Consider the following 56288-nt stretch of genomic DNA (forward strand, 5'->3'; position numbering starts at 1 on the left):
TTCACCGCCACCGTGCCGCGCTCACCGCCCACCGAGACGATGACCTTCTTCCCGGCGGCCTGCTTCGCCCTGATGTCGGCCTTGAACTGGTCGACGGTGTAGCCGCCGAGCCCCGCCGAGTCCAGGTTGAAGGCCACCGCGCCCGGCGTCGAGGTCGCGTCCGCGAAGGCGACGGCGATGATGTCGTACTGCGCCTGGACGTCGGCGAGCTTCTGGACCGTGGCGCCGTTGTTGAAGTTCTGCCAGTAGCCGGTCACCGCGTGCTTCGGCAGTGCGGGACCCACCGGGCCCGCCGTCGTCGTGCCCGTCACCGCCGCCGACTTCGGTGACTCACCGGCCGCGTTGGTCGCCGTGACCTGGAAGGAGTACGACGTCGAGGCCGCGAGCCCGGTCACGGTCGCGGAGGTGCCGGTGACCGCGGTGACCTTGGTGCCGCCGCGGTAGACGTTGTAGCCGGTGGCGCCCGAGACGGTGTTCCAGGCCAGGGAGACCGAGGACGAGCTGGTGCCCGACACCGCGAGGCTGTTCGGTGCGCCGGGGATCGTGGGGGTGGGGTCGGTGCCACCGCCGCCGTCGGGGCCGTAGACCGAGACGTCGTCGGCGTAGTACGCCGCCTGCCCGTACCAGCCGTGCGTGTACACCGTCACCGAGGTCGTGGAGGCGCCGGTGGTGAAGGTGGTCGAGAGCTGCTTCCAGGTCGCCGAGTCGGGCGTCCAGGTCGACACGTCCGTGGTGCCCGTGCCGGTCACGCCGAGGTAGGTGTAGCCGCCCTGCACCCAGGCGCTCAGCGTGTACGTCGAGTTGGGCTTGACGGCCACGGCCTGGGTACACCGGGCGTTGTCCTGCCCGGCCGGGGTGGCCTTCAGGGCCGTCGTGCCGCCGTGCACCGGGGAGGTGACGGTCGTGCCGCTGTTCGCGGAACAGGTCCAGTTGGTCAGGCCGGACTCGAAGCCGGCGTTCTTGGCGTTGTTGACGTCCGCCGCGGACGCCTGGCCCGCGGGGAGGAAGGCGAGGGCGAGGGCTGCGGCGATCGCGCCCGCCCGGAATCTGCTGCGTATGGACATGACAAGAGGCATGCTGAACAACTTGGTCCAGACCAATTCGCGTGTCAAGAGATTCCGGTAATGGAGAATTCGTGTGCGTAACCTGCCCCGTTTTAGCGTGACTTGTGCGAGTGGAGTTACTTCTCGGCTGGAGAGAAGCTGTTCTCCGGCCACAAAGCCGTGGATACAGTGCTCAAGTAGTCACGCAATGAAGTCACCGGGGAGCTGCGCGTGCCAACTGCCATTGCCGTGACCAGCGCCGACATGGCGCTGCCGGCGCAGGATGAGCGAACCGTGCCCGCCGTCGTGCTCGGGGACCTCGGCCAGGAGTCGCTCGACCTGTCGTTGGCCGACATGCAGACCCTGATCGACCAGCACGGCCATGTGGTCGTCGTCTGCTCACAGGCCGCCCCGCGCGCGGTGGTGCAGCGGCTGCGCACCGTACGGTCCCTGCTGGAGAGCGACCGGATCGCCCTGTTCCGCCCCGAACTGCCCCCGCTCGGACTCGCCGTCCTCGCCCGCCAGTTGCGTCAGCTGGCCTCCTGCGACCTCAGCCCCGGCGTCCTCGCCTCCGCCGGCCGGCTGCTCACCCACTACATCCACGCCGGGGCACTGCTCGGCTCCGTCACCAAGCTCGACCGCATCCCCGTCGACCTCAAGTCGCACGCCAAGTCCTGGGTGCCCGGCAGCCAGTTCGGCGTCCTCGCCCACCCCACCCCGCACCTGGCGAGGATGGGCCCGGGGGTCACCCTCCCCGGCCCGGAGTTCGGCACCTCGCTGCTGGTCGCCAAGGGGCAGCTCCAGTCCGACTGGGTCACCGCCGCCCTGGCCCCGTCCTGGCGGGCGCGGGGCCTGCGCGAGGCGGTGCTGCCCGCGGAGTCGGCGGCCTGGTGGGGGACGTCCAAGCTGATCGAGTTCTGCGCGTACCTGCCCGACCTGCCGGTGCTTTACCAACTGGTCACCTCCGTAAGGCAGACCTCCTGTCACTGGTGCGGCATCGACGTCATCGGCGACCGCTGCGTCTTCTGCTCCGCCACCCCGCCCGCCCACGAACAACCGGCCCGCGCAGGCTGACCGGACCTGGACCCCGGACCCCGGCCGCCGAGGCCGCCCGACCCCACCCGACCGCTCCCGACCGATTCCCCCAATGAGGTTGTACGGTTCATGAACTCCCGTCAGCGCCGCGGCGTGATACTCCTGCTCCTGTCGGTGGTCTGCGCCCTCGGGGCCTTCGCCGGCGTGCTCTCCGTCATCAGTGACGTGAAGTCCAAGGTCGGTCCCGAGGTCACCGCCTACCAGCTCAGGCGGGACGTGGCCCCCTACACCCCGCTCAGCGCGGCCCAGTTCGAGAAGATCGAGATGCCCGAGCGGTGGCTGTCCAAGAACGCGGTCACCGACCTCCGCGAGGTCCGCGGCAAGATCGCCGTCACCACCCTGCGCGAGGGCTCCCTGCTGCAGAGCGACATGATCGTCGACCAGCCCGCCCTCCAGCCGGACGAGCAGGAACTCGCCATCATGATCGACGCGGCGACCGGTGTGGCCGGCAAGATCACCCCGGGCTCCAAGGTCAACGTCTACGCCACCTTCGAGGGGCAGAGCGACAGCGCGCCCGACCAGTCCAAGCTGATCGTCGAGAACGCCCGGGTCATCGACGTGGGCAAGCTGACCTCGCTGGAGCCCGACGAGAACGACCGCGGTCGGCAGCCCACCGAGGCCGTCCCGATCACCTTCGCCCTGACCGCCGTCGACGCCCAGCGCATCACCTACGCCGAGTCGTTCGCCGACGAGGTCCGGCTCGCCCTGGTCGCACCCGGCGGTGCCTCCGACATCTCCGCGACGGACCGCACGTACGAACTCGCCAAGGACAAGTGAGAGGCCCCCATGCCCACGAGGATCCTCCCGGCGGTCGGCGACGCGGACGCGGTCCGGTCCCTCACGACGCTGCTCAGCCAGCTGCCCGACGCCGAGCCGGTGGCCCCGGTCACCGACTCCACCCAGCTGGTGGACACCCTCGCGCGCCTCGCCGCCGAGTCCGTCGACGAGCTGCCCGAGGTCGTCGTCGTCCATGAACGCATCGGCCCCGTCCCGGCCCTGGAGCTCATCCGCGAGGTCGCCCTGCGCTTCCCGGCGGTCGGCGTCATCCTCGTGACCTCCGACGCCGGACCCGGCCTCTTCCAGGCCGCCATGGACTACGGGGCGCGGGGCCTGGTGGCCCTGCCGCTGCACTACGAGGAACTGGCCAGCCGGGTCCACGCGGTCGCCCAGTGGTCGGTGGGCGTCCGGCGGCATCTGGGCGCCGGCGGGGAGGACGTGTTCAGCGGGGTCGGCGGCACCGTGGTGACGGTGAGCGGCGCCAAGGGCGGGGTCGGCACCACCCTCACCGCCATCCAACTGGCCCTCGCCGCCCAGGCGTCCGGCCGCAGCGCCGCGCTGCTCGACATGGACCTCCAGACCGGGGACGTCGCCGCCTTCCTGGACATCCAGTTCCGCCGCTCGGTCGTGGACCTCGCCGCCATCAACGACATCTCGCCGCGGGTGCTCGCTGACGCGGTGTTCCGGCACGACACCGGGGTCGCCCTGCTCCTCGCCCCCGGCGACGGCGAGCGCGGCGAGGAGGTCACCGACCGCGCCGCCCGCCACATCGTCAGCGCCCTGCGCTCGCGCTACGAGGTCGTCGTCATCGACTGCGGCGGCCAGCTGACCGGCGCGAGCGCGGCGGCCGTGGAGATGGCCGACACGGCGCTCCTGGTCACCACCCCGGACGTGGTCGCCGTCCGGGGCGCCAAGCGCACCGTACGGATGTGGGACCGCCTGCAGATCCGCAAGGCGGAGGAGACCACGATCGTCGTCAACCGCTACTCGCGCGGCGCGGAGATCCAGCCCGCCCTGATCCAGAAGATCACCGGCACCGGGATCGCCGCCACCGCGATCCCCGCCAACTTCAAGGAACTCCAGGGCGCGATCGACGCGGGCCGCGTGCACGAGCTGGACGGCAAGGGGTCCGTCCGGCAGGCCCTGTGGGCGCTCGCCGGGGAGCTGGGGCTGGTCAAGGGCACGGAGGGGGCACTCCAGCGCCGCAACGGCAAGGCGCGGGGCGGAGAGCGGGCGGCGCTGACGTTCCGGCGGCGGAAGGAGTTGGGGCGGTGAGGGGGCGACGGCGGGGGGACAGGAGCCGGATCGGGGGCGACAAGGGCAGGGCCGGGGGCGATCGGGGGCAGGTCACCGTCGAGTTCCTCGGCATGATGCCGCTGATCATCATCACGCTGGTGCTGCTGTGGCAGTTCGTGCTGTTGGGGTACACGTTCTCGCTGGCGGGGAATGCTGCGGACGAGGCGGCGCGGGCCGCGACCGCGTCCGAGGGGCAGGCGGCCTGCGAGGAGGCCGGGCTTCAGCATCTGCCCGGCGCGTGGGAGGGCGGCGCCAGCGTGGAGTGCGGTGTGAGCGGCGGCTATGTCACGGCCGATGTGTCCCTGGAGGTGCCCGTCCTCTTCCCCGGCGCGATCGGCTTCCCGTTCACCGTCGAGGGCCACGCGGGGGCCGTGCAGGAGGAGAAGGACTGAGATGTCGTACGACTCGAAAGTCCGGGACCGCGGCCAGGTCGCCATCGAGTACCTCGGGTTCCTCCCGATCCTGATCCTCGTCGCCATGGCGGGCGTGCAGGTCGGGCTCATCGCCTATACGGCACAGCAGGCGGGCACAGCGGCCCGGGCCGGGGCGCGCGCCGCCTCGCTCGATCCCGGTGCCGCCCAGGAGGGGTGTCAGAACGCGGTCAGCGGCTGGCTCGCCGACGGGACCGACTGCGCGGAGGCGCCCGGAGGCGACGAGGTGACGGTCACCGTCACCGTCGACATCCCGTCCATCGTCCCCGGCTGGGACTTCGGCGACGCCCAGAAGACCGCGACCATGCCGCTCGACCACTGAACGAGGATCCCCATGAGCCTTAGGTCACGCATCCACACCCCCGAGGAGAACGGCGGCCGGGGCGAGGACGGCCACCTGGTCTCCTCCTACCGGGCCAAGCTCCTGGAGGAGATCGACCTCGCGGAGATGAGCTCGCTGGCTGCGGCCGAGCGCCGGGCCCGGCTTGAGCGGGTGCTCGGGCACATCATCAGCCGTGAGGGCCCGGTGCTGTCGACGGTCGAGCGCTCGCAGCTGATCCGCCGGGTCGTCGACGAGGCACTCGGCCTGGGCATCCTGGAACCGCTCCTGGAGGACGCGTCGATCACCGAGATCATGGTGAACGGCCCGGACGCGATCTTCGTCGAACGAGGCGGCCGCGTCGAGCAGTTGCCGCTCCGCTTCCCCTCCCACGACCAGCTGATGCAGACGATCGAGCGCATCGTCTCCACGGTGAACCGGCGGGTGGACGAGTCGAACCCGATGGTGGACGCCCGCCTGCCGTCCGGCGAGCGCGTGAACGTCATCATCCCGCCGCTCTCCCTCACCGGCGCGACGCTGACGATCCGCCGCTTCCCCCGCTCCTTCACCCTGCACGAGATGATCGGCCTCGGCTCGCTCGACGAGCCCATGGTGTATCTGCTGGCCGGTCTTGTGCAGGCCAAGTTCAACATCATCGTCTCGGGCGCGACGGGCACGGGAAAGACGACCCTGCTGAACGCCCTGTCCGGCCTGATCCCCGAGCACGAGCGCATCATCACCATCGAGGACTCGGCCGAACTCCAGCTCCAGCAGGCCCATGTGATCCGCCTGGAGTCCCGCCCGCCGAACGTCGAGGGCAAGGGCCAGGTCACCATCCGCGACCTGGTCCGCAACTCCCTGCGGATGCGCCCCGACCGCATCGTCGTCGGCGAGGTCCGCGGCGGTGAGTCCCTGGACATGCTCCAGGCGATGTCGACCGGCCACGACGGCTCCCTCGCCACCGTGCACGCCAACAGCGCCGAGGACGCCCTGATGCGGCTGAAGACGCTCGCGTCCATGTCCGACGTCACGGTCCCCTTCGAGGCGCTGCACGACCAGATCAACAGCGCCGTGGACGTGATCATCCAGCTGACCCGCTTCCCGGACGGCGCCCGCCGGATCACCGAGATCGCGATCCTCGACAGCCACGGGGCAGAGCCGTACCGCCTGGTGACGGTGGCCCGGTTCCACGCCCAGCCCATGACGCCGGACGGCCGCGTCCACGGCGCGTTCCAGTACTTCCCCCTCCCGCGCCGCACCGCGGACCGCCTCTACTTGGCGAGCCAGCCGATCCCCCAGGCCTTCGGCGTCGCCCAGTCCCCGCTCGAGCTCGCCACCCGAGAAGCCAGGTAGGAACCCGTCGCCATGGAACCCCATACCGTCGCCCATACGGTCGCTCTGGACCTACAGACCCGCATCACCCTCACGACCGGCATAGCCCTGCTGACCTGTGCAATGGCCGTGCTGGGCGTCCATGTGTACGCCGTCGGCCGGGCCCAGCGCCAGGCCCTGGTCGACCGTCTGACGTCCACCGGCCAGATCACCGGAGCCGGGGGACGCCGACGCCGCTTCACCGACCTGGACCGACGCCTGCGCCGTACGAAGCTGGGCAAACAGCTCGAACTGCGGCTCGCGGCAACGGGCCTGGACATCACGCCGGGTGAGTTCTTCGCCTACATGCTGGCGACGGTGGCGGGCCTGTGGCTGGTCGGCCAGGCGGCCCTCGCGCCCTTCTTCGGTCCGATCGCGGGCGTCCTGGGCATCTGGGCCGCGGTCCAGTTCCTCAACTGGCAACGCCAGAAGCGCATCGAGAGGTTCATCAACCAACTCCCCGAACTGGCCCGCATCCTCGCCAACGCCGCCCACGCGGGCCTCGCCATGCGCACCGCCATCGGCCTCGCCGCGGAGGAACTGGAGGCCCCGGCGGGCGAGGAACTCGCCAAGGTCTCCAACCAGCTGGCCCTGGGCGCCTCGATGGACGACGCCCTGAGCGAGCTGGCCGAACGCCTCCCGTCCCGCGAGCTGGTCGTCCTGGTCACGACGCTGGTGCTGTCGAACCGGGCGGGCGGCCAGGTGGTGAGCGCACTGCGCAACCTCACCGAGACCCTGGAGGAGCGCAAGGAGACGCGACGCGAGGTCCGTACCCAGCTCTCCCAGGTGAGCATGACGTCGTACGCGGTCCCGGTGCTGGGCGTGGGCTCGCTGTTCCTGATGAACGGCGTGAAGGACGGCGCCCTGGACCGGATGACGGGTTCCCCGGTCGGCCAGGCGGCGGTGCTGATCGCGTTCGGGCTGTACGCGATCGGCTTCATCCTGATCCGCCGCCTGTCGCGGATCGACGTCTGAGGCGCGCGAGCGGGAAAGGAGGAGGACGACGATGGGACTGGCACAACTCGGGCCGCTCCTGGCCCTGCTGATGGGCCTGAGCGTGTGGGGCATCTTCGCCGGCATCCGCATGTACCGGGCGGACACGAAACTGCCGAGCGACCTGGCGCTGGCCCTGGAGGTCGGCGCGACCCGCACCGGCGCCGTGGACTCGCTCATCGACCGCATGGGCATGCGCTACGCCCCCGCCGTGCTGCGCCTGATGGGCCCGAAGCTGGTGGCCAAGTACCGCCGCAAGATCGACCTCGCGGGCAACCCCGGCGGCCTGACCATCGACCGCTATGCGGCGCGGCGGGCGGTGTACGGCTTCCTGGGCGCCGTCGGCTTCCTGGTGTTCCTGCTCCGGGGCCAGGTGCTGGTGGCCTTGCTGCTGCTGGCCTTCGGTGCCTTCTGGACGGAGGTCGGCATCTGGTCGGCGATCCGCATCAGGAAGGACGAGATCGAACGCACCCTGCCCGACTTCCTGGACGTCCTGGCGGTGGTGGTGAGCGCGGGCCTGGGCTTCCGCCAGGCCCTGGACCGGGTCGCCTCGAAGTACGAGGGCCCCTGGGCCGACGAACTCCGCATCACCCTGCGCCAGATGGACCTGGGCATGAGCCGCCGCCACGCCTTCGCGGAACTGAGGCGCCGGAACGACTCCGAGCAGGTGGCGATGTTCGTGACGGCACTCCAGCAGGGGGAGGAGCTGGGCGCGCCGATCGTCGACACGCTGGTGGCGCTGGCCAAGGACATGCGCAGGACCGACGCCCAGAACGCCCGCCGGAAGGCGGCCAGGGCGGTACCCAAGGCCACGATGATGATCACGACGTTCATGGTTCCGGCGACGATGATCCTGCTGGGGGCGGGGTTGTTGCTGGGGTCGGGGACGGACTTCGGGTCGTTGACGGGGGAGTAGCGGCCAACGAGGGGAGCAGTCGCCAACGAGGGGAGCAGTCGCCAACGGAGGAGTGATCGTCAACGGAGGAGTAGTCGCTAACGGAGGAGTAGTCGCTAACGGGGGAGTAATCGTTGACGGGGAAGCAGGAGCAGCAGGGAAAGTAGGGGAGGGGAGGGCCGTATGGCAGGGATGCCGGTGCGGATGGAAACAGCGGCGCAGACGAACGCCGGGCTGCCGAGGGCGGCGGCGGGCCTCGCGTCGCTGCTGCGACGCCGCCGGACGTCGTGGGCGTCCCGGTCGGCGGCCGTGGAGCGGCAGCCGGAGCGCTCGTCGACGATCGCCCTCCAGATAAACGCCCTCCAGGCGCTGTGCCGTCAGGTCTTCGGCTTCCGGATCGCCATGATCGCGCTCGCCGCGCCCGGGGCGCTGCTCAACGCCGCGCCGGGCCTGGGCGCACGCCTGGTGGGCGCCTCGGTGGTGGTCACGTTCATGGGCTCCTACGTCCTGTTCCGCGACTGGGAACGCTTCGGCCCCCTCCTCCTGCGCCACCCCACCCTCCTGGCGGCGGACACCCTCTTCACCTCCCTCCTCCTCGTCTCGGCGGGCCCGGACACCACGCTGGCCTACGTCAGCGTCTGCACCCCGCTGCTGGCCGGCATCGTCTACGGCTACCGAGGCGCGGCCGTGTTCGCCAGCGCACAGTCCCTGATCCTGCTCCTGGCCTACGCGATGGACAGGGAGGCGCAGGCGGGCAGCGGCCTGGCGGAGAAACTCCTCCTCCCGGGCCTCTGCGTCATCACGGGCGCCCTCGGCTCGTCCCTGCGCAACCTCATGCTCCGCTTCGGCACGGCCACCCAGGCCCTGACGGAGGTCCAGGCCCGCCTGGCGGTCACGGAAGCGGTGAGCGCGGAACGGGCGCGGCTGGCCCGCGAGATGCATGACTCGGTGGCGAAGACGCTGTATGGCGTGGCGCTGGCGGCGGACGGGTTGGCGGTATCGGCGGCGTCGTCCGCCGAGGATCCGTCCGGCGTGGAGCCGCCCGGCACGGCCCCCTCCAGTCTGGACCCGTCCCGGATCAGGCAGCAGGCGGAACTGGTCTCCCGAGCCGCCCGCCGGGCAGCCGCCGAGTCCCGGGAGCTCCTGGCGGACCTGCGCCGCGAGTCCGACCCGGACCACCTGACGGACATCGTGTCGGAACTGGTGGCCCGCACCGAGGACTTCACGACCCGCACCGGTACGCGCGCCACTTACGAGGCCATGGGCGAGGCCCCGTTGCCCCCGGTCCCGCCGGCCGTCGCCCGCCACCTCCTCACCATCACCGAGGAGGCCATGGAGAACGCCCACCGCCACGCGAACGCGACCCGGGTCGACGTACGGGCGGGTGTGGAGGCCGAAGTGCTCCGCCTGACCGTCCGGGACGACGGCCAGGGCCTGCCCGCCGACACAACGGTCGAACACCTCCGCCGGACAGGCCACTTCGGCCTGCTGGGCATGACCGAACGGGCGGCCTCGATAGGAGCCCGCATCCACATCGGCAGAGGCAGACACGCACGCGGCACGGAGGTCAGCGTGGAACTCCCGTTGGCGGCGCTGACGAGGACGACAGAGGCGGCGACCCCATGACCGAGCGGAAGCCACCCCCCGTCACCGCGCCCCTCCGACTCGTCGTGGCCGACGACAACCCGGTGGTCCGCGCGGGCCTGACCGCCCTCCTCTCCACCCACGCGGACATAACGGTCGTTGCCGAGGCGACGAACGGCCACGAGGCCCAAGAGGCGGCCCACCGCCACCGCCCCGACGCGATCCTCCTGGACGTACGCATGCCGGGCATGGACGGGATCACGGCACTGCCGCACCTCGTGCGCATCGCCCCGGTGCTGATGCTGACCTACAGCGGGGAGTCGGAGACGGTCCGGGAGGCCCTGCGTCGAGGGGCCGTCGGCTATCTGGTCCACGGTGAGTTCACGACGGACGAACTGGTGGAGGCCGTACGGGACATCAAGTCGGGTGGGCCGCCTCGTCTCACGGCTACGGCGGCGAAGGCGGCGGCGGCAGGGGTGGCGACAGGGCCGTCGCTCGCGGAAGCAAACCCTCAACTATCAACTGCTACAGGCAATTCCCCGGAACGCCTTTCGCAAGTGCAACCAAGTGTGGGACAGTCATCGGTGTACCGTTCGCGGTTCCAGCTGAGCAGGAGGGAGGCGGAGATCATGGACCTCATCGCATCGGGCATGAACAACCAGCAGATCGCCGCCGCCTGCTTCATCAGCGAGAAGACGGTCAAGAACCACATCAACCGCATCTTCGCCAAACTCCACAGCACCAGCCGAGCGGAGGCCGCCGCCAAGTGGCTGGGCACGGCCCCGGGTTCACACCCAGGACGGAGCTGATCGGGGATGGCGCAGCGATGGTTTTCGGACGGGGCCCGGAATTGGGCCCTGGGACCCTCTGGTGTTCCGGGTAATCGCGCTTACTTTTCTCGCAGGACTTTTCACGACACTTGCGAGCTCAGCGCTCAACAACTGCCGGACACCAGAGGGGAACACCATGAGCAACTGGATCAACACCACCGTCGCATACCTCCGCTCGCGCGCTGCTCGCGACGACAAGGGGCAGACGGCGGTGGAGTACCTGGGGATCATCGCGGTGGTGGTGGCGATCGTGTTGGCCATTACGGGGACGGACATCGGCCAGACCATCTACGACGCGATTGTCGAACAGATCGACGAGCTCACCGGATGATCGGGCGCCACAGGTTCGGCGACGCAGGGCAGGCATTCCCCATCTACATCACCGTGGTGGGGGGCCTGCTCTTTCTCGCGTTCGCCTACCTCGCGGTCGGCCAGGCCGCAGCACATCGGAACGGTGCCCAAACCGCCGCCGACGCGGCGGCGTTGGCGGCGGCGCAGGAAACCCGGGACCAACTCGCCGGCAAGTGGGTGCAGGACATACTCGACCCGGCGAAGTGGCAGGACATCTTCGACGGCGACGTACAGGGTCTGGACCCGTCCTGCTGGCGCGCGGACGAACTCGCGGCGCAGAACGACGCTCACGTGGACGCCTGTGGTCCGACGGGCCTTCTGGGCTACGAGGTCGAAGTCGAGACGGACGAGCCCGTCGGTGATTCGATCGTTCCCGGTACGGAGAGCAAGTACGCGAAGGCGTCGGCCACCGCCGTGATCGAGCCTCGCTGCACGTTCGAACTGCCCGGCGGGGATGCCGAGGACGGTGACGGCAACGAGGTACTGCCGCTGCCGCAACTCACCTGCGAGGACGAGAACTGGGACGACCTGGACCCGGACGACCCGACCACGCTTCCGGATCCTGAGGACCTCTTCGACGTCCATCTGGCCGACTGACAAGCGAACGACGAGTGACGAAGGAAGCAGAGGCATGAGCATTCGGTTCACTACGAAGGCCCGCAGGGGGATGGTCGCGATGACCGTTGCGGCTGGACTGGCCCTCGGTGTGGCCGGCTGCGGTAGTGGAGGCGACGACGACAAGAAGCCGGACGCATCGGCTCCCGCCTCCACGAACGGTGGGTCCAACCCCAGTGCTCAGGAAGGAAACGACCAGCCGCTGGCTGAACTCAAGGGCGAGGACGGGCTGATCCTCAAGGTCATCTCTGCTCAGCGCGATTCCGGTGGCTTCGTCACTGTGAGCGGTGAGCTGAAGAATGACGGAGACGAGGCGGCTCGCCTGTCCGCTCGTACGTCGGGCGACGAGACCGAGATCATCAGGCACGGGACATCGCTGGGCGGAGCCACGCTCGTCGACTCTGCGAGCAAGAAGCGCTACTACGTACTTCGCGACACGGACGGCCGCCCCCTCACGACGACGGGCATGCCGCGGATCAAGCCCGGAGACTCGATCCCGGTCTTCATGCAGTTCCCCTCCCCGCCTTCTAACACCGCCGACGTCAGCTTCCAGCTCCCCACCTTCGCCGCAGCCACCATCCAGATCTCCGGGTGAGGCCAACCATGACCCGCACCCCCCGCCTCCCCCTGACCCTCACCGCGGCCACCCTCATGGTCGCCGCCAACATCCTCGGCGCCACCACCGCCGACGCGGCCGACGACCCCAGCGTCCCGCCCGGCACCGAGGCGACGGCCGCCGCCCCCGTCGAAGTCGACGCGAACGACCCCGACCTCAAGCTCCCGGAGGGCGCGACGCTCGCCCAGGCCAAGGTGTTGGACATCAAGCAGGTGGTGGAGGACCAGGCCGGCGAGGAGCGCCGGGAAGACACCAACACGGACGTGAAGTTCGCGCTCCAGGCCGAGGTCCTGTTCCCCAAGGACAGCGCGAAGCTGACCGGGGAGGCGAAGTCCCGTATCTCGTCGATCGCCGAGGAGATCAAGACCCAGAACGCCACCCGGATCCGTGTCTTCGGCTTCACCGACAATCTCGGCTCCTCGGCCCACGGCGACGTGCTGTCCCGCAAGCGCGCGAACGCCGTACAGGGCGTCCTGGAGTCAGAACTGAACGACTCGACGATCACGTACGAGGTGCGGGGCTACGGCGAGCAGTACCCGATCTCCTCCAACGAGACGGAGTCGGGCCGCAAGAAGAACCGAAGGGTGGAGGTCTCCTTCCCGCGCACGGAGAGCTGACCGTGACGAGAAGCGCGAGGCGTATACGCCACGTATACTTGCGGCATGTCTGACGTCATGATCCGCGTGCCCGCCGAAGTCCGTGACCAGCTCGCCGCCGTGGCGGAGGCGCGTGGGACGAGCCTCCGTGCCCTGATGCAGGAAATCGCGGCTCAGACTCTGACCCCCGAGCAGATCAAGGAACGGGCCGATCGCACCCGTACTCTCCTCGCCGAGCGGTTCGGGCATTACGTGACGGACGAGGAATCCGCGGAAATGCGGAGCAGGATGCGGGAAGCGACGACCGCGCACCGAGCTGCTCTCGCGGAGGCGGAGTCGTCCCGTTGAACCAGATCGACCACTTTGTCCTCGACAGCTCCACACTGCTGGCGATGGGAGGCAACAAGCAGGTCTCCGGCCTCATCCACGCCGCGGCGTCCAGTGAAGATGTGCGTCTGTGGCTGCCGGTCCTGTGCCTCGTGGAGGCTGAGCGCGAGCGGGCGGGGATTGTGGCCCACGCGGGTGTACTGCTGGACGTGCTCCGCGTCATCGACGACGACTACGCGATGGCCATGACCGTCGCCGAGCTGCTCCACGACGGTGTCGAGTTCGGGGTTGCCGCGGCCGTACATGCGGCACGGCCGAACCCGATGCTCCCCGACGGAGCGCTGGTGGCCACCGTCGCACCGGAGGCCTACGTCGGGCTGGGAGTCGGGGTCATGGACCTCAACCGCTGAGTCGTAGCCGGTCAGCCGCTCGCTCCGCGCGGAGGTCGATCGTGCCATCACCTCCCCTTCAGCTCTTCCCCGGACGTTCGGGACCCCTCCCAACCCACCCACGGGACCCTGAGGGACCCACCAGGGAGCAAGGTGTCCCGTCCGTGCGGCAGTTGAGGGAGTGAGTCGGTATGCGTGGGTCCGAAGAGCCGTCGGGTATCGGTGGCACGGGAGAGCACTCGGGCGGACCTGAGTCCACGCCGTCCGCGCCGCTGCAGCCGCCCACGCCACTGCAGCCGCCCGCGCCGTTGGCGCCCGAGCCCCCGTCGCCGCCCCCGCCCCCGCTGCCCGATGGCCCACCGAGCGTCGAGCCTCCGAGCGACGAGCGTCCGCTCTCCGAGTGGTTGACCTACACGCTGCCGGAGGATCCCGAGGACGACGTGCCCGCGGACCCGTGGCGGTCGGCGGCGGCCGGGCTGTTCAACCTCAGTGGGCTCGGGCTCGGGTACGTGTTCCTGGAACACTGGTGGCAGGCCGCCCTGTGCTGGATCGCGACCGGCTTCCTGCTGGTGGCCGCACTGCCCGCAGACCCCGACGGGGTGCCGGTCGGGGTGGTGTGGGCGTACGTCCTCGTTCTGGTGCCGGCCGCCGTCCACGGGGCGTGGCTGGCGCGCCGTGCCCGGTTGACGCTGCGGTGGCGGTCGACGGTCGCCGCCGCGCTCGGGCTCGTGCTGCTCGCCGTGCCCGCCGGTGGGGCGGTGGGGTACGACGCGGCGCAGGATGAGGCGTACCAGCAGATGCTGCTCGACCGGCTGGCCAGGACGGACCGGCTGGTCACCGCCGCCTCGCAGCGGGACGGCTTCGCCGAGGGCAAGGGGGACTACGACCGGGCACTGAAGGCCTACCGCGCGCTCGGCGACGACCACCCCGGCAGCCGGGCGGCGCACCGCATCCCCGACCGCCTCGGCCGGTTCTACGACACCGTCGCCGCGCCGTACCGCGAGAAGGAGTACTGCGAGGCCCTGCAACCCCTGCGGTATCTGTGGAAGCTGCCCGACACGATGGGCACCGAGCGGCTCGGTTCCCTCGCCGACTGGCCCGAGGAGCCCCTGGCCACCTCGCTCTACGAGTGCGGCATCACGAACCTCGGCTCCAACGCCCGGACCGAAGCGGACGCGAACGGCGGCGCACTGGCCGATCTCCTGCGTACGTTCCCCGATTCGCCGCAGGCCGCCAAGGTCGAACCGGCCGTCAGCGCGGAGATCGCGAAGCGGTCCAAGGCCCTGAAGGGCGACGACCCGTGCCCGGCCGACGAAGAGCTGCAGGCCATCAGCCAGACCATGGTCGACCTGCCCGCGGGCAGCCCCGGGGACGGGTTGCGCACGGACGCCGTCAACGCGGTCGAGTCCGGTGCCTACGCGTGCGGGGTGGACCAGTTCAAGGACGACAAGTTCGGCGCGGCGGCCGAAACTCTCAACGACTTCGCCGACGAGTACGAGGACAACAAGAACGCCAAACGCGCCCGGCAGATCGCCATCGCCGCGGAGATCGCCGACGAACTGCCCGAGGCGGGCCGGAAGCTGCCGCCGTCCCGCGGCCCGGGCGGCTCCAAGATGCCCATGGAGATCAGCAACGACGCCCCGAAAGCAGTCGAGTTCCTCTACACCGGCCCGGTCACCGGCAGCATCTACCTCCCGGCCTGTGCCGACTGCACCGAGTACTCCAGCAAGTCCAACGCCGAGAGCGCCGCCTGCTCGAACAGCGGCACCGACTACCCGACCACGTACCTCAACCTGCCCGCCGGCAACTACCAGACCCTCATCAAGTACGCCGACGAAGACGCGGGGGATGTCACGAACGAGGCCGACGCGATGAGCATCGATCCCGGCTACACGTACACCAACTGCCTGTACGTCGTGAGCGAGAGCAGTTACCCGGGATATCCCGACTACTCGCTGCCGGAACTCCCGGAGATCGAGCCGATCGAGCCGATCGAGCCCCTCGCTCCGAACGCCTGACCCACGGGGCCGCGCGGTGGATGGTGAGGGCGTCCCGCCAGCCGGGACCCCTCCCGGACCCCGTTGCCCAGTCTCCGTCCATGACCGATCCACGCAGATGGCTCGTCGCGGTGGCCGCTGCACTGGTGACGGCAGGCTGTTCGAACTCCCCGGACCCCGCGCCACCGGCCTCGGCCTCGATCCCGGCCTCGATCCCGGCCTCGATCCCGGCCTCGATCCCGGCCTCGTCCGGCCCGTCGACCGCGCGGCCGACCGCGACGGCCACCACAGCCTCAGCCTTCTGCCTGAACCTGGACGTCTTCCAGGTCAGCGTCGTTGCCTTCCGCGCGGACGCGGGACGCGGTGGAGAAGTACGACTGTGACGCCGCGGACGGGTGATCCTCAGCGGCGGCGTCGCGGGTGTCGTATCGCCGCCGATCGATCGTGACCCGGCGACGGCACTCGACGCGCACCCACCGTCACCCGGCCTCGACCTCGACCGTGACCCGCACCCCGCCCCGCACCCCCCACCCCGCCATCGCCCCGGCCTCCGCCTCCAGCACATGCCGCGCACGCAGCCGGGGCAGCCCCAACCGTCCGGGTTTCATGGTGCGTACGGCGATGACGTTCAGCTTCCGGTCGAGGTACGCCACGTCGATGGGGATGCGCATCCGGAACGTGTGCACACCACTGGCGGGCGTGAGCAGCATCGCCCCGTCGACGGCGTCCCGCCCCAGGAGCCCTTTCGTGCGGGCCCGATAGGACGCGGCGATCTCCACGGGCACCGAGACGTCGCCCGACTCCCCGTGGACGACCAGGGCCCCTCGCCCATCACGCCACCGTCGCCCCATCCTCGGCCACCTCCTGGATTTCCTGTTGTCCGCCGAGTGCTACCCGGGTAGGAAAGGTCGCATGACCGGACTCGGCGCAGTATTCCGCCCCCAGCTCGCCCCCGAACGACTTCGATCCGTCGCCGAACTCGCCGACGCCGCAGGACTGGAAGAGCTCTGGCTCTGGGAGGACTGTTTCCGGGAGGGCGGGATCTCCACGGCCGCGGCCGCCCTCGCCTGGACCGAGCGGGTCAGGATCGGCGTCGGGCTGCTGCCCGTTCCGCTGCGCAACGTCGCCATCGCCGCCATGGAGGCCGCCACGCTGCACCGGATGTTCCCGGGGCGGCCGATCCTCGCCGTCGGGCACGGTGTGCAGGACTGGATGGGGCAGGTCGGGGCCCGGGTCGAGTCGCCGGTGACCCTGCTGCGGGAGCATCTCGTCGCCCTGCGTGCCCTGCTCGGCGGGGAGCGGGTCAGCACCGAGGGCCGGTACGTCAAACTCGACGACGTCGCCCTCGACTGGCCGCCCGCCGGGCCGGTGCCCGTCATCGCCGGGGTCACCGGGCCCCGCTCGCTGCGGCTCGCCGGGGAGGCCGCCGACGGGACCCTGCTCACCGCCTCGACGTCGCCCGAGGGGGTACGGCGGGCACGGCAACTCATCGACGAGGGGCGGGAGTCGGCCGGACGCGCCGGCGCGGAACCGCACCCGGTCGTGGTCTATCTCCTTGCCGCCACCGGCCCCGACGCGGCCGCCCGTGTCAAAGCCGAGCTGGCCGCCGAGGGGCTCGCCTCCGTGCCCGATCTCGGTGTCGCCGGGGACGCCGGCACCGTGGCGAAGGCCGTGCAGCGGCTCGCGGACGCGGGTGCCGACACCGTGGTGCTGCAGCCGACGGGGGACGAGCCGGACCCGGAGGGGTTCGTGCGGTTCGCGGCGGAGGAAGTGCGGCCGTTGGTGCCGTAGGCGAGAGGGCCGTGCCCGGCTCGGCGGCGTTGTCCATGCTCAGCGGCGTTGTCAGTGGCTCCTGCCAGACTCCTGGACATGAGCGACGACACCGTGGACGTACGCCTTCGAGATGTGTGGGACTCCGACCTGGAGGCCTTCCTCGCCTACGAGCACGACCCGGAGGCCCTCCAGCGGTCGAGGTTCACGCCTCGGCCGCGGGACGCCTTCCTGAAGCACTGGCGGACCAGAGTGCTCGGCGACGAGACCTGTCTCGTGCGGACGGTCACGGTGGGGGACGACGTGGCCGGCAGCGTCGTCTCCTGGTGGGAGGGCGACCGCCGCTTCCTCGGCTACTGGATCGGGCGGCCGTACTGGGGGCGGGGCATCGGCACCAGAGCGCTCGCCCTCTTCCTCGAACTCGACCGGACGCGTCCGCTGTACGCCGACCCCTTCCACGACAACACCGCCTCCGTACGCCTCCTCGAACGCCACGGCTTCCAGCACGCCGGCACCGTCCGCCACGGCGATGACGAACATGTGCTGCTCGTTCTCCCCGAGGCCTAGGCGGCCGTGAGCGAAAATCGGCGGCGGTCACCGACCATGCCCTGACACGATCACCGTATGCAGAAGCCGCGGCACACCCGGACCTTCGACGACCTCGTCGCCGAAGGCGTCGCCGTCCCCACCGAGGGCTGGGACTTCTCCTGGTTCGAGGGGCGGGCCACCGAGGCCCGGCCCTCCTGGGGATACGCCACGTCACTCGCCGAGCGGCTCTCCCGCGCCATCGCCGCCCTCGACATCCAGACCGGGGGAGGCGAGGTACTCGACTTCGCCCTGCGCCGCGCCGCTCCGAAGGTCCCGCCCCTCACCGTCGCCACCGAGGGCTGGCCGCCGAACGTCGCCAAGGCCACCGCCGTCCTGCGTCCCCACGGCGTCGCCGTCGTGGCCGCACCCGAGGACGCCCCGTTGCCGTTCGCGGACGGCGCCTTCGACCTGGTCAGCAGCCGGCACCCGGTCAGTCCGCAGTGGGCCGAGATCGCCCGCGTCCTGCAGCCCGGCGGCAGCTACTTCGCCCAGCACGTCGGGCCGCGCAGCGTCTTCGAGCTCGTCGAGTACTTCCTCGGCCCGCTCCCGCAGGAGCAGAGCCTCGGCCGCCACCCCGACCGCGAGCGCGCCGCCGCCGAGGCCGCCGGGCTCGACATCGTCGATCTGCGCGCCGAGCGGCTGCGCATCGAGTTCCACGACATCGCGGCCGTCGTCCACTTCCTGCGGAAGGTGGTGTGGATGGTCCCTGGCTTCACGGCCGAGGCATACGAACCCCAACTCCGCGCCCTGCACGAGCAGATCCAGTCCCACGGCTTCTTCGTCGCGCACAGCACCCGCCACCTCTTCGAGGCCCGCAAGCCCGACGCCTGAGCCGGTCCGCCGCCGCGCCCCTCACGCGTGCGGACCGACCGTCACCTCCCCGACCACCAACTCTGCCCTCGCCTCCAGCACTTCCCCGATCCGCTCCACCTGCTCGCCGAGCTCCCGCTCCTGCCGCGCCGTCAGCCGTCGGCCGACCAACTCCACCGTGACCGTCGTACGGCGGCCCTGGCGCCGCTGGTGCCAGACCCCGGCCACCACGCCGTCCACCAACAGCACGGGATAGTTCCCCGCCTGGCCGCCCGCCAGTGCCCGCCGGTACGCCTTCCCGGGGAACAGCGACTCCCGCGGCTGCGCGGCGATGGCATACGCGTCGAAGTACGGCAGCAACCGCACGCCCCGCACCCGCTCGCCCGGGAACCCCGTGTCACCGGCCGCCACCCAGGCCGCCGCCCCCTCGAACAACACCTGCTCGACTTCCCCACCCTCCACCAACTCCCCGAACAGCCCCACCGCCCACCCCACCGGCGCCGCCAGCCACTTGGCGAAGTACTGAGGCGTCGAGGGCCCATACACACGCAAATACCACCGCACAAGCTCCCGAAGCGCCTCTTCACCGGCCGCGGGCCTTGACCGGGTCGTCCCGGGCTCCGCCTCTTCACGGGGCGCTGGCCCCGAACGGGACACCTCGGAACCCTGCCCCGACCCGGGCGCCGGCCCTGACTGGGTCGCCTTGGGCTCCGCCCCTTCACCGGGCGTTGATCCCGATCGGGTCGCCCCGGACCCCGCCCCCTCGCCCGCCGCCGGCCCCGAACGGGACACCCCGGAACCCTGCCCCGACCCGAGCTCGGAACCCGACTCTGGTCGGGAACCCGACCTCAGCCCCGATCCGAAACCCGACCCAGATCCGGGTCCCGGCCCTGCCCCGGAACTCAGTCCCGGCCTGGAACCCGACCCCGACCGGGAAGGGGAACTCGACCCCAGCCTTGATCCGGAACCTGGCCCCGGCTCGGAACCCGGCCCCGACGCCGCCCCGGATCTCAGCCCCGGCCGGGAACCTTGCCCCGACGCGGGCCCGGAGCTCGCCCCCGGCTTGGAGCTCGACCCGGGCCCGGAACCTGCCCCCGACCCAGATCCAGGCCCTTGCCCCGCCCGGGAACCCTGCCCCGCCCCGGAACCCAGCCCCACCCCGGAACCCTGCCCTGCCCGGCAACCCAGCCCCACCCCGAAATCCGACTGCGCCCCCACTCCCACCCCCGCCCCAACCCCCGGCGGCCGCGTATACGTCACCCTCCGCCCCCGATTCGGCCCAAAGCACAGCGCACCCGACTGGCCCGCCCGGTGCATCACCTGGCGCCAGCGTGGCCACAGGTCCTGGAAGGCCGGCATGACCAGGTCGCCGGCCCAGGGGCCGGTGCGGGCGACCACCTCCGTGCCCAGCTCCTCCACGGTGAGGCACACCCCGTCCAGGGCGTCCCCGATCGCCGCCACGATCTGCTCGGCCTGTTCCTCCGTCACCCGTACGTCCGGCGGGAACGGGCTCGGCCCGGTCGGAATCGCGCTCAGCGCGGCGCACCACAGCGGCAGGTCGGCGGTGGGGAGCAGATGTACGGTGCCGCGCGGGCCGAACGTCTTCACCAGTGAACGGTCCTCCCACAGCGCCGCCCGTACGTCCGCCCGCGTGATCCCGGCGACCCGCACCCCCACCGACACCTCGGCCGCGGACAGCACCTGCGCATGCGCGCCCAGCATCGCCCCGACCACATCGGCCACCGGCGTGCCGCGCCCGGCGGGACGGTCCAGGAACTGCCGCTCCAACCGCCGCGCGCTCGCCTCGTTCCACGTGACAGTGACAGTCATGGGTCGACGTTAGGCCGGACAGAGGACAGATGCTGTCCGCTTGTCGGCGGCTCGTCACCCACCGTGTGCCCCGCACTGCAAACCGTGCATCCGTGCGCAAACGCCCTTCGCCCCCTGCGCATCAAAGGAGGGTCCACCTTTTCCACATTGTTATGACGGCCGACTCGCTTTCGTCCGGCTTGTCGCGTAAGTTCAGACCAAGGTAATTCGCGTAAGCAAAGCTGCGCGGCGGGACCGCGCAGTGGAGGGGGCTGCGCGGTGCCGTGCGCCTGTACGCGCCCCTGCTGGACGCGCATCGCGTCGACCCCGCCTCCGCCCCGCGACGCCCTCCGTGCCGTCAAGCGCACGTTCGCGGTCGGGGTCACCCGGGGGAGGGATGCGCGGACAAGTCGCCGAGCGGCTCCCAAGATGCGGCAAACCCTACGGTTCCATCCGCATCCCACCCGTTTCCCCAGGGAATCTACCCCTGCTCGGCCATGATTTCGCCACGAAAGGGCCCTCTCGCGGCCACCGGGCCGTCGCCGAGCGATTTCGGAGAGTAGTTGTGGCACGCCGATGCGCGCAGCATCCCTTACGAAGGGTTATGGTGGAAACCCCCCCTCGGGCCGGTCCGTCTCCCCCCCACGGACCGGCCCGTTTTTTTGTGCGCCTCGCACCCTGAAGCAGGCGCCAGCAACAGGCACCGCTACCCTGCATGTGCGGGGACCGCCACCGTACGGAGGGGCTGACAATCACGTGAACCTGCGCGACAAGCTGCGCGGCCTGCTGGTCAGGCTGTACGCACGCCGGGTGGAAGGTCACCTGGACCACGCTCAGGTGCCCAAGCACATCGGCGTGATCGTGGACGGCAGCCGGCGCTGGGCGAAGGCCGCCGGCTCCACCGCCGTCGACGGCCACCGTGCCGGTGCCGAGAAGATCGAGGAGTTCCTCGGCTGGTGCACCGAGACGGACGTCGAGGTCGTCACCCTCTGGCTGCTGTCGACGGACAACTTCAACCGGCCACCGGAAGAGCTCGGCCCCCTGCTCGGCATCATCGAGGACGTGGTCCGCACCCTCGCCGCCGACGGACGCTGGCGGGTCCACCACGTCGGCGCCCCCGACCTGCTGCCCTCCCCGATGCAGGCCGCCCTCAAGGAGGCCGAGGAGTCCACGGCCCACATCGACGGGATACTGGTCAACGTCGCCATCGGCTACGGCGGCCGCCAGGAGATCGCCGACGCCGTACGGTCGATGCTGCTGGACGCGCAGACCAAGGGCACCTCGATGGAGGAGCTCGCCGAGTCCGTCGACATCGACATGATCGGCCGCCACCTCTACACGAGCGACCAGCCCGACCCCGACCTCGTGATCCGCACCAGCGGCGAGCAGCGGCTGTCCGGATTCATGCTCTGGCAGACGGCCCACTCCGAGTACTACTTCTGTGAGGTCTTCTGGCCGGCCTTCCGCAAGGTCGACTTCCTGCGCGCCCTGCGAGACTACGCGGCCCGGCACCGGCGTTACGGCGGCTGAGCCGCTTTCCGGCGCTCTCATCGCCGTATCGGGGCGAGACGCCCTCTCCGGGACAGAAGTAACAAGGAGTTCACCAGCGCGCCGTCATATGCGCTGGCATGGCAGCGCATGTTCGAGGGCATAAGCCAAGCAGGTCGACACCCGAACCACGGGTGTCGTATCTCAGCGGGCGGCGCCGGAGCCGTCCGCCCGGGAGGCCCTTTGCACCAGCCCCACCGTGCGGTCACGGCACGGAAGAAGACGCGGGGGGCCGGTTTTCGGCCCGTGCAGAGCGGCCGACGACCGGTCCAGCTCCACTCCGTCGCTCCCCGACCTCATCCGAGGGGGTACGTCCTTCCGTGGTGACCAGCACAAAGCGCCACAAGCCAGACCGGCGCACCTACGTTCTCGACACCAGCGTCCTGCTGGCCGACCCAGGCGCCCTGAACCGCTTCGACGAGCACGAGGTCGTGCTCCCCATCGTCGTGGTGACGGAACTGGAGGCCAAGAGGCACCATCCCGAACTCGGCTACTTCGCCCGGCAGGCACTGCGCCTGCTCGACGAGTTCCGGGTCCGGCACGGTCGGCTCGACGCCCCCATCCCGATCGGGGACCTCGGCGGGACCGTCCGTGTCGAGCTCAACCACTCGGACCCCAGCGTTCTGCCGACCGGCTACCGTCTGGGGGACAACGACTCCCGCATCCTCGCGGTCGCCCGCAATCTGCAGGCCGAGGGGTTCGACGTCACCGTCGTGTCGAAGGACCTGCCGCTCAGGATCAAGGCCTCGTCCGTCGGCCTCCTCGCCGAGGAATACCGCGCCGAGCTCGCCATCACGGACTCGTCCGGCTGGACCGGAATGTCCGAACTGACCCTGCCCGGCGAACAGGTGGACATCCTCTTCGAGGAGGGGCACGTCTACGTCCCCGAGGCCGCCGACATGCCCGTGCACACCGGGCTGACGATCCACTCCGAGCGCGGCAAGGCGCTGGGCCGGATCACGCCCGAGGGCAACGTCCGGGTGGTGCGCGGCGACCGGGAGGCCTTCGGCATCAAGGGCCGCAGCGCCGAGCAGCGGATCGCGCTCGATCTGCTCCTCGACCCGGACGTCGGCATCGTCTCCATGGGCGGCCGGGCCGGCACCGGCAAGTCGGCGCTCGCGCTGTGCGCGGGTCTGGAGGCGGTCCTGGAGCGCCGTCAGCACAAGAAGGTGATGGTCTTCCGGCCGCTGTACGCGGTGGGCGGGCAGGAACTCGGCTATCTGCCCGGCTCCGAGGCCGAGAAGATGAGCCCCTGGGCGCAGGCGGTCTTCGACACGCTGTCCGCGGTCACCAGCCGCGAGGTCATCGAAGAGGTCACCGCGCGGGGAATGCTGGAGGTGCTTCCGCTCACCCACATCCGCGGGCGCTCGCTGCACGACGCGTTCGTGATCGTGGACGAGGCGCAGTCACTGGAAAGGAATGTCCTGCTGACGGTTCTGTCCCGAATTGGCGCCAATTCACGGGTCGTTCTGACCCATGACGTGGCCCAGCGGGACAATCTGCGGGTCGGGCGCTACGACGGTGTCGTCGCCGTCGTGGAGAAGCTGAAGGGACATCCGCTCTTCGCCCACGTCACGCTGACGAGGTCCGAGAGGTCCCAGATCGCCGCCCTTGTGACCGAAATGCTGGAGGACGGGCAGATCTGACCCAAGTGCTCAACTTGCGGTAGCTACTCGTTGGTTGGCGCCGTTCGGAAAGGCAGTGAGCCTATCCGGGCGGCGCCTTGGCGTGTGCGGCTTTCCGTAAAACCCCTGGGACAAACGAGGTGTGAGCTTTCACACGCAACTCGGAATTGCCTTGCGGTGTCCGGGTGCGGCAGAGTCTCACTCCTGTCAGGCCCCGCATACGACACATCTGTGCCCCCAGCGGTACGGCACCACAGCAACACCACAGCTAACTCCATAGCGTCGTCGTATGCCGCCCGAGTCTCACGTGGCGCTCCCCTTCCGGGAGTTGCCCCACCGGGTCCGAGCCTCCCGTGACCCCGCAGTTGGGAGGCCAGCGCCAGGGGCACGATTGCGTCCGCCAGGGTCACCGAAGCGGACGATGCTGGAAGGAAACCGTGTGAGTCCGATTTCGGTCAGGGGATTCGCAGTGGCCTCGGCCACCGCGGTCACCGCTGTCGGAAGCGTCGTCGGCGTTGCCTCGGGCAGCACCGCGCAGAACAACGACGCCGAGGCGACGGCTGCCGATTCGACGCTCCTCGCGGACATACCCGCGGGCCAGCAGGCCCAGGTGCAGATCGAGTCCATGTCGGCGCAGGCCGATGTCCAGGCCATCGCCGCGGACGCGAGCGCCAAGAAGGACGCGGAGGAAGCGGCCCGCAAGGCTGCCGCCCAGAGCGCGATCGAGAAGAAGGAAGCCGCCGAGAAGGCCGAGAAGGCGGCGCAGGAAGCCAAGGAGCGCGAAGAGGCCGAGGCCAAGGCCTCCCGTGACGCCTCCGACTTCCCGGTCTACGGCTCCTACAGCATCGACCAGATCCAGTCGATGGCGCGCCAGATGGTGCCGAGCGACCAGTTCCAGTGCTTCAGCAACATCGTGGACCACGAGTCCGACTGGAACTACAAGGCCGTCAACCCGTCTTCGGGCGCCTACGGTCTCTTCCAGGCCCTGCCCGGTTCCAAGATGTCGTCCGTCGGCTCGGACTGGCAGACGAACCCGGCCACCCAGATCAAGTGGGGCCTCAACTACATGAACGACCGCTACGGCAGCCCGTGCGGCGCCTGGGACTTCTGGCAGGCCAACAACTGGTACTGAGTCTGCGCTCAACCCTGTGGAGCCCCTCACCGTCCTTCGGTGAGGGGCTTTCGCGTGCCTCCGTGCAACGCCATGTACGGTCGGACGGAACGACTCCAGGGGGGAGTGGTGAGGAGAGACGGGGGAAGAGGACGGATCATGTCGCGAGTTCCTGGGTGGCTCGGCCGGCTCGGCGCCGGACTGAGCGAGATGAGCGAGCGGTTGGACGAGCGTCGCGCCGCGGTGGAACGGGAGAGCGACGAGCTCCAGCCGGTACGGCGGTCCACCGCCACCGTGCCTGACGCCGCCGCTGAGGCCTCACCGCCGCCCGCCGACCACGTCCCCCGGCCCCCCGACTACGCGCCCACGGCTCCGCCGCCCCGCCCCGACCCCGCACAGGTCGTGCCGTGGGGCGTACGGGTCGCGGCGGAGGCCGGCTGGCGGCTGCTGGTGCTGGCCGGCACGGTCTGGGTGCTGATGCGGGTCATCAGCGCCGTCCAACTCGTCGTGTTCGCCTTCGTCATCGCGCTGCTCCTCACCGCGCTGATGCAGCCCTCGGTGGCCTGGCTGACGCGGCGTGGCGTGCCGCACGGGTTCGCCACCGCCCTGACCGCGATCCTCGGGTTCGTCGTCATCGGGCTGATGGGCTGGTTCGTGACCTGGCAGGTCATGGAGAACATCGACAACCTCTCCGACCAGGTCCAGGACGGCATCGACGAGCTGCGCAACTGGCTGCTCAACAGCCCGTTCCACGTCACCGACAAGCAGATCAACGACATCGCCGAGAACCTCCGGGAGGCGATCGGCGCCAACACCGACGCGATCACCTCGGCGGGCCTCGAAGGCGTGACGGTCATCGTCGAGGCGCTCACCGGCATCCTGTTGGCGGCCTTCTCGACGCTGTTCCTGCTCTACGACGGCAAGCGGATCTGGCAGTGGACCCTCAAGCTGGTCCCGGCCGCGGCCCGTCCGGGTGTGGCGGGCGCCGGGCCGCGGGCCTGGGCGACGCTGACGGCGTATGTGCGCGGCACGGTGATGGTCGCCCTGATCGACGCCGTCTTCATCGGCATCGGCATCTACTTCCTCGACGTCCCCATGGCCGTCCCGCTCGCCGTCTTCATCTTCCTGTTCTCCTTCATCCCGCTCGTCGGCGCGGTGGCCTCCGGCGTGCTGGCCGTGGTCGTGGCCCTGGTGACACAGGGCGTCTTCACCGCGGTCATGACCCTCGCGGTCGTCCTCGCCGTGCAGCAGATCGAGGGCCACATCCTCCAGCCGTTCATCCTCGGCCGCGCGGTCCGCGTCCATCCGCTGGCGGTGGTGCTGTCGGTGGCGGCCGGCGGCATGGTGGCGGGGATCGGCGGCGCGGTGGTGGCCGTACCGCTGGTGGCGGTGACGAACACGATCGTGGGGTATCTGCGGGCGTACTCGCAGGAGGCGGCGCTTCGCTACGCACCTGAACCGAGGGGGGCGACGGCGGTGGGTGTGGCTGCGGTGGACCCGCCGCCCGCGAAGGACAAGTCGGCGCCGGAGCAATGACAAGGGCCCGTTCACCCTGAGGGTGAACGGGCCCCGCGTTTCCTCGGCGAAGGGCTACTCCGCCAGAATCGCTTCGGCGTCCAGCGTGACACCGACCGCCTGAATGACGGACGCGATCTTGAAGGCCTCCTGGACCGTCTCGCGGTCCACCCCCGCCTTGCGCAGCACCTGCTCGTGCGAGTCGAGGCACAGGCCGCAGCCGTTGATGGCGGACACCGCGAAGGACCACAGCTCGAAGTCGACCTTGTCGACGCCGGGGTTGCCGATGACGTTCATACGGAGCCCCGCGCGCAGGTTGCCGTACTCGTGGTCGGACAGCAGGTGCCGGGTCCGGTAGAAGACGTTGTTCATCGCCATCACCGCGGCGGCGGACTTGGCCGCGTGGTACGCCTCGGGCGAGAGGTTCGCCTTGGCCTCCGGCGCCAGCTCGCGCAGCACGATCGGGGAGCGGGAGGCGATCGCGGTGGCGAGCACCGTGCCCCACAGTTGCTGCGCGGGCAGGTCCGAATTGCCGATGACCGAGCCCAGGTTGAGCTTCAGGTCCTTGGCGTAGTCCGGTACGCGGGACTTGAGGGAGTCGAGGGACATGTCACTCACTCTCCGGCAAGCAGCTTGACCGGGTCCAGGGTGTCCTCGCCCTTGGTCCAGTTGCACGGGCACAGCTCGTCCGTCTGGAGCGCGTCCAGGACCCGCAGGACCTCCTTGGGGTTACGGCCGACGGAGCCGGCGGTCACCATGGAGAACTGGATCTCGTTGTTCTGGTCGACGATGAACACGGCACGCTTGGCGAAGCCGTCCTCGCCCTCGATGCCGAGGTCGCGCATCAGCTCGTGCTTGGAGTCGGCCAGCATCGGGAACGGCAGGTCGCGCAGGTCGTCGTGGTCCTTGCGCCAGGCGTGGTGCACGAACTCCGAGTCACCGGAGAACCCGAGGACCTGGGCGTCACGGTCGGCGAACTCCTCGTTCAGCTTGCCGAAGGCCGCGATCTCGGTCGGGCAGACGAAGGTGAAGTCCTTCGGCCAGGCGAAGACGATCTTCCACTTGCCCTCGTAGGTCTTGTGGTGGATCGTCTCGAACTCCTTGCCCTTCTCCAGCGAGACGCAGGCGGTCAGTTCGAACTCGGGGAACTTGTCACCGACAGTGAGCACACGCTCTCCTTGCAGCGAAGAGACACCTGTGTCTGTACAGGTGTCTCCCATGGGTTGGACCTTACCGATCCTGGCACAGGCTGCATTGATACGGGAAATAGCTACACTCGCTGGGGTTGATCGGAGGTATGTATCAATGAGGGTGTCTGTCAGTGACCGCTGGTAAGAGGAGACAGCCGAGCCTCGCGCAGTTGCGGGCCTTCGCCGCCGTGGCCGAGCACCTCCACTTCCGTGACGCCGCCGCCGCGATCGGTATGAGCCAGCCCGCGCTGTCCGGTGCCGTGTCCGCCCTGGAGGAGACCCTCGGGGTCACCCTGCTGGAGCGGACGACCCGCAAGGTGCTCCTCTCGCCCGCCGGTGAGCGGTTGGCCGTACGGGCGAAGGCGGTGCTGGCGGAGGTCGCGGCGCTGATGGAGGAGGCAGAGGCGGTGCGGGCGCCGTTCACCGGTGCCCTGCGCCTCGGAGTCATCCCGACGGTGGCGCCGTATCTGCTGCCGACCGTCCTGCGCCTCGTCCACGACCGCTATCCGCACCTCGACCTCCAGGTACACGAGGAGCAGACCGCCAGCCTCGTCGAGGGGCTCACCACCGGCCGCCTGGATCTGCTGCTGCTCGCCGTCCCTCTCGGCGTGCCCGGCATCGCCGAACTCCCGCTCTTCGACGAGGACTTCGTGCTCGTCACCCCGCTCGACCACCGGCTCGGCGGCAGGGAAGGCATCCCGCGCGAGGCCCTGAGGGAGCTGAACCTGCTGCTCCTGGACGAGGGGCACTGCCTGCGCGACCAGGCGCTCGATATTTGCCGGGAGGCCGGCCGCGGAATCAAAGGGGCGGGGCGAAGCCCCTCGGTTGAGGGTGGTGGTGGGAGACGGGAGGGCGCCCCGGTGACCACAACGGCCGCCGGGCTGTCCACGCTCGTCCAGCTCGTCGCGGGCGGCCTCGGCTGCACGCTGCTGCCGAGGACCGCCCTCAAGCTGGAGACGACCCGCAGCAGCCAACTCCTCACCGGCTACTTCGCGCACCCCGCCCCCACCCGCCGCGTCGCCCTCGCCATGCGGACGGGGGCGGCGCGGGGCGCGGAGTACGAGGAACTGGCGGCGGCCCTGCGGGAGGCGTTGCGGCCGTTGCCCGTGCGGGTGGTGGGGGCCGACAGCTGAGCGTCGGCCCCCGGTGACTCACTCCGTGCGCAGCCCGTCCGGGCGCATCAGCCGCAGCAGGGGCGGCAGGCTGAGGACCGTCACCGCGAGGACGACCGCGGCGCCGATGCCCGTCATCGACAGCACGCTCGCCCAGTCCACGCTCACCGTGGAGTCGACCATCTTCAGCAGTACCGCGCCCAGCGTCAGTCCCACCACCGAGGCCAGCAGCAGGCCCAGCGCGATCGGGATCGCCGTCTGCCACAGCACCGACAGGCTCAGCGTGCGGCGTCGGGTGCCGAAGGCGACCAGGGACGACAGCAGCTTCTTGCGCTCGCGCAGCTGCTCCAGCTGGGAGACCAGCAGGCTCGCGCCGATCAGCAGCAGCACGCAGGTCGCGCCGACGAACAGCCCGGTGCGGATGGACTGGAACTGCAGCGAGCGCGTGCTGGACGCCATGGTGTACACGTCCGAGAGGGGGGCGAGCCGCGCGGCGGTGTTGCGCGCGTATTCGGCGGCGTCCGGCTCCGACGGGTCCAGCTTGAGGAACACCTGCTGGTTCATGCCGGCTTTCGCGGCCTTGGGCAGCGCGGCGGGGGTGATCAGCAGGCCACCGCGCTCGTAGCCGGTCGGGTCCGCGCGCCGCTGCGCCGTCTTGATGCCGGACGGTACCTTCCAGGCCACCGTGTGGCTCGTCGACCCGGTGTATCCCGGGTCGAAGTACAGGGTGCCGCCCGGTTTGGTGAGCTTGGTCGTGTCACTGTCGTACTCGCCGCCGAGGATCTGGAAGATGTCGCCGTCCCGGCACGAGGCCAGGCGCGCGACATCCCGCAGCTGGGCGCAGTTGCCGACGGCCACCTCCACCGAGTTCTCCGGATCCTTCGCCTGATTCGCGACCGAGCCCAGGGAGACGGCCGAGGCCTGGCTCACGCCCTTGGTCTGCTGCAGCTGTCGGCTGACCTCGTCCAACGAGGCGTCGCCCTGCACGGAGACCTCCATCTGAGCCCGGTTCAGGTCGTTGGCCGTGTCCTTGGTGTAGTCGCCCTCGACCCCGGAGAACAGCATCTGCAGGGCGATCGCCCCGGCCACCGCGACGGCGATGCCGTTGACCATGCGGGCGGCCGAGCCGCTGCTCAACTGCAGCCTGCGAACGGCCAGTTGCCAGGAGACCGGTCCCGTGTTCAGCCGGGCCACCACGGCCTCGACGATCCACGGCAGCAGCGCGGTGATGCCGACCAGCAGCAGCACGGTGCCGCCGATCACCATCCACTGGTTGAACTCCCCGTTGGTGTTGCCCTGCCCCACCATCGGGTACAGCAACGCCAGGCCGCCCAGCGGCAGCAGCAGCCGCCACCACAGCCGACGGCGCGGGGGCTTCGCCGTACGGACCACACCGAGCGGCTCGATGACGACCCCGCGCAGCGCGAACAGCGTCACCAGGACCGCCGCGGCCGGTACGGCGACGGCGACCAGCGCGGCGAGCGCGGGCGACGGGTTGAGGTCGCTCGGGAACACGCTGATGTCCCGCACCTCCAGCAGGGCCGCCAGCTCACGCCCCACCAGGAAGAAGCCGGTGCCGAAGACCAGCCCGAGCAGCGCCCCGGCGAGCGCCTCGCCGCCCGCGATCCGGCGCGCCATCCGCCCGTCCGCGCCGACCAGCCGGAGCGCCGCGAGCCGGCGGTCCCGGCGCTCGCCGCCGAAGCGCACGGCCGCCGCGATGAACACCGCGACCGGCAGCAGCAGGACGGTGAAGACGATCAGGATGAGCAGGAGCAGCACCGGGTCCAGCTCGTCCTCTGTGTTCCCGGGGGACGGGCCGAAGTAGTCGATGCGCTCGACGGAGCCGCCGGCCAGGTGGTCCTCCAGTCCGGAGGCGCCCGCGTAGTAGGCGAGTTCGGCGGGCCCGATGAGCCCGGCCTGCTGGATGGTGCCGGTGATCTCGTAAGGGAGGCGTTCGCGCAGCAGCTTGCCGGAGTCGGACTTCAGCAGCCGGTCCAGCGCGGGCGAGACGACCATCTCGTCTTTCGCGGGGAACTTCTCGACGCCCGGCGGCAGCGGCGCCCGCGCCCCCTCGGGCTCCAGCAGCCGACCGCGTACGTCCTTGCTGCGGAAGAAGGTGTCGGTGTGGGCGATGATCAGCGTGTCGTCGGCCTTCGGCATCACCTTGCCGCTGTACGTGAAGTCGTCCCGCGCGCTGCCGCGCTGGTTGCGCTCGGACAGCGCGCTCGGGATGGCCGTCGTCAGCAGCAGCAACGCCACGCCGAGCCCGACCCCGACGGCCGTCAGCAGGGCCCGGACCCAGCCCTCACGTCCGCCGGCGAAGGCGAACCGCACCCCCATGCCCAGATCCTTGGCCCACTGACCCACGCTCATACGACGCGCTCCATGTCCCGGGACTTGCCGTCCCGTACGACGATCTCGCGGTCGGAGTAGGCGGCGACCCGTGCCTCGTGCGTGACGAGGACGACGGCGGCGTTGGTCGACCGTGCCGCGTCCGTCAGCAGCTCCATCACGCGCTCGCCGTTGAGGGAGTCGAGCGCGCCGGTCGGCTCGTCGGCGAACAGCACGCGCGGGTTGGTGACCAGTGCACGGGCGACGGCGACGCGCTGCCCCTGACCGCCGGAGACCTCACCGGGCCGCTTCTTGCGCAGGTCGTCGACCTCCAGCCGCTCCATCCAGGTCAGGGCGGCCTTCTCGGCCTCCTTGCGGGAGGTCCCGTTCAGCCGCAGCGGAAGGGCGACGTTCTCGACGCAGGTCAACTCCGGTACGAGCTGCCCGAACTGGAAGACGAACCCGAACTCGGAGCGTCTGAGCGCACTGCGCTCGGCGTCGCTCATGGTGGCCAGCTCACGCCCGTTGTAGGTGATGGACCCGGAGTCGGGCGGCACGATTCCGGCGAGGCAGTGCAGCAGGGTCGACTTGCCGGAGCCGGACGGCCCCATGACGGCGACGACCTCGCCGGGGTGGATGGAGAACTCGGCGCCGTCGAGGGCGAGGGTCGGGCCGTAGGCCTTGCGCAGGTCCTCGGCCGCGAGCAGGGAACCGGGAGGCGGAGTCACTTGGTCACCACCTCGGCAAGCTTGTCGAGACGCGCGGCGGTGAGTTCCAGCCAGCGCAGGTCGGCCTCCAGGTGGAACAGGGCGTGGTCGCAGATCAGCTGATCGGCGAGGTCCCCCTTGCGCTTGCGGTCGGTGAGGATCCGCATCATCCGCAGGTGCTCGGCGCGCTGGGTGTCGAGGATGTCGGCCGCGTTGCGCCGGGTGAGCAGGGCGAGGACGACCTTGGTGTAGAGGGTCGACTGGAGGTACGGCTCCGGCTTCTCGGGCGTCGCGAGCCACGTCTGTACGTCGGTGATCCCGGCGTCCGTGATGGCGTACCGCTTGCGCTCGGGCCCGCCGCCGGGCTCGATCCCGTCGACCTCGACGAGGCCGTTCTTCAGCAGCCGGGACATCGTCGAGTAGACCTGGCCGTAGTGCAGCGGCCGGTCGTGACCGAACTTCTCGTCGAAGGCCCGCTTCAGGTCGTAGCCGTGGCGGGGGCCCGATTCCAGGAGCCCTAGAAGGGTGTGACCGATGGACATGGCCAGGACAATACACCGGGTGTATACGCGGCATGTATACGCGGAGTGTGTAGATCATGGCGTGGGGTGTGAAGCCCCAGGTGGGGGCCGATTGTCACGGTTCTGCTACTGGGACTCGGGCGGATTCGCCGACGGGCGTCCCCTGCGGGGAATCGGCTTGGCCTCACCCGGCAGCCGCCCCGCCTCCGCGAGGGCGCGCCGCAGCAGGAACTCGATCTGTGCGTTGGCCGAGCGCAGCTCGTCCCCCGCCCACCGCGCCAACGCGTCGTACACGGACGGGTCGAGCCGCAGCAGCACCTGCTTGCGCTGCGGCCGACCCTGGGGGGCCGAACCCCCGGCGGGAACCGTCACTGGTAGAGCGTCCCGGTGTTGAGGACCGGCTGTGGGGCCCGGTCGCCGCACAGCACCACCATCAGGTTCGACACCATCGCCGCCTTCCGCTCGTCGTCCAGCTCCACGATGTCCTGCTCGGAGATCCGCGCGAGCGCCGCCTCGACCATGCCGACCGCCCCGTCGACGATCTGCCGCCTGGCTGCGACGACCGCTCCGGCCTGCTGCCGCTGGAGCATCGCGGAGGCGATCTCGGGAGCGTACGCGAGATGCGTGAAGCGGGACTCGATGATCTGCACTCCGGCCGCCTCCACGCGCGCGTGCAGTTCGAAGGCGAGCTTCTCGGTGATCTCCTCGGCGTTGCCGCGCAGCGACAGGCCGCCCTCGTCATGGGCGTCGTAGGGGTACTCGATGGCGATGTGCCGCACGGCGGCCTCCGTCTGAGTGGCCACGAACTCCAGGTAGTTGTCCACCTCGAAGCTCGCCTGCGCGGTGTCCTCGACCTTCCACACCACGACCGCGGCGAGCTCGATCGGGTTGCCGTAGGCGTCGTTGACCTTGAGGACGGCCGTCTCGTGGTTGCGGACCCGGGTCGAGATCTTCGTGCGGGACGTGAGGGGGTTCACCCAGCGCAGCCCGTCCTGCCGGATCGTCCCCCGGTACCGCCCGAAGAGCTGGACGACCCGCGCCTCGCCCGGCGCGACCATGTTCAGTCCGCACATCGCCAGGATCGCGGCGATGACGACCAGGATCCCGGCGATGATCAGCACCGCCTTGCCGCCGGCCCCGGAGACGGCCCCGGCGCCGACGAGCAGCCCCGCGCCGAGCAGCAGTCCGACCAGCCCCAGCAGCAGGGCGAGCCCGCCGCCGATGCTGTGCGCGGTGAACTCGCGCACCTGGGGTGCGGGCATCTCGGGTACGTCGGGTGCCTCGGCGGCGACGGATGCCGCGTCGTTCTTGTCGTTCAACATGGGTGGTTTCCCCCGTTTCGTCTGGAAATCTCAGTCGACTTCCCATATCGCTTGTCTATCTAAGTGATATCACTTTACCCCGAGCGGGCAACCCTATGCGTCCCTCGGCCGTCGGTTCCTGTGGGACGGGTGCTGATTGTCACGTCCGTAAAAGCCCGGATCGGCCGTCCTTTGTCACAACTTCCGGTGTTAGCTTTCTGAGCTGACCTGAGCGGCGAACCTGTGTGGCGGGAGCGCACACAAGAGCGAAGCGGAGCGGAACGGACCCATGGGACGAGCGGAAGAGAGACGAGCGCGTCAGCGTGGTGGCCGTCGCGCCGCCCCCCAGCGCTCTGCAGCGACACCGTCGGCCGCCGCCGGAGGCGACTCGGTCACCGTGGTGGGCTCGGCGCCCGTCCCGGGAGGCCGGGCCGCCGCCCGCAGAGCGGCCAGAGGGACGGGCAGGGGCGGTGCCGGAAAGGGCGGTGCCGGTAAGGGCCGAATACGCCGGCTCTTCACCTGGAAGAAGATGCTCGGCACGTTCCTCGGCATCTGCCTGCTCGGCATCGGTGCCTTCATCGCGCTGTATCTGTACGTGGACATCCCGAAGGACAACGCCGCCGCCCAGGCCGCCCAGCGCCAGAGCAACGTCTACAAGTACAGCGACGGCACGACCACCCTGGCCCGTGACGGCGAGGTCAACCGCGAGATCGTGGACCTGACCAAGGTGCCGAAGAAGGTCCGGTACACCTTCGTCGCCGCCGAGAACAAGTCGTTCTACAACGACAACGGCATCGACCTGAAGGGCACGGCCCGAGGTCTGCTCAACACGGTGATGGGCAAGGGCGCGCAGGGTGGCTCGACGATCACCCAGCAGTACGTCAAGAACTACTACCTCAGCCAGGAACAGACGGTCAGCCGCAAGCTCAAGGAGATGGTCATCTCCTTGAAGGTCGACCGCCAGATGTCGAAGGACGAGATCCTCGCCGGCTACATCAACACCAGCTACTACGGCCGCGGCGCCTACGGCATCCAGGCCGCCGCCCAGGCCTACTACCGCGTCGACGCCGACAAGCTCTCCGTCGAACAGGGCGCGTATCTCGCCGCGTTGCTGCAGGCGCCGAGCCAGTACGACTGGCAGGCCGCGTCCGACACCGGCAAGCGGCTGGTGCAGGCCCGCTGGAACTACGTCCTGGACAACATGGTCGAGGAGGGCTGGCTGGACAAGGCCGAGCGCCAGGGCATGACGTTCGAGGCGCCGAAGGAGCCGAAGCCCACCGCCGGCCGGGAGGGCCAGAAGGGCTATCTGATCGAGCTCGCCAACCGTCAGCTGGAGGACCAGCTGATGAAGCAGCAGGGCCTCACCCGCTCGCAGGCCGAGGCCGCGGTCGTCGACCAGGGCTGGACCATCACCCTGAACATCGACAAGAAGAAGCAGTCCGAGCTGGAGAAGGCCGTCAAGGCACAGCTGACCAGCCAACTGGACAAGAAGAAGCGCAAGGTCGACGCGGACATCCAGGCCGGCGCCGTCTCCGTCGACCCCAAGACGGGCAAGGTCGTCGCGCTGTACGGCGGCGTGGACTACTTCAAGCACTACACGAGCAACGCGACCCGCACGGACTACCAGCCCGCCTCGACGTTCAAGCCGGTGATCCTGGCCGCCGCGCTGGAGGAGAACGCCGAGACCCGGTCCGGCAAGCCGATCACCGCGAACACGATCTACGACGGCACCAGCAAGCGGCCGGTCGTGGACAGCAACGGCGACAAGGTCGGCTTCGCCCCCGAGAACGAGGACGACCGGGACTACGGCGACGTCACCGTTCAGACGGCGATGAACAAGTCCATCAACTCCGTCTTCGCGCAGATGGGCGTCGACGTGGGCATGAAGAACGTCATGGACGTGGCCGGCCAGCTCGGCATGGACACCACCAACGAACAGGCCGTACCCGCCCAGACCCTGGGCACCATGGGCGCGAGCCCGCTGCAGATGGCCGGGGTGTACGCCACGCTCAACAACCACGGCAAGAAGGTCACCCCGAGCATCATCAAGGCGGTCGAGCACAACAGCCAGGCGGTCGACATACCGAACCCGATCGGCGAGCAGGTCATCAGCCGCGAGTCCGCCGACACGGTGACCTCCGTGCTGACGGGTGTGGTCGACGACGGTACGGCCCAGCAGTCGGTGGCGAACAACTCCAAGCGCGACGGCCAGAAGGTCGCCGGCAAGACGGGTACGTCCGACGACAACAAGTCGGCCTGGTTCACCGGCTACACGCCGGACCTGGTGACCTCGGTGGGCCTGTTCGGCGAGGACGACAAGGCCCCGCACCCGCAGGTCGCGATGTACGGCGCGGGCGGCAACGACCGTGTCAACGGCGGTGGCTACCCGGCGGAGATCTGGGCGGCGTACATGTTCGGCGTGACGAAGGCGAACGCCAAATTCGACCTCGACACCGACCAGGGCGCGGCGGTCCAGCCGACCTGGACGCCGACTCCGACCCAGGAGCCGACGACCCAGGAGCCGACGGAGGAGCCGACGACCCAGAAGCCGACGGAGACCCCGACGACCGAGGAGCCGACGGAGACGCCGACGACGGAGGAGCCGACGGAGGAGCCGACGACCGAGCCGGCCCCGACAGCCCCGACGGACGAGCCGACGGACGACATCACCTTGGACCCGGTCAGACCCGGAAACGACCAGTAGGACAGCGCCCTGAAGGGGCGCGGGGAACTGCGCGACCAGCCACGACACACCAGTGGTCGGCGGTCCGCAGTTCCCCCTGCGGCGCTCAGCTGCGATTCAACTCGAACCAGACGACTTTCCCGGTACTCAACCGAGTGGCGCCCCAGCGACGGGCGAGTCGGTTGACGAGGTACAACCCCCGCCCGCCCTCATCCGTGGCCCGGGCCTGCCGCAACCGTGGCAGCTGCGGCACATCGTCGCCGACCTCGCAGCGCAGCACATCGGTGCGCAGCAGCCGCAGCGTCACCGGCCGCGAGGCATACCGCACCGCGTTGGTCACGACCTCGCTGACCAACAGCTCGACGGAGTCGGTGAGTTCCTCCAGTCCCCAGCGGGCCAGCGCACGCCGCGCCAGCCGCCTGGCGCGACCCGGCGCCGCGTCCTCGGGCTCCAGGAACCAGTACGCCACATCGCTCGGCGCGATCCCGTCGAAGCGGGCGGCGAGCAGCGCGATGTCGTCGTCGCGGTCGCCGGGGCCCAGCATGTCGAGTACCTCGTCGCAGAGGGCCTCCAGCGGCGGCGGGTGATCGGGGCCGGTGAGCTGGGCGGTCGCGGCCAGCTTCTCGCGCAGCTGCTCTATGCCGGTCCATACGTCGCGCAGGCGGGACTCGACGAGGCCGTCGGTGTACAGAAGCAGCGTCGCTCCGGCCGGCGCGTCCAGCTCCACGGCCTCGAAGTCGACGCCACCGACGCCGATCGGCGCGCCCGCCGGAACCCGCAGCACCTCCGCGCGACCGCCCAGGTGCAGCAGGACGGGCGGCGGATGGCCGGCGTTGGCGATGGTGATGCGGTGCGATACCGGGTCGTAGACGGCGTAGAGGCAGGTCGCCATGCGGTCGGTGCCCAGCCGCTGGGCCTGCTCGTCGAGGTGGTGCAGGACCTCCTGCGGGGGCAGGTCGAGCCCGGCGAGGGTCTGCGCCGTGGTGCGCAGCTGGCCCATGATCGCGGCCGAGGTCATGGAGTGGCCCATGACGTCACCGACGACCAGCGCCACACGGCTGCCCGGCAGCGGGATCGCGTCGTACCAGTCGCCGCCCACCCGGGCGGTCTCGGCCGCCGGAAGGTAGCGGGAGGCCAGCCGCACGCCCGTCGGACGCGGCAGCGTCTCCGGCAGCATGGTGCGCTGGAGCTCGTCGGCGATGTACGCCTCACGGCCGTACAGCACCGCCTTGTCGATGCCGAGCGCGCTGTGCGTGGCGAGCTGCGCGGCGACCAGGAGGTCGTCGGGCTCGAAGGCCAGACGGTCGGGGCGGCGCAGGAAGACGGCGGCGCCGATGACGCGACGGCGGCCCCGCAGCGGGGCGAGGATGGCGCGCTGCCCGTCGGGGATGATCAACTCGCCGTCGTCGCCGAGGAGTTCGGGAAGGGCGGCGCGGGCGGCGGGCGCGTCGGCGAAGACGGGTCGTACGCCGCGCAGTACCTCGGCGAGCGCGCCGCCGGGCCGTACCTCGCACAGCTCGGCGGTGAGAGCCGACAGCTCGGCCAGCTCGGTCGGCTCCGACTGGGCCTGCGCGGGCAGGAAGCCGCCGTCGGTGTCCCGCTCCTCGGGGATGCGGTCGGTGCGGCGCAGGCGCAGGACGACGGGGCCGGTGGGCCGTTCGTCGCCGACGGGGAGCGGGTCGCGCAGATAGACGAGGATCGCGTCGGAGAAGGTCGGCACGGTCGCCCGGCACAGCCCCATCACGATCTCGTCCAGGTCTATGCCGCGGGCGATCCGCCGGGTCGCGGCGCCGACGAAGCGCAGCCGGTCGCCGTCCCGCCGCATCGGCGTGGGACGCCCGGGCGCCACGCCCTGCCCGGTGCGCCGCTCGGCGGACGCCTGCGGCTGCTCGGTGCCCTGCTGGGGCGGTATGGCCTCCGATACGGGCCGCGGCCGGTGTGTGTCGGACTCGGCGGCGACGGAGGGCTGTGAGTGCTCGGGGCCGTTGCCGGCGATGACTGGGGGCTCCTTGCTCGGGCCGGACGGCGTGGTGGTGCCCGGCGTGGAGGGGGTGTCTCCGGTGCGCGCCTGTACGGGTAAGGCGGCACCGCCGCCGCGGGCGCCGTCGCCAGGTGTGCGCGGCGGCGTGGAGTGCGTCGTCGGCGGTGTCGAGGTACGCACAAGCGCCCCGCGGGACTCCGCGGGGTCGACGCCCGTCTCGGGGCGTTCGAAGGAGGTCGGCTGCTCCGTCACGCCTCTCGAATCCATCCGTCCGGGGCTGCGCGCCACGCGCGCGGTTCTTCCCGCCGAAACTCCGATACCCGGAATACGTGCCCCAGGAACGGAATTCCCGCGTGGTCAGAGGCAGTTCCTGTGCTGCCGGTGGAGCGTCTGCTCGTCCCGGCGTTGCCCTGGTAACCCTCGCTCACGTCCTGCCGCCCCTCGGTGACGATCGGTCAAGCCCGGCGCGCTCTCCGGTAGTTGCTCTTGCGCGCCCTTGCGGAGGACGATCCTACGTTTGTTGCCCGGGGGCGCATCAAGAGTCTCATGAGGACAGATGCGCGGGCGTGCGATCCCAGTCCTCAGGCAAAGAAGGTACAGCCCAGGAGGGATCCGGGCGCCAGTGCGGCCAGCGGTCGCCGAACGGAGGCCCCCAGGCCTGGATCACCTCCACCGCGTCCCGCCCCGCCTCCCGCACCCGCGCGGCGAGCCGTTCGTCGATCAGCCCGTCCCGCTGGGCCTGCGCGAACTCGTCCTCGTCCCGCCAGTGCCAACTGCGGTCCGGGTGCACGGAGATGTCCAGGAAGTGGTCCTCGGAGTCCACCCCGCCCGCCCAACGGGCCAGTGGCTCCTCAAGATTCACGTACCAGTTCTTGAACTGCCACCCGGGATCCCAGAACAACCACACCGACCACGGGTCACCGGGTCGCGCGAGCTTCAGCACCCCGGTGCCGAACCAGCGGTCGAGCTGGACGGAACGCGGCTTGGTGTACCGCGTCTCAAGGGGCTCCAGGTGCACGGACGTTCCGTCGGCCAGCACCGGCTTGACGCACTGCGTGCCCGGAGCCAGCCAGACGGCGAGCAGCTCGTCGTCGTCCTGTACGACGGTGACGGGACGCGCGATGTGGAAGCGACGGCCGGCGTTCTCCCGGTACCGCCACAGGATCTGCGTCCCGGGCGCCCAGAAGCCCGTCGAGCCGCCCGCTTCCACTTCCGTCGTCACCGCTCCACCGTCTGCCATGAACAGATATTAGGTGCCACGGGCATACGACGCCGCAGCACGTGGCATGGTTCACGCCCGCAGCCGCCTTCCGGCGACGAAGGGTTACGGCCGCGTCATCCGCAGGACATCAAGGGCCTCGTCCAGCTGCTGAAGCGTGAGGTCACCGCGCTCCACGTACCCGTTCTCCAGGACGACTTGGCGGATCGTCCGCCGCTCCGCGAGCGCCTTCTTGGCGACCTTGGCGGCCTCCTCGTACCCGATGTACTTGTTGAGCGGCGTGACCACGGAGGGTGACGACTCGGCGTACTCCAGCGCCCGTTCGCGGTGGGCGACGATGCCGTCGACGGTGCGGTCGGCGAGCAGCCGGGAGGCGTTGGCGAGCAGCCGGATCGACTCCAGGACGTTCCTCGCGATGACCGGAAGCATCACGTTCAGCTCGAAGTTGCCGGCGGCTCCGGCGGTGGCCACGGTGGCGTCGTTGCCGATGACCTGCGCGGCGACCATGAGGACGGCCTCGGGGATGACCGGGTTGACCTTGCCGGGCATGATCGAGGACCCCGGTTGGAGGTCGGGGAGCGAGATCTCCGCGAGCCCGGTGCGCGGCCCGGACGACATCCACCGCAGGTCGTTCGCGATCTTCGTCAGCCCCACCGCGATGGTCCTGAGCTGCCCGCTGGTCTCGACGATGCCGTCCCGGGCGCCCTGCGCCTCGAAGTGGTCCCGCGCCTCGGTGAGCGGCAGCCCGGTGACGCGGGCCACCTCCTCGATGACGGCGGCGGAGAAGCCGGGGGGAGTGTTGATGCCGGTGCCCACCGCCGTGCCGCCGAGGGGGAGTTCGGCGAGGCGGGGGAGGGAGGCCTGGAGCCGCTCGACGCCGTACCGCACCTGGGCGGCGTAACCGCCGAACTCCTGGCCCAGCGTCACGGGCGTGGCGTCCATGAGGTGGGTCCGCCCCGACTTCACGACATCGGCGAACTCCCCGGCCTTGCGCTCCAGTGCGGCGGCGAGGTGCTCCAGGGCCGGGACCAGGTCGCGGGTGACGGCGGCGGTGGCGGCGATGTGGATGGAGGACGGGAAGACGTCGTTGGAGGACTGCGAGGCGTTGACGTGGTCGTTGGGGTGGACGTCCCGCCCGAGCCGCTCGGTCGCGAGGGTGGCGACGACCTCGTTGGTGTTCATGTTGGACGAGGTGCCGGACCCGGTCTGGAACACGTCGATGGGGAAGTGCTCGTCCCACCGCCCCTCGGCGACCTCGACCGCCGCATCCTGGATCGCCTCGGCGATGTCCTTGTCGAGCACGCCGAGGCGCGCGTTCACTTTCGCGGCCGCCCCCTTGATCCGGGCGAGGGCCTCGATGTGGGCCCGTTCGATGCGCTGCCCGGAGATGGGGAAGTTCTCGACGGCACGCTGCGTCTGCGCCCGCCACTTGGCGTCCGCCGGGACGCGGACCTCGCCCATGGAGTCGTGCTCGATGCGGTAGTCGCTCATACCTGGGTAAGCGTGACGGGCGGCGGGGTTGTTCCTGGGCTTGACCCATCCGTGGCCACCGAAGGAGTCTCGCCCCCGCCGCCCCCAGACCCCCGCTTCGGCCCTGAAGGGGGCCTCGTCCTCAAACGCCGGACGGGCTGAAAAACCAGCCCCTCCGGCGTTTGAGGAGCGGGGGTCCAGGGGGCAGAGCCCCCTGGCGGGGTCTGGGGCGGAGCCCCAGAAGGATGGGACGGGTAGGGGCGGCGGGGGCGAGAACTCTCCCCGCCGCACCGCAGGTACTACGCCAGCCCCGGCCCCCGCACCGGAATCGACGTGAACGTCGGCGCCGGCGCCGGGTCCTGGAAGAAGTCGTTGCCCTTGTCGTCGACGACAATGAACGCCGGGAAGTCCTCGACCTCGATCTTCCAGACGGCCTCCATGCCGAGCTCCTCGTACTCGACGACCTCGACCTTCTTGATGCAGTCCTGGGCGAGGCGCGCGGCGGGGCCGCCGATGGAGCCGAGGTAGAAGCCGCCGTGGGAGTCGCACGCGTCAGTGACCTGCTTGCTGCGGTTGCCCTTGGCCAGCATGACCTTGGAGCCGCCCGCCGCCTGGAACTGCTCGACGTAGCTGTCCATACGGCCGGCCGTCGTCGGGCCGAAGGAACCGGAGGCGTAGCCCTCGGGGGTCTTCGCGGGCCCGGCGTAGTACACCGGGTGGTCCTTCAGGTACTGCGGCATCTCCTCGCCCGCGTCCAGCCGCTCCTTGATCTTGGCGTGCGCGATGTCCCGGGCCACGACCAGCGGGCCGGTGAGCGAAAGCCGGGTCTTCACCGGGTACTTGGTCAGCTCGGCGAGGATGTCGTCCATCGGCTGGTTGAGGTCGATGCGCACGACGTCCGAGGACTCGTCGAGGTGCTCGTCCGTCGTCTCCGGCAGGAACCGCGCCGGGTCCGTCTCCAGCTGCTCCAGGAAGACGCCCTCGGCGGTGATCTTCGCGACGGCCTGCCGGTCGGCCGAGCAGGAGACGGCGATGGCGACGGGGCACGAGGCACCGTGCCGCGGCAGCCGCACCACGCGCACGTCATGGCAGAAGTACTTGCCGCCGAACTGCGCCCCGATCCCGATCTTCTGCGTGAGCTCGAAGACCTTGTCCTCCAGCTCCTTGTCCCGGAACCCGTGCCCGAGCGGCGAGCCCTCGGCCGGGATCTCGTCCAGGTAGTGCGCGGAGGCGTACTTCGCGGTCTTCAGCGCGTACTCGGCGGACGTACCGCCGACGACGATCGCCAGGTGGTACGGCGGGCAGGCGGCCGTACCCAGCGAACGGATCTTCTCCTCCAGGAACTTCATCATGGAGGCCTCGTTCAGGACGGCCTTGGTCTCCTGGTACAGGAAGGACTTGTTGGCGGAGCCGCCGCCCTTCGCCATGAAGAGGAACTTGTAGGCGCCGCCGTCGGTGGCGTACAGCTCGATCTGCGCCGGCAGGTTCGACCCGGTGTTCTTCTCCTCCCACATGGTGAGCGGAGCCATCTGCGAGTAGCGCAGGTTGAGGTTCAGGTAGGCGTCGTAGATGCCCTTGCTGAGGGCCGCCTCGTCGCCGCCCTCGGTCAGCACGTTCTGCCCGCGCTTGCCCATGACGATCGCCGTGCCGGTGTCCTGGCACATCGGCAGGACACCCGCCGCCGCGATGTTCGCGTTCTTCAGCAGGTCCAGCGCGACGAACTTGTCGTTGCTGGAGGCCTCCGGGTCGTCGATGATGCGCCGCAGCTGGGCCAGGTGCGCGGGCCGCAGGTAGTGCTGGATGTCGTGGATGGCCTCCTCGGCCAGCTTGCGCAGCGCCTCGGGCTCCACCTTGAGGAACGTCCGCCCGTCGGCCTCGAAGGTGGAGACACCTTCGGAGGTCACCAGCCGGTACGGGGTGGTGTCCTCTCCCATGGGGAGCAGATCGGTGTACGCGAACTCAGGCATGTCGCCCATTCCTCACTAAACAGACAGCGCGGCCAGCCTCCATCGGCAAGCGCCCACCAGCGTAGAACCTGCCACTGACGGTGGGCTTGTGAGGTAAGGCTCAGTTCGATGCCGGCGGGTGATCCGGACAGGGGGTATCGCGATCTATCGTGTTTGGGTACGCTGCTGCCGTGGACCTTCAGAAGCAGACCGCGCCCGCTGCCGGTACCGAGCTCCGCGCCTCCGACGCCGACCGCGACAGGATCGCCGACATCCTGCGAGAAGCCCTGGCCGAGGGGCGCCTCACCGCCGACGAGCACGCCGAGCGCGTCGAGGGCGCGCTGGCCGCCAAGACGGTCGGCGAACTGGACGTCTTCATACGGGACCTGCCCGCCGCCCACCAGCGCCGCGCACCCCACCTCCCGCCCCCTGGGCGCCCCGCCCCCGCCGCGTTCCCGGCCGACCCCGACGACAACGTGGTCGCGGTCTTCAGCAGCGCCGTCCGCAAGGGCCGCTGGCGCGCGGGCCGCCGTATCCACGCGTACGCGATCTTCGGCAGCGTGGAGATAGACCTCAGCGAGGCGCTCTTCGAGTATCAGCAGGTCATGATCCGCGCGTTCTCGGTCTTCGGCAGCGTCGAGGTCCGCGTCCCGGAGAACGTCTCGCTGCGGGGCGCGGGCGGCGGTGTCCTCGGCAGTTTCGAGGTGGACGCGCTCGACGCGGAGGACTCCGGGGCACCGATCGTCCATGTCGACGGCTGGGCCGTGCTCGGCAGCATCGAGGGCAGGGCGAAGCGGGGCAAGCTCGTCGCGGACATTCTCGATCGCGTGCAGAGCAAGGTCGACAAGAGTTTGCGCAAGCATCTGGATCATTGACGGTTGTGAAGAGGACCGGCCTCCACGCGCCCGTGTTCCGCTCGCGGTCGCCGCACAGCAGCGCGCAGTACCCCCCGAAATCCAGCGGTTCGGAACTGACTGCATAGGCACGCGTACAGCGGGTAGACCTTGCTGCATCGTCTCTCGCTCGCGAAGCCGTCGTCAGGAGTAGACCGTGCTGCAACCGCCGCATTCGTCCCTGCAGGTAGCTGCCGTTCCGGCCCAGCGGGTGCCAGTGCGAGACAGGGACCAAGACGCCCCATGGCACACAGAGGCCGTGTGCCGCCGCGATGAGGCCGGCCTGTTCTTCGCCCCCTCCAAAGAACCCACCGCGGCCCGCCTCTCCCGTGAGGAGGCGGCCAAGCGGGTCTGCGCCCGCTGTCCCGTCATGGTCGAGTGCCGCGAACACGCCCTCCTCCAGCCCGAGCCCTACGGCGTCTGGGGCGGCCTCACCGCCGCGGAACGCCGAGTGGTCCTGGCGAGGCGCCGCCGCCGCGACATGGAACTGAAGAAGGCGACGAGGACGGCGGACCGGATAGCACAGGCAGGCTGAGAAGCAGACAAGAAGAAGGGCGCCCCCTCCGCACCGGGGGCGCCCAACTCCTTTAGGGGCGCGGGGAACTGCGCGATCAACCACGAACGAGCCGCAGTCGCCGACAATCCGCAGCTCCCGAGCTACTGGGCGCTTTCTACTTTCGCCCTGTCGAAATCTACTTCGCCCTGTCGAAGTCGATCGCGCTGTAAGCCCGCAGCTTGCTCAACCGATGCTCGGAATCGATCTTCCGCACCGTCCCCGACTTCGACCGCATCACGATCGAGTCGGTCGTCGCGGTCTCCGACCGATACCGCACACCGCGCAGCAACTCACCGTCGGTGATACCGGTGGCGACGAAGAACACGTTCTCCCCGGCGACCAGGTCATCGGTCAGCAGCACCCGGTCCAGATCGTGCCCCGCGTCGATCGCCCGCTGCCGCTCCTCGTCGTCCTTGGGCCACAGCTTGCCCTGGATGGTTCCGCCGAGACACTTCACGGCACACGCCGAGATGATGCCCTCCGGCGTACCGCCGATGCCGAGCAGCATGTCGACCCCGGTGCCCTCGCGGAGCGCGTAGATCGACCCCGCGACATCACCGTCGGAGATCAGCTTGATCCGCGCACCGGCGTCCCGGATCTCCTTGATGATGCCCTCGTGCCTGGGCCGGTCGAGGATGACCACGGTGACGTCCTCCGGCGTCGACCGCTTCGCCTTCGCGACCCGGCGGATGTTGACGGACACGGGCGCGTTGATGTCGACGAAGTCGGCGGCTTCGGGACCGGTGACGAGCTTGTCCATGTAGAACACGGCGGACGGGTCGAACATGGAACCGCGATCCGCGGCCGCGAGGACGGCGATCGCGTTCGGCATCCCCTTCGCGGTCAGCGTGGTTCCGTCGATCGGATCGACGGCGATGTCGCATTCGGGCCCGGTGCCGTCGCCGACCCGCTCCCCGTTGAAGAGCATGGGCGCCTCGTCCTTCTCGCCCTCGCCGATGACGACGACGCCGTTCATCGACACGGTGGAGACGAGGCTGCGCATGGCACGGACGGCGGCTCCGTCGGCGCCGTTCTTGTCCCCGCGCCCGACCCAGCGACCCGCGGCCATGGCGGCGGCCTCGGTGACGCGGACCAGTTCCAGGGCGAGGTTACGGTCGGGGGCCTCGGAGGGGACCTCGAGTTCGGACGGCAAATGATGATTCTCGGTCATCGGAGCGCACCTTTCTGATACGACGACGGCCGGATGAGGGTGACGGCCCTGACTCTATCCTCGGGTGGACAGAATGAGCAGGGGGCCCCACGGATGAGCAGGCTAGGGCACCTGCGACGATAGGGGGCGTGGCAGGTTCGAACGGCAAGCAGAAGTCGGTCCGGAACATGGTCCTCTCCCTCGGAGTGACCGTGCTCGCGGCGGGGGTCATCTATCTCTTCGTCCCCCATGAGGACGGCACTCCCGACCTCCCCCGGGTCGACTACCGCGTGGAGCTGCTGACGGCCCGCCGCGCGGCGTCGTACGCGGTGGCCGCGCCCGAGGGCCTGCCCGACACCTGGAAGGCGACGTCCGTGCGCTTCAAGGGCGACGACTTCGACGCCTGGCATCTCGGCTATCACACCCCCGGTGGCGACTACGTGCAGGTCGAGCAGTCGACCGAGAAGCCGTCGACGTTCCTGGAGGAGGCCACCCAGGGCGGGCAGGCGACCGAGGTCACCGAGGAGATCGGCGACCGGACCTGGACCCGGTACACGGGCGGCCGCTACGACGCGCTCGTGCACCAGGAGAAGGGTGCGACGACCGTGGTGGCGGGCACGGGATCGTTCGAGCAGCTGACGCAGATGGCGAAGGCCCTGAAGACGGAGTGACGGCCTGACGGAGTGACCGCGAAGGGCATGGCGAAGGCCCCCGGTGTTATTGCCGGGGGCCTTCGCCATGTGCGCTATGGGCGCCGTGTGCGGCCGGTGGTGTGCGGTCGGTTCAGACCGTCGTGACGACCTGGTCGAACTCCAGGCGCGGGGAGCGCGGGTACCAGGCGTCGGCGCCCGGCTTGCCGATGTTGACGACCATCAGCGGGGCGTGGTCGTCGTCCAGGAACTCCTTGCGGACGCCCTCGAAGTCGAAGCCGGTCATCGGGCCGGCGGCCAGCCCGGCGGCGCGGACGCCGACGATGAAGTAGGCGGCCTGCAGGGCGGCGTTCAGCCCGGCGGCGTTCTCACGGGCCGCGCGCTCGCTGAAGAAGAGGTCCTTGGCCTGCGGGAAGGCCGGGAACAGGGCCGGCAGCTCCTCGTGGAACTCGTTGTCCGCGGACAGGATCGCGACCAGCGGGGCGGTGGCGGTCTTGGCCTGGTTGCCCTCGGCCATGTGCTGCACCAGGCGCTCACGGGCCTCGGCGGAGCGGACCAGGGTGATGCGCAGCGGGGTCTGGTTGAAGGCGGTGGGGCCGTACTTGACCAGGTCGTAGATCGCCTGGACCTGCTCCTCGGTGACCGGCTCGTCGGTGAACGTGTTCGCGGTACGGGCCTCGCGGAAGAGCAGGTCCTGGGCGGCGGGGTCAAGGGCGAGAGACATGGGTGAACCTTCTCGGGTTGTGCGGCGTGCGCTAAACGGACCGGGGACCGGTTTCATGGTCGACGGTACGCGAGATAAGTTCAAGGTTCAACAAAGGCTGGGGTGTGGTGATCCGCTTCACAGCTCAGTCATGACTTACGAGGACTTACGAGGGTGAGGAGTCGCCCTCGACCTCTTCCCGCTCGGCCTCGGCCTCCCCGGCGAGCGCCGCGTCCAGGCGGGCCCGCGCCCCGTCCAGCCAGCGCCGGCACACCTTGGCCAGCTCCTCGCCGCGCTCCCACAGCGCGAGGGACTCCTCCAGCGTCGTACCGCCCGCCTCCAGCCGCCGTACGACCTCGATCAGCTCGTCCCGGGCCTGCTCGTAGCCCAGTGCCTCTTCCACCTTGCTGGTCATGCGCCCACCCTATGCATCGCCATGTATGTCACTTGGTCCATCGACTCGTGCGGGTCCATCGACCCGTACGGAGAACTCGCCCTCGGCGACCCGCGCCCGCAGCGCCTCGTCCGCGGCCACCTCGCCCGGGTCACGGACCACGTGCCCGTCGGCCTTCTGCAGCACCGCGTACCCCCGCTTCAGGGTCGCCGCGGGGGAGAGGGCCACCACGCGCGCGTGCGTGTGCGTCAGCTCGGAATCGGCGCGGTCCAGGAGGTGGCCGAGGCAGCGGCGGCCGCGGTCGAGGAGGGAGGCCACGTGGTCGGCGCGTTCGTCGATCATCCGGTGCGGATCCTCTATCGACGGCCGCGCTAGGGCATGCGCGAGCCCGCGCTCCTCCCGCGCGATGAGCGCCTCGACACACCGCCGGGCCCGGTCGCGCAGCATCCGCACCCGCTCGTACTCCTCGCCGACGTCCGGTACGACCTTCTTGGCGGCGTCGGTGGGGGTGGAGGCGCGCAGGTCGGCGACGTGGTCGAGGAGGGGGTTGTCGGGCTCGTGCCCGATGGCGGACACGACGGGCGTACGGCAGGAGGCGACGGCCCGGACGAGCTGCTCGTCGGAGAAGGGCAGCAGGTCCTCGACGCTGCCGCCGCCACGGGCGACGATGATCACATCGACGTCGTCGATCTCGTCCAGCTCCTTGACGGCCTGCACGACCTGCGGGACGGCGTGCACGCCCTGCACGGGGACGTTGCGCACCTCGAAGCGGACGGCGGGCCAGCGGTGGCGGGCGTTCTCCAGCACGTCCCGCTCGGCGGCGGAGGCGCGGCCGCAGACGAGGCCGATGAGCTGGGGGAGGAAGGGGAGTGCCTTCTTCCGCTCGGGCGCGAACAGCCCCTCGGCGGCGAGGGCCTTCTTGAGCATCTCCAGCCGGGCGAGCAGCTCACCGACGCCGACGGGCTTTATCTCGGTGGCGCGCAGGGAGAGCTGGCCGCGCGGGGCGTACCACTCGGGCTTGGCGAGTACGACGACGCGGGCGCCCTCGCTCACGACGTCGGCGACGGCGTCGAACACCTGCCGATACGCCGTCACGCTCACGGAGATGTCGTACGACGGGTCCCGCAACGTCAGAAACACGACCCCGGCGCCGGGCCGCCGCGAAATCTGCGTGATCTGCCCCTCGACCCACACCGCCCCGAGCCGGTCGATCCACCCCCCGATGAGCCGCGACACCTCACCGACGGGCAGGGGCGATTCGGGCGACGTGTTCACAGCCATGCGCCGAGCGTAACGGCCACCACCGACAACACCGCCCAGCCGGCCGGGAGTGTGCGGGGAGGGTTGTTTTCGCCCCCGCCGCCCCCACCCCTCACAGCCCACCGCCAGTCTCGCCACCAACCCGTCACCTGCGCGATCTTTGAGCCCCCGACCGCACCCTTACGATGGGACGCATGACTGCTTCGCCTGGCCGCCGTGTCCTGCTCGCCGCCCCCCGTGGCTACTGCGCGGGTGTGGACCGCGCCGTGATCGCCGTCGAGAAAGCCCTGGAGCAGTACGGCGCTCCGGTGTACGTCCGGCACGAGATCGTCCACAACAAGTACGTCGTACAGACCCTGGAGAAGAAGGGCGCCGTCTTCGTCGAGCGGACGGAGGAGGTGCCGCCGGGCAACATCGTGATGTTCTCGGCGCACGGCGTGGCCCCCGTCGTCCACGAAGAGGCCAAGCGCGGCAAGCTCGCCTCCATCGACGCGACCTGCCCGCTGGTCACCAAGGTCCACAAGGAAGCCGTCCGCTTCGCCAATGAGGACTACGACATCCTCCTGATCGGCCACGAGGGCCACGAAGAGGTCATCGGTACGTCCGGCGAGGCCCCGGATCACATCCAGCTCGTCGACGGCCCGGGCGACGTCGCCAAGGTCGAGGTCCGTGACGAGTCGAAGGTCGTCTGGCTCTCCCAGACCACCCTCTCCGTCGACGAGACCATGGAGACCGTCGACGCGCTGAAGGAGAAGTTCCCGCAGCTCATCTCCCCGCCCAGCGACGACATCTGCTACGCCACGCAGAACCGTCAGCTCGCGGTGAAGCAGATGGGCGCCGAGGCCGAGCTGGTCATCGTGGTCGGCTCGCGCAACTCCTCCAACTCCAAGCGGCTGGTCGAGGTCGCCAAGCTGGCCGGCTCCCGCGAGGCCTACCTCGTGGACTTCGCGAGCGAGATCGACGAGGCCTGGCTGGACGGCGTGACGACGGTGGGCGTCACCTCCGGCGCCTCCGTCCCCGAGGTGCTCGTCGAGGAGGTCCTGGAGTGGCTCGCCCAGCGCGGCTACGGCGACGTCGAACTCGTCAGGGCGGCCGAGGAGTCCATCACCTTCTCCCTGCCGAAGGAGCTCCGCCGCGACCTGCGCGAGGAGGCGGCGGCGCTGATCGCCGAGCGCACGGGGGCCGATGGCGCCGGTAACTCCGCCGACTCCGTGGAGTGACTGTCAGTCCTGCGTCGTAACGTAGAGCCATGCAGATCTTCGGTTTGGACATCGGTGGATCCGGGATCAAGGGCGCCCCGGTGGACCTGGACAAGGGCGACCTCGCTCAGGAGCGCTTCAAGGTGCTCACTCCGCACCCGGCCACGCCCGACGGGGTGGCGGACGGTGTGAAGGAGGTCGTCGAGCACTACGGCTGGACCGGGCCGGTCGGGCTCACCTTCCCCGGCGTGGTCACCGACGGATCCACGATCCGCACGGCGGCGAACGTCGACAAGAGCTGGATCGACACCGACGCCCGCGCGTTGTTCAGCGACCGTCTCGGCGGCCACCCGGTGACGGTGGTCAACGACGCGGACGCGGCCGGCGTCGCCGAGATGCACTTCGGCGCGGGCCGCGACCGCCGGGGCACCGTGATCCTCCTCACGTTCGGCACGGGCATCGGCAGCGCGCTGTTCGTCAACGGCGCCCTGGTCCCCAACACCGAGCTGGGCCACCTCGAACTGCACGGCCACGACGCCGAGAAGAAGGCTTCCAGCAAGGCCAAGGAAGACGAGGAGCTGACCTGGGAGCACTGGGCCCGCCGCGTCCAGAAGTACCTCGCCCATGTCGAGATGCTGTTCTCCCCGGAGCTGTTCATCATCGGCGGCGGGGTGAGCCGGAAGTCCCAGAAGTTCCTGCACCACATCGAGGGCATCAAGGCGGAGATCGTCCCGGCCCAGTTGCAGAACAACGCGGGGATCGTGGGAGCCGCGATGTACGCGGCGGAGCGGAACAGCTAGCGGGACGGCCGGCCGACGGTCACGGCGACCGGCGGCGGGCCGCCGCCCTGCGTGCGATCAGGCGCGCCTTCCGTACGGTCACGATGAGACCGGCGATCAGCGTCCCCCCGTACAGCCATCCGGCCTGGGTGGCGAGGGCGGTGAAGATGCCCATCAGGTGGCCGCCGATTCCCCCGCCGTTGTCGGCCACCGGAACCAGCCCCACGGCGAACGCGATCGGCAGGACCACAGGCGCGCTCACCAGGTCGCCCCACCGCACCCACACGGCGGTCAGCACGCACACCGGCAGGAACAGCACGCTGTACGCCGTGAGCGACGCCCCGAAGAGCAGCGCGTCGAGGTAGCCGAGCAGCACCATCACGGCAACGCAGAACAGCCCGCTGCCCAGGCCGGTGAGCCGGGGGTTGGGAAACCGCCGTACCGCCTGCGGCGCGGCGGGGGAGGGACCGGGCCGCCGTACGGCCGCTGCCGCCGGGGCCGTACCCGAAACCGGGCGGCGCTGGGCGACGGGCCGGGAGGCGCGGGCGGGCCGGTCGGCGGCCGTGCCCCGGGAGGACCGGGAGGCGAGCCGGGCCGCGGACGACGACCGCGCCCCGCCAGATCGGGACGACCGGGCAGGCCACGCGGACCGAGCCGAACCGCCTTCACCGCGGATGCCCCCGCCCTCACCGCGGATGCCCCCGCCCTCACCGCGGACGAATCCGCCGTCGCCGCGCCCCGTACGACCTTCGCCCCGCTCCACCCTGCCCCCGTCCGCTGGGAATCCGCCCTCACCCGACGCGAATCCGCCCACACCCCGCATGAACCCGCCTGCGCTCAGCCGCGCCGCCTGTGCCGGCAACGGCGGTGACGTACCGAGCGGCGTACCGCGGGGCGACCCGTACCCGTACCCGTACCCGTGTCCGTGCCCGTACCCGTGCCGGTGTCCGTACCCGTGCCCGTACCCAGACCCGTCCCCGTGCCCGGCAGGTCGCGCCCTGTCTTGCTCCACTGCTCCAACCTAGGTCGGTTTATGTGCCGAATCGCCCGTCAGACACACCTTGGGGCGGACCTTGGCCAGGTGTTCGATACGACGCCGGGGCCGGGCCCGGTACGCCGTAGACTGGTGGATCGGCCCGTGCGTCTGCATCGAAGATCTGTCTGCGACGAAGATCCGTCCGCACCGAAGATCGAAGAAGGACCGGGTCCAGCCCAGCCCAGCAAGCCCTTGTCCTCTCACGTACGGGAAGTCGCAACGTGTCGCTCACGATCGGAATCGTCGGTCTGCCGAATGTCGGCAAGTCGACCCTGTTCAACGCCCTGACCAAGAACGACGTGCTGGCGGCCAACTACCCGTTCGCCACGATCGAGCCCAACGTCGGTGTGGTGGGCGTCCCGGACCCGCGCCTGGCGAAGCTGGCCGAGATCTTCTCCTCCCAGCGCGTCCTCCCGGCGACCGTCGACTTCGTCGACATCGCGGGCATCGTGCGCGGCGCTTCCGAGGGCGAGGGCCTGGGCAACAAGTTCCTCGCGAACATCCGTGAGTCCGACGCGATCTGCCAGGTCATCCGCGCCTTCAAGGACGAGAACGTCGTCCATGTCGACGGCAAGGTCTCGCCCAAGGACGACATCGAGACGATCAACACCGAGCTGATCCTCGCCGACCTCCAGACCATCGAGAAGGTCCTGCCGCGCCTCCAGAAGGAGTCGCGGATCAAGAAGGACATCGCCCCGAAGGTCGCGGCGGTCGAGGCGGCGAAGGAGATCCTGGAGAAGGGCGACACGCTCTTCTCGGCGGGCATCGTCCAGGGCTCGGGCAACGAGGAGCTCCTGCACGACCTGCACCTCCTCACCACCAAGCCCTTCCTCTACGTCTTCAACGTCGACGAGGACGAACTGGTCGACGAGGACTTCAAGAACGAGCAGCGCGCCCTGGTCGCCCCCGCCGAGGCGATCTTCCTGAACGCCAAGCTGGAGGCGGACCTCGCCGAGCTCGACGAGGAGGACGCGATGGAGCTGCTGGAGTCGGTGGGCGCGGAGGAGCCGGGCCTGGCCACCCTCGCCCGCGTCGGCTTCAACACCCTCGGCCTGCAGACCTACCTCACGGCCGGCCCCAAGGAATCCCGCGCCTGGACCATCAAGAAGGGCGCCACCGCCCCCGAGGCCGCGGGCGTCATCCACACCGACTTCCAGAAGGGCTTCATCAAGGCCGAGGTCATCTCCTTCGCCGACCTGGTGGAGACCGGTTCGGTCGCGGAGGCCCGCGCGAAGGGGAAGGCGCGGATGGAGGGCAAGGACTATGTGATGCAGGACGGGGATGTGGTGGAGTTCCGCTTCAACGTGTAGCCGGTGGGCCACCCTCACGCGTCGCCCGTCCGCCAAAGGTGAAGACGCTGGTTCATCCTGCTCCGCCGTCGAGGAGCCGGCTGTGGCGTAGCCGTAGGGCTCGCTCGGTGCTGGCTGTCGCCGTGGCGAGGCCGAGCGCGGTGTTGCCCCATTTCGGCAGATCGATGGGCGAGGTGAAGGTCCCTGTGTGCTGGGCGATCCCCTCGGCCTGGGTGAGCTGTTCGGCGATCTGCGGGAGGAGGGCGGCCAGGGTGGCGAAGAGCGTGCCCAGCGAGAGGGCACCGATCGCGCGGCTCAGCGCGGGGTGTTCGCGTTCGAGGCGCGCGCGGCGCCCCTCGGCGGAGCGGGGGTCCGGGACGAGCTGGTACTCGGGACCTTGGTCGGTGACGTAGTGGCAGCGCTTGAGCCCGAAGCCGCTCATCCTCACCTCGACGGTGCCGCCCGGGACAGGGAAGGCGGCGGGGAGTCTGGACATGGCGTGCTGCCTGCCGTCGCGGTACAGGTGGGCCGTGAGGTTGTCGGACGTGTGGTTCTGCCAGTGCCTGACGTCGACGGTGTAGAGCGTGTGCCTGCCGTCGTCGTTCGGCAGCCGAAGATGGAGCAGCGCTCGGAAGGGCAGCTGCCACCAGCGGAAACGCCGCAGCGCTCGTCCGTCTCCCGGCTTGACCCGCTGCACGGCCCGACGCCGCCGCCACTCTTTGATCATGCTCCCGCTCCCCGTTTCTCGCCCTGCCCAGCCGCGAGGCGAGATCCTGTGACAGGCTCTGCCTGGTGGTGAGCAGCGCTTTCGTGCCTCGCGGCCGTGGTCGCCGACCATCACACTCCGTGCCCCAAGGGCATGGTCAAGCCGTCTCGCCGGGGTGATCCGGTCTCGCCGACCGGCAGGACACCGACGGCGAGGAGCGGAGCACCCGAGGAAAGGGTCTGCCGGTGGCGTGGAGCACAAGTCAGCTGGCCGAACTCGCCGGCACGACACTGAAAACCGTCCGGCACTATCACAAGATCGGTTTGCTGGACGAGCCGGAACGAGCGGTCAACGGCTACAAGCGGTACGGCGTCAAGGACCTGGTCCGCCTGCTGCGCATCCGCAGGCTGGTCGCCCTCGGCGTGCCGCTGTCGGACATCCCCTCGGTCGAAGCCGCCGACGAGAGCGCGGAGCAGATCCTGCGCGCCCTGGACGCGGAACTCGCGGCGAGCATCGAACGCCAGCAGCGGATGCGACGGGAACTGGCGGCGATCCTGGACAACCGGGGCTCGATCGACCTGCCGGCGGACTTCAAGGCGTCCCCCGACGACCTGCCGGAGGCGCAGCGATCCCTCCTGCTGACGTACTCCAGCATTCTCACCCCCGCGGCGATGTCCGCGATCCAGGAGCAGCTCTCCGCGCCTCGCAGCGATGTCGCCGCGCGGTTCGAGGCCCTCACCCCGGACGCGCCCGAGGACGTTCGCCGGCAGATCGCGCGACGCCTCGCGCCCGAAGCCCGCAAACAGCAGCAGGACCACCCGTTCCTCGGCGACCTGGAAGCCTCCTCCCGTCGGGGAGGGGCGACCACCAAGTCCGTCGTCGCGCAGGCGTTGGTCGAGTTCTACAACGAGGCTCAGCTCGATGTCCTGCGACGCGTGCATGTGTTGCTTTCGCAGGACGACCCCGTCGGGGACTGACGACGAGGCGCCGTCAGGGGCCTGTGAGCCCGGTTGAGCCCTGGTCTGCTCGCGCGGCTTGACCCGGCCCCAAGGGCATGGTTCGCAATGGAGAAAGTCAGCCTGACCGGCTGACCTCATGCGAGAAACGCCTGCCCGTTTCGTGAACGCGATGCGTCGGGCGTCGGGCGTGAGACATCTCGAAGCCCAGGAGATTCATGCGAACACCTCGACGACTGCGGGCAGCGACTGTCGCCGCCGTCGTGCCCTTGACGTTGCTCGCCGCCTGCAGGCCGGGAGGAGAGGTGGAGGATGGCGCCGCTCGTGCGCTCGACCGGTTCTACGGCCAGAAAATGACGTTCAAAGCCTGCGAGACGCCAACGCGACCGGCCCAGGCCACGTACGAGTGCGCTCGCCTGGAAGTTCCGTTGAACTACGAGGAGCCCGACGGCAAGACGGCTCGGATCGCCGTGTTCCGTGTTGCCGCGCGGGGAGGGAAGCCTGTCGGTTCGCTGGTGCTGAATCCGGGCGGGCCCGGCTTCCCGGGGACGAGTTTCGCGCCGCAGGCGGCACAGGCCTGGGCGTCGAGCCCGATCACGAAGTCGTTCGATCTCGTCGGGTTCGATCCGCGCGGTGTCGGGGACTCGACGCCGACGCTCGACTGCTACACCGACGCCGAACGCGAGAACGACGCCATGATCGCCTCGTTCGACGCCGGCCCGGACGACTGGACCGAGCAGGAGACAAGGCAGCTGTACCAGCGGTGTGCCGAGCGCTCCGGCGGCCAGGACGCGCTTGCGCACGTCGGCACTCGGGATGTCGCACGGGACATGGACGTCCTGCGCGAGGTGCTCGGAGACGACAAGCTCACGTTCGTCGGCACCAGTTACGGCACCCGGCTGGGGGCGGTCTACGCCGAGATGTTCCCGGCGAATGTGCGAGCGCTCGTGCTCGACGCCGCGTTCGACCCCTTGAAGGGCAGCCGTGAACGACGTCTGGAGCAAGCCAGGGGCCTACAGCGGGGGTTCGAACAACTGGCGGTCTTCTGCGCGACCAAGCCCGACTGCCCGCTCGGCACCGACCCGAAGCGGGCCACCGAGGTCTTCCAGAAACTCGCCCAGCCGCTCATCGACAAGCCGATCCCGGCCGGCAAGGGGCGCGACCTGACCTTCGTCAAAGCGGTCAGCGGTGTCACCGCCGGCCTGTACACCAAGACGACGTGGCCGATGATCATCGCGGGGATCGCCGAGCTGCGAGACGGCCGCGGGGACACCCTGATCGCCCTGAGAGACATCATTCACGAGCGTGCGGCAGACGGGACGTACTCGAACTCTCTTGAGGCCACACTCGCGGTCAACTGCCTTGACGAGGAACGGAACAACCCGGCCGAGGAGACGGCGTTGAAACGCGACTTCATCGACGCCGCACCGTACGCGGACACAGGCCGACCCGTCACCGAGGCCCGCGACGGCTGCGAGCGCTGGCCCGTGCGACCCACGCTCGGCTATCCGTACGCCACCGACATCAAAGGCCTGCCGGACACGCTGACGCTCTCCACCACCGGCGACCCGGTGACGCCGCACGAGGGCGGCATCAGCCTCGCCAGGACTCTCGGCGGCAGCCTGCTGACCGTCGAGGGAAACCAGCACGGCGTGGCCCTCGCCCCCAACTCCTGCATCAACGACGCCCTCTCCGACTACCTCATCCGCCTGAAAGCACCCGGTGCAGGGGCCCGCTGCACACTCTGAGTCGTTCGACGCCTTCGGGGTCCGTGTGCTGCGTCAGATCCCGGTGCCGCCAGGCTGTCGATGACGGGGTCCTCATCGGTGCGGACCGCGAGCCGGTGGCCCGGCGGGTGCACTTCGTCGGGTCGGTCAAGTGGCTGGAGACCCAGCCCTTCGGTCGTCATGAGTGCCCGAGAGGTTGAGGGCGGACTTGTGCGGCTCCGGGTAGCT

The 56288-nt window shown here is 69.9% G+C and carries 55 protein-coding genes and 2 pseudogenes (2 of these 57 only partly in view); 35 read left to right on the forward strand and 22 right to left on the reverse strand.

What is annotated here, in order from left to right:
• Window positions 1–1064 carry the 5' portion of a chitinase gene (locus tag ACIA8X_RS12815; RefSeq protein ID WP_393448224.1) on the reverse strand. Its footprint begins 613 nt before the window's first position, so the window shows 1064 of its 1677 coding nt (coding positions 1–1064); its start codon is at window positions 1062–1064; its stop codon lies beyond the left edge, outside the window.
• A gap of 243 nt (window positions 1065–1307) precedes the next feature.
• Between ACIA8X_RS12815 and ACIA8X_RS12820 the strand changes: the two genes are divergently transcribed.
• The 18 genes from ACIA8X_RS12820 (at window position 1308) to ACIA8X_RS12905 (ending at window position 15908) form a co-directional block, all read left to right on the forward strand.
• Entirely contained in the window at window positions 1308–2117 is an 810-nt protein-coding gene (locus ACIA8X_RS12820; RefSeq protein WP_393448965.1) for a hypothetical protein, read from the forward strand.
• A 90-nt stretch (window positions 2118–2207) separates the two neighbouring features.
• Complete coding sequence (cpaB, locus tag ACIA8X_RS12825) at window positions 2208–2915, forward strand: Flp pilus assembly protein CpaB (RefSeq protein ID WP_399458292.1); 708 nt, start codon at window positions 2208–2210, stop codon at window positions 2913–2915.
• 9 nt (window positions 2916–2924) lie between these two features.
• Window positions 2925–4190, forward strand: a complete 1266-nt coding sequence (locus tag ACIA8X_RS12830) for a CpaE family protein (RefSeq protein WP_399458293.1) — start codon at window positions 2925–2927, stop codon at window positions 4188–4190.
• Between the two features lie 92 nt (window positions 4191–4282).
• Window positions 4283–4603, forward strand: coding sequence for a pilus assembly protein (locus ACIA8X_RS12835; protein WP_393448962.1), 321 nt, complete (start codon window positions 4283–4285; stop codon window positions 4601–4603).
• Between the two features lies 1 nt (window position 4604).
• Window positions 4605–4964, forward strand: coding sequence for a TadE/TadG family type IV pilus assembly protein (locus ACIA8X_RS12840; RefSeq protein WP_393448218.1), 360 nt, complete (start codon window positions 4605–4607; stop codon window positions 4962–4964).
• A gap of 12 nt (window positions 4965–4976) precedes the next feature.
• The gene (locus ACIA8X_RS12845; protein WP_399458294.1) at window positions 4977–6314 is read left to right on the forward strand and encodes a CpaF family protein; all 1338 of its coding nucleotides are present in this window, start codon (window positions 4977–4979) and stop codon (window positions 6312–6314) included.
• Window positions 6315–6359: 45 nt separating this feature from the next.
• Window positions 6360–7307, forward strand: coding sequence for a type II secretion system F family protein (locus tag ACIA8X_RS12850; RefSeq protein WP_393448959.1), 948 nt, complete (start codon window positions 6360–6362; stop codon window positions 7305–7307).
• 31 nt (window positions 7308–7338) lie between these two features.
• Window positions 7339–8241: a DUF5936 domain-containing protein gene (locus tag ACIA8X_RS12855; RefSeq protein WP_393448214.1), complete on the forward strand. Its 903-nt coding sequence runs from the start codon at window positions 7339–7341 to the stop codon at window positions 8239–8241.
• Between the two features lie 171 nt (window positions 8242–8412).
• Entirely contained in the window at window positions 8413–9846 is a 1434-nt protein-coding gene (locus ACIA8X_RS12860) for a sensor histidine kinase (RefSeq protein ID WP_393448956.1), read from the forward strand.
• Entirely contained in the window at window positions 9843–10613 is a 771-nt protein-coding gene (locus tag ACIA8X_RS12865; RefSeq protein ID WP_399458295.1) for a response regulator, read from the forward strand. The genes ACIA8X_RS12860 and ACIA8X_RS12865 overlap by 4 nt, the downstream gene beginning before the upstream one ends.
• 157 nt (window positions 10614–10770) lie before the next feature.
• Entirely contained in the window at window positions 10771–10965 is a 195-nt protein-coding gene (locus tag ACIA8X_RS12870) for a Flp family type IVb pilin (RefSeq protein ID WP_393448210.1), read from the forward strand.
• Window positions 10962–11582 (forward strand): pilus assembly protein TadG-related protein, encoded by a 621-nt coding sequence (locus tag ACIA8X_RS12875; RefSeq protein ID WP_399458296.1) that lies wholly within the window; start codon window positions 10962–10964, stop codon window positions 11580–11582. Before ACIA8X_RS12870 ends, ACIA8X_RS12875 begins: the two co-directional genes overlap by 4 nt.
• Before the next feature lie 34 nt (window positions 11583–11616).
• Complete coding sequence (locus ACIA8X_RS12880; RefSeq protein ID WP_393448206.1) at window positions 11617–12195, forward strand: hypothetical protein; 579 nt, start codon at window positions 11617–11619, stop codon at window positions 12193–12195.
• An 8-nt stretch (window positions 12196–12203) separates the two neighbouring features.
• The gene (locus ACIA8X_RS12885) at window positions 12204–12833 is read left to right on the forward strand and encodes an OmpA family protein (RefSeq protein WP_393448204.1); all 630 of its coding nucleotides are present in this window, start codon (window positions 12204–12206) and stop codon (window positions 12831–12833) included.
• A 45-nt stretch (window positions 12834–12878) separates the two neighbouring features.
• Window positions 12879–13160 carry an Arc family DNA-binding protein gene (locus ACIA8X_RS12890; RefSeq protein WP_393448202.1) on the forward strand — a complete coding sequence of 94 codons (282 nt, stop codon included), beginning with the start codon at window positions 12879–12881 and terminating at the stop codon, window positions 13158–13160.
• Entirely contained in the window at window positions 13157–13549 is a 393-nt protein-coding gene (locus ACIA8X_RS12895; protein WP_393448200.1) for a hypothetical protein, read from the forward strand. The genes ACIA8X_RS12890 and ACIA8X_RS12895 overlap by 4 nt, the downstream gene beginning before the upstream one ends.
• 170 nt (window positions 13550–13719) lie before the next feature.
• Entirely contained in the window at window positions 13720–15546 is a 1827-nt protein-coding gene (locus tag ACIA8X_RS12900) for a hypothetical protein (RefSeq protein ID WP_399458297.1), read from the forward strand.
• A gap of 80 nt (window positions 15547–15626) precedes the next feature.
• A complete protein-coding gene (locus tag ACIA8X_RS12905; RefSeq protein WP_393448196.1) occupies window positions 15627–15908 on the forward strand; it encodes a hypothetical protein in 282 nt (93 codons plus the stop codon).
• 96 nt (window positions 15909–16004) lie between these two features.
• On the opposite strand, the gene ACIA8X_RS12910 is transcribed toward ACIA8X_RS12905, so the two are convergent.
• On the reverse strand, window positions 16005–16376 hold the full coding sequence (locus ACIA8X_RS12910; protein WP_393448194.1) for a DUF192 domain-containing protein: 372 nt from the start codon (window positions 16374–16376) through the stop codon (window positions 16005–16007).
• A gap of 61 nt (window positions 16377–16437) precedes the next feature.
• Between ACIA8X_RS12910 and ACIA8X_RS12915 the strand changes: the two genes are divergently transcribed.
• From ACIA8X_RS12915 to ACIA8X_RS12925, 3 genes are all read left to right on the forward strand, one after another.
• Entirely contained in the window at window positions 16438–17316 is an 879-nt protein-coding gene (locus ACIA8X_RS12915) for an LLM class flavin-dependent oxidoreductase (protein WP_399458298.1), read from the forward strand.
• Window positions 17317–17394: 78 nt separating this feature from the next.
• Window positions 17395–17862 (forward strand): GNAT family N-acetyltransferase, encoded by a 468-nt coding sequence (locus ACIA8X_RS12920; RefSeq protein ID WP_399458299.1) that lies wholly within the window; start codon window positions 17395–17397, stop codon window positions 17860–17862.
• Window positions 17863–17919: 57 nt separating this feature from the next.
• Window positions 17920–18714 carry a methyltransferase domain-containing protein gene (locus ACIA8X_RS12925; RefSeq protein ID WP_399458300.1) on the forward strand — a complete coding sequence of 265 codons (795 nt, stop codon included), beginning with the start codon at window positions 17920–17922 and terminating at the stop codon, window positions 18712–18714.
• Between the two features lie 21 nt (window positions 18715–18735).
• Here the strand turns inward: ACIA8X_RS12925 and ACIA8X_RS12930 are convergent.
• Window positions 18736–19311 (reverse strand): annotated as a pseudogene (locus ACIA8X_RS12930) (DNA glycosylase AlkZ-like family protein); the annotation flags it as partial.
• 621 nt (window positions 19312–19932) lie between these two features.
• Window positions 19933–20523: pseudogene (locus ACIA8X_RS12935) on the reverse strand (DNA glycosylase AlkZ-like family protein); the annotation flags it as partial.
• A gap of 735 nt (window positions 20524–21258) precedes the next feature.
• Between ACIA8X_RS12935 and ACIA8X_RS12940 the strand changes: the two are divergent.
• From ACIA8X_RS12940 to ACIA8X_RS12955, 4 genes are all read left to right on the forward strand, one after another.
• A complete protein-coding gene (locus ACIA8X_RS12940) occupies window positions 21259–22032 on the forward strand; it encodes an isoprenyl transferase (RefSeq protein WP_126394653.1) in 774 nt (257 codons plus the stop codon).
• Window positions 22033–22370: 338 nt separating this feature from the next.
• Window positions 22371–23696, forward strand: a complete 1326-nt coding sequence (locus tag ACIA8X_RS12945; protein ID WP_399458301.1) for a PhoH family protein — start codon at window positions 22371–22373, stop codon at window positions 23694–23696.
• Between the two features lie 418 nt (window positions 23697–24114).
• Window positions 24115–24807, forward strand: coding sequence for a transglycosylase SLT domain-containing protein (locus ACIA8X_RS12950; protein ID WP_399458302.1), 693 nt, complete (start codon window positions 24115–24117; stop codon window positions 24805–24807).
• A 138-nt stretch (window positions 24808–24945) separates the two neighbouring features.
• The gene (locus ACIA8X_RS12955; protein ID WP_399458303.1) at window positions 24946–26322 is read left to right on the forward strand and encodes an AI-2E family transporter; all 1377 of its coding nucleotides are present in this window, start codon (window positions 24946–24948) and stop codon (window positions 26320–26322) included.
• A 54-nt stretch (window positions 26323–26376) separates the two neighbouring features.
• Here the strand turns inward: ACIA8X_RS12955 and ACIA8X_RS12960 are convergent, their stop codons facing one another.
• Window positions 26377–26910: an alkyl hydroperoxide reductase gene (locus ACIA8X_RS12960; RefSeq protein WP_393448180.1), complete on the reverse strand. Its 534-nt coding sequence runs from the start codon at window positions 26908–26910 to the stop codon at window positions 26377–26379.
• A 5-nt stretch (window positions 26911–26915) separates the two neighbouring features.
• A complete protein-coding gene (locus ACIA8X_RS12965) occupies window positions 26916–27470 on the reverse strand; it encodes a peroxiredoxin (RefSeq protein ID WP_093904950.1) in 555 nt (184 codons plus the stop codon).
• 152 nt (window positions 27471–27622) lie between these two features.
• Between ACIA8X_RS12965 and ACIA8X_RS12970 the strand changes: the two genes are divergently transcribed.
• Window positions 27623–28624 carry a LysR substrate-binding domain-containing protein gene (locus tag ACIA8X_RS12970; RefSeq protein ID WP_399458304.1) on the forward strand — a complete coding sequence of 334 codons (1002 nt, stop codon included), beginning with the start codon at window positions 27623–27625 and terminating at the stop codon, window positions 28622–28624.
• A gap of 18 nt (window positions 28625–28642) precedes the next feature.
• Here the strand turns inward: ACIA8X_RS12970 and ACIA8X_RS12975 are convergent, their stop codons facing one another.
• The 5 genes from ACIA8X_RS12975 to ACIA8X_RS12995 all read right to left on the reverse strand — a co-directional run bounded on the left by ACIA8X_RS12975 (window position 28643) and on the right by ACIA8X_RS12995 (window position 33484).
• Entirely contained in the window at window positions 28643–30976 is a 2334-nt protein-coding gene (locus ACIA8X_RS12975) for an FtsX-like permease family protein (protein WP_399458305.1), read from the reverse strand.
• A complete protein-coding gene (locus tag ACIA8X_RS12980; protein ID WP_393448174.1) occupies window positions 30973–31662 on the reverse strand; it encodes an ABC transporter ATP-binding protein in 690 nt (229 codons plus the stop codon). Before ACIA8X_RS12980 ends, ACIA8X_RS12975 begins: the two co-directional genes overlap by 4 nt.
• Window positions 31659–32183: a PadR family transcriptional regulator gene (locus tag ACIA8X_RS12985; RefSeq protein ID WP_093904944.1), complete on the reverse strand. Its 525-nt coding sequence runs from the start codon at window positions 32181–32183 to the stop codon at window positions 31659–31661. Before ACIA8X_RS12985 ends, ACIA8X_RS12980 begins: the two co-directional genes overlap by 4 nt.
• A 105-nt stretch (window positions 32184–32288) precedes the next feature.
• Entirely contained in the window at window positions 32289–32534 is a 246-nt protein-coding gene (locus ACIA8X_RS12990) for a hypothetical protein (RefSeq protein WP_093904943.1), read from the reverse strand.
• The gene (locus ACIA8X_RS12995) at window positions 32531–33484 is read right to left on the reverse strand and encodes an SPFH domain-containing protein (protein ID WP_393448171.1); all 954 of its coding nucleotides are present in this window, start codon (window positions 33482–33484) and stop codon (window positions 32531–32533) included. The genes ACIA8X_RS12990 and ACIA8X_RS12995 overlap by 4 nt, the downstream gene beginning before the upstream one ends.
• Window positions 33485–33752: 268 nt before the next feature.
• Between ACIA8X_RS12995 and ACIA8X_RS13000 the strand changes: the two genes are divergently transcribed.
• Window positions 33753–36167, forward strand: coding sequence for a transglycosylase domain-containing protein (locus tag ACIA8X_RS13000; RefSeq protein ID WP_393448169.1), 2415 nt, complete (start codon window positions 33753–33755; stop codon window positions 36165–36167).
• Between the two features lie 85 nt (window positions 36168–36252).
• Here the strand turns inward: ACIA8X_RS13000 and ACIA8X_RS13005 are convergent, their stop codons facing one another.
• The 4 genes from ACIA8X_RS13005 to ACIA8X_RS13020 all read right to left on the reverse strand — a co-directional run bounded on the left by ACIA8X_RS13005 (window position 36253) and on the right by ACIA8X_RS13020 (window position 42783).
• Window positions 36253–38379 carry a SpoIIE family protein phosphatase gene (locus tag ACIA8X_RS13005; protein WP_399458306.1) on the reverse strand — a complete coding sequence of 709 codons (2127 nt, stop codon included), beginning with the start codon at window positions 38377–38379 and terminating at the stop codon, window positions 36253–36255.
• Window positions 38380–38671: 292 nt separating this feature from the next.
• On the reverse strand, window positions 38672–39367 hold the full coding sequence (locus ACIA8X_RS13010) for a DUF402 domain-containing protein (protein ID WP_393448165.1): 696 nt from the start codon (window positions 39365–39367) through the stop codon (window positions 38672–38674).
• Window positions 39368–39451: 84 nt separating this feature from the next.
• Window positions 39452–40837 carry a class II fumarate hydratase gene (locus ACIA8X_RS13015; RefSeq protein WP_393448163.1) on the reverse strand — a complete coding sequence of 462 codons (1386 nt, stop codon included), beginning with the start codon at window positions 40835–40837 and terminating at the stop codon, window positions 39452–39454.
• Window positions 40838–41115: 278 nt separating this feature from the next.
• Window positions 41116–42783, reverse strand: a complete 1668-nt coding sequence (locus ACIA8X_RS13020; protein ID WP_393448161.1) for a fumarate hydratase — start codon at window positions 42781–42783, stop codon at window positions 41116–41118.
• A 170-nt stretch (window positions 42784–42953) separates the two neighbouring features.
• On the opposite strand from ACIA8X_RS13020, the gene ACIA8X_RS13025 reads away from it, so the two are divergent.
• Both ACIA8X_RS13025 and ACIA8X_RS13030 read left to right on the forward strand, forming a co-directional pair.
• On the forward strand, window positions 42954–43637 hold the full coding sequence (locus ACIA8X_RS13025; protein WP_393448159.1) for a DUF1707 domain-containing protein: 684 nt from the start codon (window positions 42954–42956) through the stop codon (window positions 43635–43637).
• 175 nt (window positions 43638–43812) lie between these two features.
• On the forward strand, window positions 43813–44190 hold the full coding sequence (locus ACIA8X_RS13030; protein ID WP_393448155.1) for a WhiB family transcriptional regulator: 378 nt from the start codon (window positions 43813–43815) through the stop codon (window positions 44188–44190).
• Window positions 44191–44347: 157 nt separating this feature from the next.
• On the opposite strand, the gene glpX is transcribed toward ACIA8X_RS13030, so the two are convergent.
• Complete coding sequence (gene glpX / locus ACIA8X_RS13035; RefSeq protein WP_393448153.1) at window positions 44348–45382, reverse strand: class II fructose-bisphosphatase; 1035 nt, start codon at window positions 45380–45382, stop codon at window positions 44348–44350.
• Window positions 45383–45510: 128 nt separating this feature from the next.
• On the opposite strand from glpX, the gene ACIA8X_RS13040 reads away from it, so the two are divergent.
• Window positions 45511–46032 (forward strand): DUF4245 domain-containing protein, encoded by a 522-nt coding sequence (locus ACIA8X_RS13040; protein WP_393448151.1) that lies wholly within the window; start codon window positions 45511–45513, stop codon window positions 46030–46032.
• A gap of 112 nt (window positions 46033–46144) precedes the next feature.
• Here the strand turns inward: ACIA8X_RS13040 and ACIA8X_RS13045 are convergent, their stop codons facing one another.
• From ACIA8X_RS13045 to xseA, 3 genes are all read right to left on the reverse strand, one after another.
• The gene (locus ACIA8X_RS13045) at window positions 46145–46735 is read right to left on the reverse strand and encodes a malonic semialdehyde reductase (RefSeq protein WP_393448149.1); all 591 of its coding nucleotides are present in this window, start codon (window positions 46733–46735) and stop codon (window positions 46145–46147) included.
• A 145-nt stretch (window positions 46736–46880) separates the two neighbouring features.
• Entirely contained in the window at window positions 46881–47129 is a 249-nt protein-coding gene (locus ACIA8X_RS13050) for an exodeoxyribonuclease VII small subunit (protein ID WP_393448147.1), read from the reverse strand.
• 9 nt (window positions 47130–47138) lie between these two features.
• Window positions 47139–48389 (reverse strand): exodeoxyribonuclease VII large subunit, encoded by a 1251-nt coding sequence (gene xseA / locus ACIA8X_RS13055; protein ID WP_393448145.1) that lies wholly within the window; start codon window positions 48387–48389, stop codon window positions 47139–47141.
• A gap of 164 nt (window positions 48390–48553) precedes the next feature.
• Between xseA and ACIA8X_RS13060 the strand changes: the two genes are divergently transcribed.
• Both ACIA8X_RS13060 and ppgK read left to right on the forward strand, forming a co-directional pair.
• The gene (locus ACIA8X_RS13060; RefSeq protein WP_393448143.1) at window positions 48554–49588 is read left to right on the forward strand and encodes a 4-hydroxy-3-methylbut-2-enyl diphosphate reductase; all 1035 of its coding nucleotides are present in this window, start codon (window positions 48554–48556) and stop codon (window positions 49586–49588) included.
• Between the two features lie 29 nt (window positions 49589–49617).
• Window positions 49618–50367 carry a polyphosphate--glucose phosphotransferase gene (ppgK, locus tag ACIA8X_RS13065; RefSeq protein WP_399458307.1) on the forward strand — a complete coding sequence of 250 codons (750 nt, stop codon included), beginning with the start codon at window positions 49618–49620 and terminating at the stop codon, window positions 50365–50367.
• Between the two features lie 19 nt (window positions 50368–50386).
• Here ppgK and ACIA8X_RS13070 read toward each other — a convergent pair whose 3' ends face one another.
• Window positions 50387–51109, reverse strand: a complete 723-nt coding sequence (locus ACIA8X_RS13070) for a DUF6542 domain-containing protein (RefSeq protein ID WP_399458308.1) — start codon at window positions 51107–51109, stop codon at window positions 50387–50389.
• Window positions 51110–51603: 494 nt separating this feature from the next.
• On the opposite strand from ACIA8X_RS13070, the gene ychF reads away from it, so the two are divergent.
• The gene (ychF, locus tag ACIA8X_RS13075) at window positions 51604–52692 is read left to right on the forward strand and encodes a redox-regulated ATPase YchF (protein ID WP_399458309.1); all 1089 of its coding nucleotides are present in this window, start codon (window positions 51604–51606) and stop codon (window positions 52690–52692) included.
• 52 nt (window positions 52693–52744) lie between these two features.
• Here the strand turns inward: ychF and ACIA8X_RS13080 are convergent, their stop codons facing one another.
• Entirely contained in the window at window positions 52745–53398 is a 654-nt protein-coding gene (locus ACIA8X_RS13080; protein ID WP_399458310.1) for a hypothetical protein, read from the reverse strand.
• A 224-nt stretch (window positions 53399–53622) separates the two neighbouring features.
• Between ACIA8X_RS13080 and ACIA8X_RS13085 the strand changes: the two genes are divergently transcribed.
• Both ACIA8X_RS13085 and ACIA8X_RS13090 read left to right on the forward strand, forming a co-directional pair.
• Window positions 53623–54354, forward strand: a complete 732-nt coding sequence (locus tag ACIA8X_RS13085) for a MerR family transcriptional regulator (RefSeq protein ID WP_399458311.1) — start codon at window positions 53623–53625, stop codon at window positions 54352–54354.
• Window positions 54355–54761: 407 nt separating this feature from the next.
• On the forward strand, window positions 54762–56081 hold the full coding sequence (locus ACIA8X_RS13090) for an alpha/beta hydrolase (RefSeq protein WP_399458312.1): 1320 nt from the start codon (window positions 54762–54764) through the stop codon (window positions 56079–56081).
• Window positions 56082–56207: 126 nt separating this feature from the next.
• On the opposite strand, the gene ACIA8X_RS13095 is transcribed toward ACIA8X_RS13090, so the two are convergent.
• Window positions 56208–56288 carry the final stretch of a hypothetical protein gene (locus ACIA8X_RS13095; RefSeq protein WP_393448129.1) on the reverse strand. 162 nt of this gene lie beyond the right edge of the window, so the window shows 81 of its 243 coding nt (coding positions 163–243); its start codon lies beyond the right edge, outside the window; its stop codon occupies window positions 56208–56210.

Origin of the sequence: Streptomyces sp. NPDC051738 (genome assembly GCF_044453205.1) — a bacterium.
GTDB lineage: Bacteria > Actinomycetota > Actinomycetes > Streptomycetales > Streptomycetaceae > Streptomyces.

Bases quoted from the DNA above. Each gene is read 5' to 3' on its own strand.
- ACIA8X_RS12835 (WP_393448962.1), top strand. From the start codon at position 4,283: ATGATGCCGCTGATCATCATCACGCTGGTGCTGCTGTGGCAGTTCGTG.
- ACIA8X_RS12840 (WP_393448218.1), top strand. From the start codon at position 4,605: ATGTCGTACGACTCGAAAGTCCGGGACCGCGGCCAGGTCGCCATCGAG.
- cpaB (WP_399458292.1), top strand. From the start codon at position 2,208: ATGAACTCCCGTCAGCGCCGCGGCGTGATACTCCTGCTCCTGTCGGTG.
- ACIA8X_RS13045 (WP_393448149.1), bottom strand. From the start codon at position 46,735: ATGTCTCTCGCCCTTGACCCCGCCGCCCAGGACCTGCTCTTCCGCGAG.
- ppgK (WP_399458307.1), top strand. From the start codon at position 49,618: ATGCAGATCTTCGGTTTGGACATCGGTGGATCCGGGATCAAGGGCGCC.
- ACIA8X_RS12830 (WP_399458293.1), top strand. From the start codon at position 2,925: ATGCCCACGAGGATCCTCCCGGCGGTCGGCGACGCGGACGCGGTCCGG.
- ACIA8X_RS13080 (WP_399458310.1), bottom strand. From the start codon at position 53,398: ATGATCAAAGAGTGGCGGCGGCGTCGGGCCGTGCAGCGGGTCAAGCCG.
- ACIA8X_RS12920 (WP_399458299.1), top strand. From the start codon at position 17,395: ATGAGCGACGACACCGTGGACGTACGCCTTCGAGATGTGTGGGACTCC.
- ACIA8X_RS12985 (WP_093904944.1), bottom strand. From the start codon at position 32,183: ATGTCCATCGGTCACACCCTTCTAGGGCTCCTGGAATCGGGCCCCCGC.
- ACIA8X_RS12885 (WP_393448204.1), top strand. From the start codon at position 12,204: ATGACCCGCACCCCCCGCCTCCCCCTGACCCTCACCGCGGCCACCCTC.
- ACIA8X_RS12960 (WP_393448180.1), bottom strand. From the start codon at position 26,910: ATGTCCCTCGACTCCCTCAAGTCCCGCGTACCGGACTACGCCAAGGAC.
- ACIA8X_RS12845 (WP_399458294.1), top strand. From the start codon at position 4,977: ATGAGCCTTAGGTCACGCATCCACACCCCCGAGGAGAACGGCGGCCGG.
- ACIA8X_RS12855 (WP_393448214.1), top strand. From the start codon at position 7,339: ATGGGACTGGCACAACTCGGGCCGCTCCTGGCCCTGCTGATGGGCCTG.
- ACIA8X_RS12910 (WP_393448194.1), bottom strand. From the start codon at position 16,376: ATGGGGCGACGGTGGCGTGATGGGCGAGGGGCCCTGGTCGTCCACGGG.
- ACIA8X_RS12875 (WP_399458296.1), top strand. From the start codon at position 10,962: ATGATCGGGCGCCACAGGTTCGGCGACGCAGGGCAGGCATTCCCCATC.
- xseA (WP_393448145.1), bottom strand. From the start codon at position 48,389: ATGGCTGTGAACACGTCGCCCGAATCGCCCCTGCCCGTCGGTGAGGTG.
- ACIA8X_RS13000 (WP_393448169.1), top strand. From the start codon at position 33,753: ATGGGACGAGCGGAAGAGAGACGAGCGCGTCAGCGTGGTGGCCGTCGC.
- glpX (WP_393448153.1), bottom strand. From the start codon at position 45,382: ATGACCGAGAATCATCATTTGCCGTCCGAACTCGAGGTCCCCTCCGAG.
- ACIA8X_RS12870 (WP_393448210.1), top strand. From the start codon at position 10,771: ATGAGCAACTGGATCAACACCACCGTCGCATACCTCCGCTCGCGCGCT.
- ACIA8X_RS12880 (WP_393448206.1), top strand. From the start codon at position 11,617: ATGAGCATTCGGTTCACTACGAAGGCCCGCAGGGGGATGGTCGCGATG.
- ACIA8X_RS12995 (WP_393448171.1), bottom strand. From the start codon at position 33,484: ATGTTGAACGACAAGAACGACGCGGCATCCGTCGCCGCCGAGGCACCC.
- ACIA8X_RS13020 (WP_393448161.1), bottom strand. From the start codon at position 42,783: ATGCCTGAGTTCGCGTACACCGATCTGCTCCCCATGGGAGAGGACACC.
- ACIA8X_RS12955 (WP_399458303.1), top strand. From the start codon at position 24,946: ATGTCGCGAGTTCCTGGGTGGCTCGGCCGGCTCGGCGCCGGACTGAGC.
- ACIA8X_RS12820 (WP_393448965.1), top strand. From the start codon at position 1,308: ATGGCGCTGCCGGCGCAGGATGAGCGAACCGTGCCCGCCGTCGTGCTC.
- ACIA8X_RS12860 (WP_393448956.1), top strand. From the start codon at position 8,413: ATGCCGGTGCGGATGGAAACAGCGGCGCAGACGAACGCCGGGCTGCCG.
- ACIA8X_RS13050 (WP_393448147.1), bottom strand. From the start codon at position 47,129: ATGACCAGCAAGGTGGAAGAGGCACTGGGCTACGAGCAGGCCCGGGAC.
- ACIA8X_RS12915 (WP_399458298.1), top strand. From the start codon at position 16,438: ATGACCGGACTCGGCGCAGTATTCCGCCCCCAGCTCGCCCCCGAACGA.
- ACIA8X_RS12900 (WP_399458297.1), top strand. From the start codon at position 13,720: ATGCGTGGGTCCGAAGAGCCGTCGGGTATCGGTGGCACGGGAGAGCAC.
- ACIA8X_RS12975 (WP_399458305.1), bottom strand. From the start codon at position 30,976: ATGAGCGTGGGTCAGTGGGCCAAGGATCTGGGCATGGGGGTGCGGTTC.
- ACIA8X_RS12925 (WP_399458300.1), top strand. From the start codon at position 17,920: ATGCAGAAGCCGCGGCACACCCGGACCTTCGACGACCTCGTCGCCGAA.
- ACIA8X_RS12890 (WP_393448202.1), top strand. From the start codon at position 12,879: ATGTCTGACGTCATGATCCGCGTGCCCGCCGAAGTCCGTGACCAGCTC.
- ACIA8X_RS13060 (WP_393448143.1), top strand. From the start codon at position 48,554: ATGGGACGCATGACTGCTTCGCCTGGCCGCCGTGTCCTGCTCGCCGCC.
- ACIA8X_RS12905 (WP_393448196.1), top strand. From the start codon at position 15,627: ATGACCGATCCACGCAGATGGCTCGTCGCGGTGGCCGCTGCACTGGTG.
- ACIA8X_RS13010 (WP_393448165.1), bottom strand. From the start codon at position 39,367: ATGGCAGACGGTGGAGCGGTGACGACGGAAGTGGAAGCGGGCGGCTCG.
- ACIA8X_RS12865 (WP_399458295.1), top strand. From the start codon at position 9,843: ATGACCGAGCGGAAGCCACCCCCCGTCACCGCGCCCCTCCGACTCGTC.
- ACIA8X_RS13015 (WP_393448163.1), bottom strand. From the start codon at position 40,837: ATGAGCGACTACCGCATCGAGCACGACTCCATGGGCGAGGTCCGCGTC.